We start from the raw sequence: 55,053 nt of genomic DNA on the forward strand, positions 1-55,053 counted from the left end.
ACGACGTGATCGACATCGCGGAACGGTATCTCGCCCAGCCGTTCGAGGTCGAATTCGAGAATGTCTTCGGCACCGCGCCGCCCGACGAGCTCAACGGTGAGCTCCACCTGACTGTCGTCGCCTCCGCCCTCGACGCCAGCTCCGAGCGAATCGTCACGTATCTGCGTGGCTTCGGCGTGCCGATTAACGCCGTCTTCTTCTCCTACCTGCAGGATGAGGACCGCCGATATCTGGCTCGGTCGTCGCTCGCCTCGTCCGACGAATCGTCCCCGTCGAAGCCGTCTTCCACCAAGGGCAAACGTGCCGCATGGAACGGGGTCGATTGGTACGTCTCGTTCGGAGGCGACCGCCCGTGGGCAGACGCCATGTCCTTCGGATTTGTGTCCGCGGGCGGCGGCAAGTTCTATACGCAGACCCTTCGAGGCCTCCCTCTGGGTGCCCGCATCTGGGTCAACATTCCCGGCACCGGCTACGTCGGTGTGGGTCGCATCCTCGCCCCGGCAGCGCGATTCGAAGAGGCCCAGGTCAAGGTCGCTGACGGATGGGAGCGGCTCTCCGCGCAGGCGTTCGCCGGGAGCTACCCGCATCAGAACGATCCGTCCGACGACGACGCCGAGTGGGCGGTGCCTGTGGAATGGCTCGTGATCGTGCCCGCGACGGAGGCCTATTGGGAGAAGGGCCTGTTCGCCAATCAGAACAGCGCCTGCAAGCTCCGTCAGGAGTTCACCCTGGAACGTTTGACGAAACACTTCGGGATCGACGACGATCGAGGCTGAGGGGGAGACATGGGGAACTTCGACTTCGTGCGGCAGACGCTGCCAAACCTGCACGACGGCTGCGCAAGGGCGGAGTCGTATCTTTCATCCGACCCGCGCACGGCGTGCTTCTACAGCCGCCGCGTGGTCGAGAACCTGGTCCTCCACCTTTATGACCTGCTCAACCTTCGTGCTCCCTATCGCGATGATCTCGCTGCGCGCATCGGCGATCCAGGATTCGGTGCGCGCGTGCCCGTCGGGATCATCCAGAAGCTGAACATCATCCGGCGGGTGGCGAACACGGCCGTGCACGACCCGCGTCAGGTCGGCGCCGACGTGTCGCGCCAGCTCGTACGTGAGCTCTTTGCCGTCATCGTCTGGGCGTCATACCACCACTCACCGCATCCCGACGTCGTTCCGTTGCAGGCGCAGTTCGACCCGGCCCTGGCTGCCAAGGCCGCCCCGCTCTCGCGGGACGAGGTCGCGCGCCTGGCTCAGAAGTTCGCCGAGCAGGATGCCGCACACGCGCGTGCGCTGGCCGACCGCGACGAGCGCCTCGCCGCCCACGAGAGCGAGATCGCGCGCCTGCGTGCACAGATCGCTGCGGCGCAGGCCGACGCCGCGCCGGACACCCGCGACTACGACGAGGCCGATGCCCGTGACCTTTTCATCGACGTCCTGCTGCGTGAAGCCGGCTGGAGGCTCGATGAGGCACGGGATCGCGAGTACGAAGTCACTGGCATGCCGAGTGCCGACGGGCGCGGTTATGTCGACTACGTGCTCTGGGGTGCCGACGGGCTGCCTCTCGCGGTGGTCGAAGCCAAGCGGACCTCTCACTCGCCGGAGGTCGGCCAGCAGCAGGCGAAGCTCTATGCCGACTGCCTCGAGGCGCAATTCGGTCGCCGTCCGGTGATCTTCTACACGAACGGCTACGAGCACCGCATCTGGGACGACGCCGGGGGATACCCGCCGCGAGAGATCGACGGCTTCTTCACACGCGACGAGCTCGAGCTGCTTCTCCAGCGTCGCCGAACTCAGCTGCCGCTGTCTACTGCCCCCGTCGACACCCAGATCGCGGGGCGCCCGTATCAGGTGCGCGCTGTCAAGGCCGTGGCCGACGCGTTCGACCGCCGCCAGCGCCAGGCCCTCCTCGTCATGGCCACCGGCTCGGGCAAGACCCGCACCGTCATCGCGCTCGTCGACCTGCTGCAGCGGGCGAGTTGGGCCAAGCGCGTGTTGTTCCTTGCCGACCGCACAGCGCTGGTCACCCAGGCCGCGAACGCGTTCAAAGCCCACCTGCCCGGGTCTACGACAGTCAATCTCGTGACCGAGAAGGCGGTGGAAGGCCGGATCTACGTCTCGACATACCCAACGATGATGAACCTCATCGACGAGGTCGACAATGGTCTTCGCCGGTTCGGGCCGGGGTACTTCGATCTGATCGTGATCGATGAGGCGCACCGGTCGGTCTATGCGAAGTACGGTGCGATCTTCGACTACTTCGACGCATTGCTGGTCGGACTCACGGCGACGCCGAAGGATGAGGTCGACCACAACACCTACCGTCTGTTCCACCTCGAAGACGGCGTGCCGACCGACAGCTACAGCCTCGACGAGGCCGTGGGGGCAGGCTACCTGGTGCCACCGAAGGGTGTCAGCGTCGGGCTGCAGTTCGTGCGCGCTGGCATCCGCTATGACGACCTGACCGAGGACGAAAAGGATCAGTGGGACGCCCTCGACTGGGGTGAGGGCGGTCCGCCCGATGAAGTCGGCGCCGAGGAGATCAACCGCTTCCTATTCAACGAGGACACCGTCGACAAGGTGCTCAAGACCCTCATGGTGCGAGGCTACAAAGTGGCCGGCGCCGACCGGCTCGGCAAGACCATCGTCTTCGCGAAGAACCAGAAGCATGCCGAGTTCATCCAGAAGCGCTTCGACTACGCCTACCCCGAGCTGGCGGGCAGCTTCGCCCGCGTGATCACCCACGCGTCTCCGTATGCGCAGTCGCTCATCGACGACTTCTCCACTCCTGGCAAGGCGCCGCACATCGCCATCAGCGTCGACATGCTCGACACCGGAATCGATGTGCCCGACGTCGTGAACCTCGTGTTCTTCAAGATGGTGCGCTCTAAGTCGAAGTTCTGGCAGATGATCGGGCGCGGCACGCGCCTGCGTCCGGACCTGTTCGGCCCGGGCGAGGACAAGTCTGACTTCTTGGTGTTCGACTTCTGTGGCAACCTCGAATACTTCAGCCAGGATCTTCCGGGGTCGCAGGGCGAGACGCAGAAGTCCCTGTCGCAGTGCCTGTTCGAGGCGCGTATCGGCCTTGTCGTCGGCCTCGACGACCGCGAGCCGGAATTGCGCGATTCGACGGAGGATCTGCTGCGAGACATCGTCGCGGGCATGACGCTCGACAACTTCGTCGTGCGTCCGCATCGACGCGCTGTCGAGCAGTTCAGCGAGCCGGTGGCTTGGAATGACCTCACCCCCACGAAGGTTGACGCGCTGATGCAGGTGGCCGGCCTTCCGTCGTCGCTGCGAGACGAGGATGAAGACGCCAAACGGTTCGATCTGCTCATCCTGCGCCGGCAACTCGCGCAGCTCGACGGGGATATTGCGCTCGGCGAACGGGTACGCGAAGCGGTCCAGCAGATCGCCGCTGCACTGCTCGGCAAGACGGCGATCCCTTCGGTCGCGGCGCAGGCGGTGCTACTCGAATCGGTCGCGAGCGATGAGTGGTGGGCTGATGTCACCCTGCCGATGCTCGAACTCGTCCGCATCCGCATGCGCGGTCTCGCCCGCTTCATCGAGCACAAGCGTCGCAACCCCATCTATACGGATTTCGAGGACTCGCTCTCCTCCATCACCGAGATCGCGTTGCCCGGCGTCACTCCCGGAACGAACTACGAACGCTTTCAGTCGAAGGCGGAGGCCTACCTGCGCCAGCATCTCGACAACCTCGCGCTTCAGCGACTTCGACGGAGCAAACAGCTCACTACGTCCGATGTCACCGAGCTCGAAAGCATGCTCGTCGCTTCCGGCGCAGGACCCGTCGACATTGCGTTTGCGACAAAGCAGATCGGCGGACTCGGGGTGTTCGTCCGCAGGCTGGTGGGCTTGGAGCGGGCGGCAGCGACTGAAGCATTCGAGGCGTACCTCGACGGCACCCGGTTTTCTGCCGACCAGATCCGCTTCGTCACCCTGGTCGTCGACGAGCTGACGAAGAACGGCGTGATGGAGCCGGGGCGTCTCTTCGAGTCGCCATACACCGATCATGCTCCGACCGGGCCCGACTTCTATTTCGGCGACTCGGACGTTGACATCATCGTCGAGTCGATCCGTGCCTTCACGAGAACTGCTGTGCCGGATGAGGCCGCTTAGCGCGCATCGCTCAGCTGAGCTAGCCGCGGGCCGCACCCGCTCGTTCACGGTGATCGTAGGCGCTCAAGCCGCCGACAATCAGATCCGCTGCGTGAGTGGTTGTTCCCACGAGGAAGCCGAGCACCCACAGGACTTGGAGCACTCTGAGCGCTCGTGCTGATGCGGCGGGAGCGATCATGCGCTCATGCTATTGAGCCAGCTGGTGCCGTCGAATCCTTCGCCTAGTCCACGAAAGCGTCGAACGTCTCCTTGAACCAGAGGTTGTTGGCGCAGTCTTCGGAGCAGGCGCGGTGGCCGTAGACCATCTCGCTGCGGGGCACCCGGAGGCCGCATTGCCGGCAGCGACGGAGTCGGCCGCCGAACCGCTCGTGCACGTTCACAGTGGCACCGCCCCGACGTACTCGCACAGGGCCGCGCAGACCACTGCATTGATGTCCTCGCCTCGTGCCGCGGCAATAAGACGAGCCGTCCGTTCGAGCTGGTCGGGAACCCCGACGATCAGCTCCGTTCTGCTGGCTGTCATACTGCGATTCTAGAGGGTGTGGCCACACCAAACAAGCATGAAATGATGATTGCTCGTTCGGCTTCTGAGAGACTGATGTCGTGCCGAATCAGCCCAAGACGCCCAAGCGAGGGTTTCGCATTCCAACTGACCTCTACGAAGCCGCCCAGGCAAAGGCCGCAGATGAAGGGCGAACAGTCAGTGACGTCGTGCGTGACGCGCTTACTCGCTACGTGGATGATGCGACTGACTCGACGCATGGACTGAGGAGTCGTGACTTCACGAGTTCCGCCTGATCGGAGGTGCAGCTGCGTCGCCGAACCCACCACCCGGGCCGCTCGGTGAGGTGAATTTGACCAGCCGCAACTCCAGGCGGGTCGAGTGGTCTGACTGAAAGATGTCCGGTGATCAGGGCGTTTTCACCAGATTGGATACGCAGCAAGAGTGCCTTTCTGGATCACTGACGCGCGGAGAGTACGCGTTTTGGGGGTCAGCCGTTATGACAAGTGAGCGCCCCCTAATTTATGACGCTCACCGGAGCCTGTTGTGCCTGCAATAGCTGCGTCTTCTCGGCAGCTTCCCATGGGCGTAGTGCATTGCATGTTCTCGACAGAACCTCCGGCCTGCCGAGACTGGCCACCTCTATGTTCAAGTAACGACTTCACGGCACTATGGCCGCTTGCGCACCACTTCAATCGCGTCTACGCGAGCAGATTGATCAGAGGAGGTGGGAAGCTCAAGTCGAGTATCTTCCTTATGCGACAACCGATGTTCAGAAGTTGCGTCCGCGACTTCGTCGGTGGTCATTCCCCACGACGTGACAATTCCGTCCAGTAATGCTGCCGGGAAGCCCAGGGCAGCGCGAGTGTGCCACCAGTACCTCGCATTGAACGTCCCGGATTCGAGATCCCCGTATGGCTTGAATCGGTCATCCCGAGGGTACTCGTGTACCTCTTCGGGAAAGATCCAATCGGTCACGATGTGGCCATATATCGCGTTCTCGGGAAGTCTCACCTCATGCCCATGCTCGCGATCAAGCAGTTTAAGGCCGGTGTCCGAAACATACGAATCCAGTTCGTAGGAGGGCACGATCACAACGCGATCTATAGATTCGAGCCACTGTCCCAATGTCCGGGGCGTCAGATGGCCCTCCGCGACGTACGCGACGGGATGGTCCTCGAGTGTCGCACCGAGCCCTCGGGCTAGGCTCAACGCCTGCTGCGCGCGGGTTCCGTGTGCGTTGCCCGCTGGCTGGAATTGCGCCTGCTCTGATGCCCATCGTCGCAGCTCGTCTTGGCTCGCTGATGGAAAACCCCGTAAACGATCGGCGCGAAGTGGTTCACCAACAAAGACCCCGAGTACCCCGAATATGTGGCCCGCCTCAAGCCCTCCGATGTAAACACGCGCGTAGTGACTAGTCCACCATGGGACTCGTTCGAGGTCATCTGAAAATGACAAACTAGCCCGACCCACGATGTCACCGTTGCCGTCAGAGAGATCTCTTGCGTTCTGCGCGAATACGGTGGACAGGTACGCCCAACCTATCGATGAGTTGCTAGCAGGTCGGAGTTCGTGGGCGTATGCCGTCTCGAACAAGCTTTGCGGAGAAGAGACTTTCCAGTCGCCGCCTCTCACCACCGATGTGAAATCGGTGTCACCGGGGCCTCGAAATTCGACACTGAACTCAAGAAGCGCGCACATCGACTTCAGCACCGTCACGAACATCTCTGAAATGGAACCATCGACCTCTTCAGCTTGTAGCAGGCCGTTGCGTGACAACGGTTGCTCTTTCAATCGGAGGCGGACCACCGTGCCTCCGACGTGAATCTCCTCTCGTTCATGTGCAGCACGTAAGAGAGGTCGACGCGATAGGCCCGCGGGGAAGATTAATACGCTCGTCTCACGTGATGCTCCGCGGTACTTCAGGGTTCGAACTTCCACAAGATCTGCGACCATGAAGGCTGAATAGAAACCGACTCCGAAGCGCCCAATGGACTGGTAGCCCTTTGAGACTAACCCGGGATAGTCGTCAAGGACATCTTCGGATGTCCACCCGGAGCGGCCAAAGTCAGTGAGCGAAGAGAGTATTCGGTCCGCGCTCATCCCGATTCCGTGATCTTCTACGGTCAGCCACCATCTCCCGTCCTTCTGTTCATCTACCGAAACGTAGATAGTTGCGTCAGATGTCACGCTGTACTGAGCAATTCGCGCTCGCAGAGCATCTGCTGCATTGGCAATCAACTCGCGGATTGGGACGCGAGGCTGATCGCCGTACAAGTTCTTGCCTCCGAGAGAAGCTGCCAGGTCCTCGACAGACGATACTTTCAGTCCGGCGTCAACTGGTGTCCAGCCGTCGACCCCAACGTATGAGCGAAATCGTTCGGGCGAGTCAGCACCTGCGACAGATTGAGCGGCGAACCTTGGACGATTGAGGTCCTGACAAAGCGCATCCACGCGCTGGAGTTCAGTGCTGATCATCCTTGACGTTTCATACGCCAACCACCACTGTTGCGCATGTTCCGCGTCGAAGTCGACGTTTGCTGTGTAAACCACGCGACCCTGTTCAAGGCGCGGTTGATTAAGCCGCTCCTGGAAGTACCAGTGGTCCGCGGAATCTCCATCGACGGGTCGCACTGCGCTCAGATAGGTGGGAGCCCTATCCCCGTCAACGTGACACGCATCGGCGAGCCTTAAGGCACATGCGATCTTCAGAGGGTCAACCTCCCATGCCACCGGATACCCGCTGGGAGAACCCTTTACCTGGCTGAGTTCAGAGGCGAGGTCGTCCACATCGATCCAATGGCTGTGTGCGATCTTCCCGATGAGCGATCCCCAGGCGTGGCGAAGGTCGGTCTTTTCGATCAAGTACAACGAGTCACTGTGTGTCGTCTTGAAGCTGCGCGCGACAAGGCGCTCTGCCTGCTTCGCGTGACGCCGACGGAGAACGGTGACGATGGCGCGTGTCTCGAGTTCGGTCAGTTCGTCCTTCGTGGGAGGTAAACCGGCCCGCGTAGTGTGTCGGTTGACAGCTTGAGCCACAAGGTCTTTGAATAGCGGATCCTCGCGGAGCTCTACTTCACCGTGCTCGTACGCAGAAAGACCCATACCGAGATCATGGATGAGGAAAGAGGCGCCGAGAACATAAGCTTCAGCCGGATTCAGGTCAAAGCTCGAAGGCATGAGGAGAGATCCCATTTGCCACAAAGCATCGCAGTGGTCGATTGAGTGAACTGTAAAGCTGGGCATCGATTGCGAGATTTCGTTGGCCAACGGCTCTACGGCTTCGCGCATCTGAAGATATGACGCTCGTAACTTCTCTCGTGCTTCGCGATCAGGGTCGTCCCCAGTCTGCTCACCGAGGGTGCGTTGCCAAAGAGATGTTGTGGTGAAATCGAATGTCATTTCCTGGTCCCCCCAGTTTGCGTGGAAATCGCGCCGTCTCAGGATTGCACATTCGCGTGATCCGCTCCCCGTTAAGCGGTGAGGCACCGGTGTCATGATCTGAACACTCGCGGAGGCTAGGTCCTTCGTTTGTGAAAGCTAACCGCCGGGGTGGCCGGCCTCGCATCGCTGTGGTGGGCGCGCGGATTCAAGCGCGGCGCATCCGGGTCCCGCACCGCCTCATTTGCCGCCGCGTCATCCGGCGCCGCCGCCGTCTCCTTCTCGCCGAAGCCAGGGAGCTCAGACCAGGCTTCGACGATGAAGGCGTTGTTTCGCGACCATTGGCGCCCGCTCGTGTGGGTGATCCTGCTGACCGCCGGCGGAAGCGCCGCGTTCTACACCGCGACGGTGACCGTTCCCTTCCTCGCGAGACGTTCCGCGGAGCAGACGGCACGTCGGGCGAGCTCGCCGCGACCGGACTCGTGCTCGCCGCACTTGTTGCGCTGATGCTGATGCAGCCGCTCGGCGGAGCAATGAGCGACCGGATCGGCCGCAAGCCCCTGCTCATCGCCTTCGGGGCACTGGGCTTCGTGGGCGCCGGTGTGCTGGTGACCGTGGCCGCTCAGGTGACGTCGCCACCGGCGGTGCTGGGCATCCTCGTTCTCGCGTTCGCGGTTCTGACGTGCTACCTGTCGGTGAATGGCATCGCCAAGACGGAGGTGTTCCCCGCCCACATCCGGGCGCTCGGCGTCGGCTTCGGCTATGCCGTCGCGAACTCGCTGTTCGGGGGCACGGCTCCGCTGATCTATCACGCGCCGGCTGGTGAACGACTGGTCGTGGCTCTACACCGTGCCTTAGTCAAGCTGAGTTGGCCCACGGGGTGTCGCTCTGATCTGGCCCAGTTCGCAGGTGGGGAGTAGCACTGCGACATAGGTTTGGTTGGTGAGTGATGAGCTGTCCGATGCGCCCGAATCTCTGGCCGGCGGACGTCGGCTTGAGTTGGTTGAGCTTGAAGTTGGAGGAATGTCTCGCCGTCAGTTGCTCGCGGCCTTGCAGTCCCGTGGCGTGTTGCTGAATGCTCACGCTGAGACGCTCCTCGCTCACCCGGTCTTTGACCAGCGAAGCGGAGAGCCGATCCGCGTGGTTGAGCGGATGGTTGCGGACCTCGGATTCGCAGGCGGCGCGACATTGCCGGAGATCTTCTCCGCTTCGGTGGATCAGGGACTCTCGCTGTGCCCGCCGGATACCGGCCCGTATCTGCGGTTGACGTGGGCGGCGCAGGCACACTCGTCCAACTCGGTGTTGTCCGCGGGGCAATCCCCGGAGGGTGCGCTGGTGGTTGCCTCAGTGCCACTGAGCGACGACGACGAATATCCGAAGGGCTGCTACTTGCGGGTTGTCGAGGGCCAGCAGTGGCTGCGCGGCTATCGATGCGACGACTTGTACGTTCACTCGCCCGCAGACCGGTTCGCGTTCCGGCAGGCCTCCTAGGCGGCTCTGCTCGCAATGAAGCTCCGGGCCGCAGCGTCAGTCGTCCAGAATCGCGACCGCCCGGGTCCAGCCTCCGGAGGCCCCCTTCACCTTCGCGGGGAAGCAGGCGATGGTGAAGCCGAACGCCGGCAGGGAATCGAGAGCCGTGAGCTTCTCGATCTGGCAGTACGCCGCATCCATCCCCGCTTTGTGCGCCTCCCAGATGATGCTCGCGTCACCCGACTCGGCGAATCGGCGGGCGGTCGCCGAGAACGGCGCGTCCCAGCTCCAGCCGTCGGTGCCGACCACCCGCACCCCCGCGGCGATGAGGTGCTCGGTCGCGGCGCGCCCGAACCCGCATCCGGCGTCGACGTAGTCGGCGGACCCCAGCCGCGAACCCGCCGAGGTGTTGGCCACGACGATGTCGTAGGGCTGGAGCACGTGACCGATGCGCGAGAGTTCGGCATCGATGTCGGCGGGCTGCACCACGTAGCCGTCGGGAAGGTGCCGGAGATCGAGCTTGACACCCGGGCGGAAGAACCAGTGCAGCGGCACCTCGTCGATGCCCCAGGCGCGTTCTCCGCCATTCATCGTGGGGTGGTAGTGCCACGGGGAGTCGACGTGGGTGCCGTTGTGGGTCGACAGCGTGACCTTCTCGACCGCCCACCCGGTGCCACCGCGCAGATCGCCGATGGCGAGCCCGGGAAACAGAGACTCGAGCTGCTCCTCCGATTCGGCATGCGAGGTGTAGTCGATCGATGGCCGCATGAAGGGCGGATCGGCGATCGTGTCGTTGTCGAGCGTGATCGACAGGTCGATGATCCTCATCGGTGAGTCCCCTCCGTTGTTGTCCACGGGTCGGTCGGCCGAAGCTGTTCGAGCCCCCTCGAACGAGACCGCCGATTCGTCTGCCAGTCTGGCACTGAGGGGCTGTGTCCGGCGGTACTCAGCGAAGGCGGAGGCCGTGGAGGAGGAGGCGCACCATCGGGTTCGGCGAGCCGCCGGGGGAGGGGGCGCGGTGACTGAGATCGCTGACAGCCGCGTCGAGGAGCGATGTGAGGGCCGGCCCCAGTGTGCTGGTGAGGAGCGCAGGAAGAGAGTCGCTCCGGGCCGCCAAGCGCTTCCACGAACGCGAATCACCCACGGGAATTAGGTGTCAATTACTCAATACAGACCTGAGCTGACAGCCATACCCTCGCAGTGAGGAAGAGCCGTCGAGCAAAGGAGCGCGATGAACAGGCTGGAACACCATCACTTACGGCGGTTCGCGGCGCTGAGTTGCGCTCTCGCGCTGGTCGTCGGCATTCAGATCGTTGGGAGCACAACGGCGACCGCTACCGGGACGAGCTACAAGAACTGCGCCCAGGGCCTCAGTGTCGTCGGCAAGAGTTCCCAAACGATAGGCGGGCAGACCGCCGCTCCCACGAACTCGAACCCGAAGCTCGGTTGCGGGACGGCAAAGGTTCGGGTCAGGTACCAGGCATACCCGGGAAGCCCGGCCTACCTGTCCGAATGGCAATCGGCAGCAGGAATCGTGACTCGCCACCCCGGCGGAACTGTCCTCGGAGCTCTCCATGACTGTGGATACAAGGCCTTCATCTACTCCGGCGGCTGGCCGTTCACTACCTAAGAGGGAGAAGAACAGATGCGAATCACTAATCGACTGATCGGCGCATTGTGCGCACTTGGTATCGTCTCCGCCGGGCTATCCGGATGCGCGAACTCCATCGCGGTCGCAGGAGAGGCGTCAGCTCCGGTGTTCCCCCAATCCTCAGAACAGACAGAGGCGCTGGCTGATGGAGTTGTCGATCGCGCCGAGTACCGAGCAGGCTTCGCCCGATATCAAGCGTGCATGGCTGAAAGCGGCTACACGGTCGAGGTGCTGAATGGTGACGGCACGATCATCGAAACTCGCGTTCTCGCGGAGGCGAGTGACGATGGAACCGACGCTCGGTGCTACCAGACAGAGTTTCAAGGAGTGGACGAATCGTGGCAGATCGCCCACCAGGACGAACGCGCTGATGGGGCACTTCTTGACGCCTGTCTCCGAGAGAACGGCCTGACCGTTCCGGAGACGCGTCAGGAGAAGGTCACAGCGCTTCTAGAGGCTGGCGTCGACCTCGGGTCGTGCCTCAGCGACGACTGAGGTCGCGGGTGGTTCGCGGCGCTGAAGAGAGCGCCGATGTCAGTGCCTACTCCGTCGCGAACGCGAGCTGATCGACTCTAGGGAGTCGCATGCCCGCACCGGCCGCGGAGGTAAACAAGAGGCTAGTTGCCGATTTTCCCGGGCTTGTCGTGATCGGCGGAAATGGACGCCTTCGCGGAGGGGCCGCACCATGGGGTTCGGTGAGACCTCGGGCGGTAGTGGAAGCAGTCGCGGAGTAGCGCGAGCGCGCGCTGCTGGAGATGGTCACGGCTTTGGTGCACAGCGGTGATCTTTCAATCAGTCGCGGTGGGCAGCTGCTCGTCCCAGCCGGGGACGCGCACGGTGGGGATGTCGAGGGAGCGCCAGAGGGCGATGACGGTGGGGTTGTCGTCGATCGCGAGGACGGGGTCGACGTCGTACAGGTGTCGCATTCGGATGAGGAGGTCGCGCTTCACGTCGTCGTCGCGGCGGTTGTCGTGGTCGGCGCGCATGCCGAGCGCGTGGAAGGGAATCTGCCACTTCGCGAGCCAGCGACGGGTGACGTGCCGCCACTGCTCGCGGCGGGAGGTGAGGACGATGATCGTGAGGCCGGCCGCGTGAAGCGCTCGAGTGACGGCAGCGACCTCGGCGATCGGGGGCACGAGTGCCGATGCCCCGTGGAACTTGGCGAACAGCTTCTTGTGTGGGTCGTCGAGGACGTAATGGCGGATGCCGGACACGTCGGCGAGGGTGCCGTCGACGTCCACGATGACCGCGGGGTTCATGGGGAGCCCCACGAGTCGAGGTAGATGCGGTGGAGGGTGTCATTGATGAGTCTCCGGTCTGGCTGGTCGTTGGCCTCGGTGCGCTCGATGGCGAGCGCGAGGTCGTTGTCGAGCTCCGAAGCTAGGTCGAGAACGGAGTCTTTCGTGATGGATCCGGTGCGAATGGAGCGGAGGATCTCGAGGTCGTTGGGCGCCATGGGGTGGCGCAGTGCGCCGGTGGTCATGAGTTCAATGCCCTGCATCGCGGTGCGGACCATGTGATACGCGAACTTGGTGTCGTATCCGTGCTGGTGGATGAGCTCGGGCCTGTTGGTGCGCTTGTTGCGCGCGCCCTCAATCGCCTGCCGCTGTCCCAACGAGTAGCCCCGAAATCGTCGCCCGGCCTCCCGCGAGATGAACGCATCCCGAATGCCTCTCAAGAGCTCCCAGTGCTCGGTGCTCTCAATGGGCTCGAGGTACAGCAGGGACAGCACGGTGGGGTTGCCGACGGCCGCGAGCTGGGCCCATTTCCGCAGCGGGTATCGCGTGGTGTCGGTGTCTTCGCAGGTGGAACGGCCGCCGGCGGGTGCGGTAGAGGATGCAGTGGTGTCGATGGTCTCGATGCCGAGGACGTACTCGGGGGCTTCGACGAAGACGCTCATGAGGTCGTGGTCGGAGTCTTCTGTAGCGGCGCCGATGGCGCGTGAGCCGTATTCCGCGGTGACGATGGTCTGCATGACTCCACCTCCGAATTCGCGATCGAGCAGTCGATCAGCATAGGGCCGGGTTGCCCCCGCTTACTATAAACTGAGGAAATCTAGACTACTGAAAGGGCGGTGGTGGACTTGCTGCTTGCGCACGGTACTTCAGAATGTGTTCTGAAGTATGATGACGCCATGCTCGTTTTCCCGTCATCTGACCTCAGCCGCAATGCCCCTCGTGTCTTCGCGGCGGCGGAGGAGGGTCCAGTCGGCGTGACCCGGCGCGACGGCGAGAATCTTGTTCTGATGTCTCAGCGCGACGCCGACGCGCGCGAGCAGTTGCTTCAGTTCGCAGCGCAGTTGATCGCGGTGGCCATCGATGAGCGAGGGAGTCTCGCCGAACGTATGGCCAACGCGTATCCATGGATGCTGGCGCTGGGGCAGGACGATCGCGAGCGCTGCGCTCGGGATCTCGTCGATGCGGCACGGGCATCCTTCGCCACGGGACAGGCTCATCTGATCGCGACGGAGTTGACGTCGTGGCGCGAGACCGCGTCGGCGCTCGCCGCGGGGATGCGCAACTCACCCGTCGATTGGCTCGACGACGAGATTTCCGTCGCCCGCCCCTGATGGCCGGCAAGGAGTCGAAGGTCGAACGGCCGACGAAGAAGAGCGAGTACGAAATCCGCTTCGCCTCGCTCCAGTCTGAGAAGGGCTGGCTCGATCTTCGAGCGACGAATCGCAATGCGCTCGTCGACCTCTGGGACTTCCTGACGCGCACTCCGCTGGAGATGACGCCGACGAACTACCCGCTGAAGGGCGAGCTGGGGATCGTCACCCGCGATCGTGAAGAACACGTGCGGTGGCAGCACAAGCCCACGCGGCAGGGTGATGCGCGCATCTGGTTCTACGTGACCGGGCAGGTTGTGTACCTCGAGAAGGTGCACACGCATCATCCGAACGCCACGAAGTAGACATCCGAACGGTGCCGGTGACGTCGCCGCTAGTCGAGGTGCAGTACTAGCCGAGGGCGGTGGGGCGGAGCTGCCACCACTCCGGGGCGGCTGCCAGGATGCCTTCGACTGCGGCGTGCTGGTCGGCGAGGTCGCCTGTTTCGAGCCACTCCTCGAGGGCGCCCACTGTGCCGGCGGCGGCGTAGGCCACGAGCATCCGTCGCCCGGCCGGCGTTGGGGGCGCGCCGCCGATGAGCGGCGCGATCTCGGGGTGCGCCTCGAGGTGTGCCGACAGCCCTGCAGCCATGTAGTCCACGAGGAGGTTGCGGATGTCGGCGTCGAGGCGCGGTTGCATCGCCCTGCGGTAGAGCGGGGCGCGGGCGGCGACGTGCGCCACGACCTGCTCGGTGGGCCGGCGAAAGACGCTGTCGCCGTTCGGGGAGGCGACGGGCAGGTCGGAGTTCGAAGCGAGGATCGCGTCGAGGTCGGCCGCCAGCACCGAGGCGAGGAGGTCGGTGGGGCTCTGGGCGTGGCGGTAGAAGGTGTCGCGGGTGATGCCCGCCGCTTCCGAGAGGGCCGTCACCGTGATGGCGTCGAGCGGCGTGGTGCCGGCCAGCGTCACGATCGCGTCGACTAGCGCGGCGCGGGTCTTGAGCTGGCGCGGATCCATCTGACCAGCCTAGGACCGCATCCATTTATCTGACAGATGTCAGATAGCAGGGGTAGCGTGAGAGTAGCCGATCGACGAGGACTCGGCTCGAGAGAGGAAAAGACATGCGTGCTCTTCAACTGACTGCTCCCGGAACGATCGAGGTGCGCGACGTCGCCATCCCCGAGATCGGACCCGACGAGGTGCTCGTGCGCGTCGCCGGCGCCGGGCTCTGCCACTCCGACATCCACGTGCTGCACGCCCCCGAGTGGCCTGTGCCGAACATGACCCTCGGGCACGAGACCTCGGGCTGGGTGGAGGCTCTCGGCAATGACGTGACGGGCTTCGCCAAGGATGACGCCGTGCTGGTCTACCTCGTCTGGGCGTGCGGCGTGTGCCGCCCGTGCATCGAGGGGCGCGACAACGTGTGCGTGAACGCCGGCGGCCGCGCGGGCATGCCGCCCTGCCCCGGACTCGGCCCGGATGGCGGCATGGCCGAGTTCATCGCCGTCAAGGCCCGCTACCTCGAGCCGCTCGGTGCGCTCGATCCCGTGAAGGCGGCTCCGCTGGCGGATGCCGGACTCACCCCGATGCACGCCGTCAACGGCGCGCGCCACCGCCTCACCCCGGGGTCGACGGCCGTCGTGATCGGTGTGGGCGGGCTCGGGCACATGGGGCTGCAGATCCTCAAGGCCTCGACCGGCGTGCGCATCATCGCCGTGGACTCCAGTGAGCAGAAGCTCGAGATCGCGCGCGAGCACGGCGCCGATGAGGTCGTGGCGAGCGATGACAAGGCTGCCGCGAGCATCCTCGAGCTCACCGCCGGCTACGGAGCTGATGCCGTGTTCGACTTCGTGGGGGTGCAGCCGACCGTGTCGCTCGCCACGCAGATCATCGCGCCCGATGGAGCGCTGCGGTTCGTGGGACTCGGGGGCGGGCACTTCACGTATGCGGCCGACTCCGAGACGTCGACGTTGCCGTGGGGTGTCGACGTGCGTCGCTCCTATGGCGGAACCCGCAGCGACCAGCGGCAGGTGCTCGACCTCGCCCGCCAGGGCTCGATCGCGGTCGAGACCAAGACGTACTCGCTCGAAGACGGACTGGAGGCCTTCGCCGACCTCGAGGCCGGCCGCGTACCGGGGCGCGCCGTCCTCGTTCCGTAAGTGGCCGCACCTGCGCTCATGCCTGCCCTACCCATCCCGGGAGAATGTGACAGCGCAGCACATGGCTCGGATGCGCCGGAGAATCGGCAGAGCGATTGGCGCTCCTCGGATCGGATAGTTCGGCAGATCGGGATTCCGCAGTGCATGGGCGCAAGGTCCACGCGTCCCCAGGTGGCCGTGGCTGAAGAGCGTTGGGTCGGGGAGAGTAGCCGCATGACTGGCCCGACTCTTATCCGCCCCCTCAGCGATGCGTCTGATGTGCGAGCGTTCGATCGGCTCAACCGACGCTGGATCAGCGAGCATTTCACCCTCACCCCGGAAGATGAGAGGATCCTCAGTCGGCCGCGCGAATCCATCATCGCGCCCGGCGGCCAAGTGCTGGTCGCTGCCGATGCCGCCGGCACGGTCGTGGCTGTGGTGGCCGTACTCGCCACCTCTCCGGGCGTCTACGAACTCGCGAAGATGACGGTCGACGAGGCCGCCCGAGGTCAAGGGCTGGGGAAGCAACTCATACACGCAGCGATCACGTGGACGCGCGAACACGGAGGCCACCTCCTGTTCCTTGGTACCAATTCGAAACTCGCTCCCGCGATCCGCCTCTATGAGGCCGCCGGTTTCGAGCGCACGAGCATCGACAGCCTTGGACTGCACGATTACTACGCGAGGGCCGACGTCTTGATGAAACTGGATCTCGCTTCCAGCTGATCCTTTCTGCCGTGGCACACTCCGGTGGCAGATGAAGTCGCTTGACCGAGCCGCTCATGTGGCGGCCGACATCACAGCATTTCTCCGCGAACTTCGCTGATTCCCTCCACAACTCCTCGGCCACCCCGTAGTGTCGCCGTGATTGGGGGATCAGATGGCTGTTCAGCAGGGGGGAGCGAGCTGGAAGGCGACCGTCGCAATCGCCGTCGCGTACTTCGTGATCGCGGTGGGGACTTCTCCGCTCCTCTTCGGGGGAGCGGATGTGCCTGCCTGGCGGTGGCTGCTCACTGTCGGATGGGTCGCTCTCGGCGTCGTGCAGCTCGTCCGCGCTCGAAAGAAGTACACGGCCGAGAAACGTGCTTCTGCCGAGCCCGCGGAGCCTGGCGGGCCAGTGGAGCCCGCCGAGCCCGCGACGCCCGCCGACCAGTGAGCGCGCCCGCTTAGGGGCAGCTCGAGGCCAGGCCGGCGACGAGGATCTCGTTGACCACGGGGAAGATCGGGTCGGTCGCCGGGTCGAACGATCCGCCCGTGTAGGCGACCGTCACGACGCGCTCGCCATCGGCCGAGGCGAGAGTGATCGAGTTGTACCCGAAGCCGTTGCCGCGCTGACCGTAGACGAGCTCCGGCGGGTTCGCCCCGCACGCGTCTCCGCCGGCGAGCACACCGAGCCCGTATCCGGAGTCACCGAGGGTGCGCATCCGCTCGAGCGTCTCGGCCTCGAGCAGCTCACCGCCCTGCAGCGCAGCGTTGAATGCGCCGACGTCGCCCACGGTCGAGACGAGGGATGCGCCGAACGACCAGAACGACGGCTCGTACTCGGTCAGATCGACGGGTTCGCCGTCGACGGCCAGGTAGCCTCGCAGCGCGTTCTCGGGCATCGCGGCGTCGGAGGGGGCGAACGTGGAGTCCATCCCCACCGGCTCGAACACCCGCTCGGTCATGAGGTCGGCGACCGTCTCGCCGGTGACCTGCTCGGCCATGAGGCCGAGCACGGTGTACCCGGCGTTCGTGTAGGTGAACGTGGTGCCCGGTGCCGCGGCCCAGGGCTGGGTCTGGGCGATCGCGACGAGCTCCTCGGGCTCGTACACGAGGTCGCGGCCAGCGATCGCCGCATCGACGTCGGGCGTGAGCTGCTCGATGTAGTCGGGGAGCCCGCTCGTGTGCGCGAGGAGCTGCTCGACCGTGACGTCCGCGGGCGCGGAGGTGAGCAGGCCCGGCAGCACCTGCTCCACCGTGGTGTCGAGGGCGAGCTCGCCCTCCTCCACGAGCTGGAGCACCACAACGGCGAGCACGGACTTCGAGATGCTCGCGATGCGCACGGGATCGCCGACCTCGGCCAGCCTGCCGTCGTCGAGGTCGGCGGTGCCCTGCGCGATGGACACGACTTCGTCGCCGTTGCGGATCTCGGCCGTCACGGCCACTGCGCCCGCGTCGATGACCGCGTCGACGGCGGCGGCGATCTCGGGCGAGACCTCGCTCGCGGCGGCGCTCGGAGCGCTCGACGGCTCCGCCTCGCTCGCGGGCGTGGCGCAGCCGGCGAGCATCACGCCCGCGGCGAGAAGCGCCCCGACGGCGGTCGCACGGGCGGGCGTGGGGTGCGGCATTCCTGGGCGGGCGGGCATCGAGCTGGTGGTCATCGTTCCCTCTCCTGAGCGTCGTGGGGTGCCTTCATCCCCTCCTCAACGACGCTACGGAGGTGCTGCCCGGGGGACATCCCGCAGCCGATGGACCCACCTCCGTCGCGCGGGGGAGTGCGAGAAGCGCCGCAGGGGGGTCAACTCGAGTTGCTCCTGCGCAACCGGAATTGCATGAAGGCAACTCGGGTGGAGCCCGCGGTGAGCAGCGGTTCTCGACGGCGAAGCGCCGCCGAGACCTCTAGGGGCTCTCGCATCTAGGCTCGCAGCTGTGAGTGACCAAGCGGAAGCCCGACCGGACTATGTGGGGCGTCGGCGCGAGCTGAAGCGAGTGCTACTGGCGTATGCCGCGTTGTTCCTCGTGATGTGGGTGCCACCCGCCTTCGGCTATGCGGGTCTGCTCTACCTTTATCCGCTGTTCCTGCTTCTGTGGTTCGGCGCAGAGGTTCTCGCCATTCCCCCTACGTTCGGGTCGATCCGTGCGCTGATCCGTCATCGCGAGAGCCGACGCTCGCGGGCGGAGTGGTTGACGGCGGTCGGCGGCTTCGTGGGATTCATCGGCTAGAAGGTGGCGAGTAGGTTTGGGCCATGGCCGATAGTGATGCTGGTGTGCCCCTTAGGTCGCCTGGCGCGGGTCCGCATGACCTGACCGGGGCGACGCTGAGCGAGCTGTATCAGTACCTGCACGCGCATCCTGAGCTGGCGTTTCAAGAGCACCGCACGGCAGCCATCGTGGTCCAGCGGATGCGCGCACTCGGCCTGCAGGTCATCGAGGCGATCGGCGGCACCGGCGTCGCGGCCGTGCTCGAGAACGGAGCCGGCCCCACCGTCTGGTTGCGCGCCGACATGGACGGCCTGCCGGTGCGCGAGCTCACCGGTTTGGCGTACGCGAGCACGGCGGTCGCGACGAACGCGGAGGGTGTCGAGACGCCGGTCATGCACGCGTGCGGTCACGACATGCATGTGACCTGGTTGGTCGGGGCGATGGAGCAGCTCGCTGCGCACCGCGACGGGTGGTCGGGCACGGTCGTGGCGGTCTTCCAGCCGGCCGAGGAATCCATCGCCGGCGCGAAGGCCATGGTCGACGACGGGATCCTGACCCGAGTGCCACGACCCGACGTGGTGCTCGGGCAGCATGTCGGGCCGCTGCCCGCGGGCGTCGTGTCGCTCACCTCCGGGGTGGTGATGGCGGCGGCGGATGACATGGCCGTCGTGATGCACGGCCAGGGCGGTCATGGGTCGAGCCCTGAGAGGACCATCGATCCGGTGCTCGCTGCGGCATCCACGGTGGTGCGGCTGCAGGGCATCGTCTCCCGCGAGGTCACCCCGGGTGAGCTGGCCGTCGTGACCGTCGGGAGCCTGCAGGCCGGGACGAAGAGCAACATCATCCCGGGGGATGCTTCGCTCGGCATCAACATCCGCACGGTCGAGACGTCGACCCGCGAACGGGTGCTCGCGTCCGTCGAACGCATCGTGCGCGCCGAGGCGGCGGCATCCGGAATGACGACGGAGCCCGACGTGACCCTGCTCATGAGCGCTCCGGCGACGGTTAACGACGTCGACGCCACCGAGCTGCTCCGGGGGCGCTTCGTCGACGCGTTCGGCCCCGCTGCCGTCATCGACTACGGCACGATCTCGGGCAGCGAAGACGTGAGCGTGCTGTCCACGGCCGCGGGAGTGCCGCTGGTGTTCTGGTTCACCGGGGGAGCGGATCCCGTTGCCTTCGCCACGGCGGCTGCCGCCGGCCGCGTGCTGCAGGACATCCCCAGCAACCACTCTCCCCACTACGCACCGGTGCTCGAGCCGACCCTCCAACGCGGCATCGACGCCCTCGTGGTCGCCGCCCGCACCTTCCTCAACTGACGCCCGCCAGGATCTTCCTGAGTCAGGTGACCTCGGGGGCTCATGGGGTGGGCTGGCGGCCGGGCACCCCGTGAACATATGTGCAGAAAAGGGTCAGGGTGACGTCGGCGTTCGTGCGGTCGGCTAATTTAGCGACCAGTCACTAACGAAGGAATGCAATGAAGCACATGACGCAGCGTCGCAACGCGATCTGGTTGGCGGTGGCACTCGCACTGTGCCTGCTGTCGGCACTCGGTTCATCTCTCGTCCAGACGGCCGGTGGGCACGTGGCCGTGAAGGACATGCGGTGGGAGACCTCCTCCGGCGAGACCCTGAGCGCACTGCTCTTCAAGCCCGACACCGCGACCGACGAGAACAAGGCGCCCGCCATCGTCGTGAGCCACGGCTGGTGGAACAACCGCGAGATGCAGGACGCCAACTACGTCGAGCTCGCCCGCCGCGGCTACGTCGTGGTCTCGGTCGACCTGTACGGCCACGGCAACTCCGAGCCCCTCGCCAACGTCGACATCCCCGTGAACGGCACCGGCATGTACGACGCGGTCAAGCTCGTCGCCGACCTGCCCTACGTCGACACCGAGCGGATCGGCGTCACCGGCCACTCCAACGGCGCACGCGCGGCCAACTACAGCGTCGTCGCCGACAACGCCGCCGAGACCCCGCTCATCTCCTCCGTGCTCCTCGTCGACAACGAGGCGTTCTACCAGGACGACGACGGCGCGTACACGAACATCTACGGCAGCCGCGACGTGGGGCTCGTCGCCGACCAGTACGACGAGTTCTTCTTCCGCAGCTACGACGCCAACGGCGTCGCCGTGACCGCACCGCGCGACTTCGTGGGCACCCCGAACGCGCAGTCCTTCCTCAACTTCGGCGCCGACCCCACCGCGGGCGGCACCGAGGATCGCGGCGTCGGGGAGTTCTACACCGACACCATCGACGGCACCGAGGCGGAGCGCATCCTCTACACCCCCGCCCAGACGCACCCGTGGGGCCCCTTCTCGAAGCAGACCGTGAGCGACGTGGTGGCGTACTTCGACCACACCCTCGGCGCCCCGAACCCGATCGACGCGGGCACCCAGGTGTGGCAGTGGAAGGAGTTCTTCAACGCCCTCGGCCTCGTGGGCTTCGGGATCTTCCTCGTCGCCTTCGCACGCGCGCTCCTCTTCACCCGGGCCTTCGCCGGACTGCGCCGCACCGAGATCGAGCCCGCGCGCCCGCAGACGCGGAAGGGACTGGTCTGGTTCTGGGCCACGATGGCCGTCTCCGCCGTGGTCTCGGGCGCGACGTACATCGCGCTGTCGCAGAACGAGACGATCGCCGGCCTCGCGTTCAACTCTGTTCCGTCGCTGTTCCCGCAGGGAGCGGTGTTCTTCATCGCCCTCTGGGCCGCCATCAACGGTGGCGCCGCCCTGCTGATCATGCTGGTCTCGTACTTCGTGATCGGCCGGAAGGCCGGGGTCGATCTGCGGGCCGGCGGCATGCTGCCGGGCTGGAAGAAGTTCTTCCAGGCGATCCTGCTCGGGCTCGTCACCGTGGTCGCCGCGTTCGGCATCGTGGCCGCGGTCGACTACTTCTTCACGAGCGACTTCCGCCTCTGGGTGATCGCGATCAAGTGGTTCACGCCCGACAAGGTCCCGCTGGCCCTGCTCGTGCTGCCGCTCTTCCTGCTCTACTTCTTCGCCAACTCGATCGCCGTGAACGTCTTCAACCGCTTCACGCTCGGTGGGCGCGAGTGGATCAACACGGCCGTGCTCGCGCTGTTCAACGCGCTCGCACCCATCGTGCTCGTGGTGGTGCAGTACACGGTGTTCTTCACGAGCGGCGAGCTCGTGCCCGGGTTCGGCGGCATCTACAGCATCTGGCTGTTCCCGGTGATCGTGATTCTCGCGGTGGCCGCCGTGGTGTCGCGCAAGCTCTACCGCGTGACGAACAACCCGTACCTCGGCGGGTTCATAATGGCCGCCACGGTGAGCCTGGTGTCGGTGACGAACACCCTCACGGTCACGCAGTAACCCGCCGCTCAGCGCAGCAGGTCGAAGCCCAGCGCCGTCGTGACGACGAGGCGGGTGCCGCGCGCGAACATGTCGTTCACGTCGTCGGCACTCGCCCCGGTCAGCTCGCCGCTCAGTTCGAGCGAGTGATGCAGGCGGCGGGCGACGACCTCGCGGATGCGCTCGTGGGTGGCCGACGCGGCCCAGGCCTGGAGCTGGAAGCGCAGCAGGTCGGCCTCGCTGATGGTGCTGCGGAAGGCCTCCCCGATGTCGTCGAGGGTGCCGGCTCGCCCCTCGGCCGCCGCCTGATCCAGCCGAGCACGCGCATCCGCCTCGATGGAGTCGTAGCAGTACTCCACGCAGGCGATGAAGAGCTCGAGCTTGCTGCCGAAGAGCTTGAACAGGTAGGGCTGCGAGACCCCGAGGGCATCGGAGACCACGCTCACGGGAGTGCCGTCGTAGCCGCCGCGAGCGAAGTGCGAGAGCGCCTCACGGGTCGCCTCCAAGCGACGCAGGTCGGCCTTAGTGCCCATAGGCCCTGAGGTTACTGCATCCGACTTCGCCTCTGCTTGTGGAGGATCCACCGGCCGGCAAGGGGGTAGCACCAACCGAGAGGTCAGCCGGCGATGAGGGCGAGGACGCCTGTGGCGACCACGGTGGTGAACGTGGTCCAGAGCGCGATCGCGACAGCCTGCCACAGCAGCACCCAGCCCTTCGGCACACCGGTCGACACCAGGATGGCGGAGGTGAACTGCGTGGGGATGGCAAGCGGGCCGAGGATGCTCGCACCGGGCACACCGAAGCGCACGAGGAAGCGCTTGAAGCGCTGAACGCCCTTCGACTCCGGCTTCTTCGGCGCGACGACGGGCTGTTCTGGCAGGCCGGGCGAGCCCGCGTCCCCCGGATCGCTCACGCCGGCAGCGACGAGCTGCTTAGCCGGGGTGGACTGAGCGGCCGCTGCGCGACGGGCCCGCCGCGCCATGATCGCCGCTCGGATGCGGGCGCCGAAGACGACCACCACGAAGACCGAAGCGAAGTTGCCCGCCGCCGCGGCCACAGCCGCGACCACGGGGTTCAGGCCCGCCCAGACGCCGAGAACGGATGAGAGCTCGCCTTCGACGAACGGGATCATCGCGGCCACGGCGATGATGAAGGGCTGCACGAAGAAGGGCACCTGCGACATGAGGTGCTGAATGAATCCGACGATGTCCATGTTGTCTCCAAGTGAGTCGTGTTGAGGTGTGCGGGCATGCCGCAGAGCGCTGCGGGGTGACGCAGCGCCAGGGGGGTGGAGCGGGATCAGCGGTTCGCGATCACGAGGGTCGCGATGAGGGAGTTCGTGACCACGGCGGTCATGGTGCGGGTGACGGCGGCTGCGGCAGCATCCGCCGCCCAGTCGCCCTGCTCCAGGGCCTTCGCCCGGGTGGCTGTGTCGCCTGACCAGGGGATCTCGTGATGCAGAACGGGCAGGCCGCCGCTCGCCGAGACGAGCGCGGTGATCGCACCGATCCGCTCGGAGGGTGCCTCGCCATCGACCAGCGCGGCGCGCATGCCGTCGATCAGCTCGGCGCGGTGGCCGGAGCGGCCCTCGCTGAGCTCGGTCGTCGGAATGAACCCGAACATCTTCTTCTGTGTGCGGTGCAGGTCGCCGCGCTCGACCAACCGGTCGAGCAGGGGGCCTCGAAGGGTCGTTCCGCTCGAGGCGAGAACGCCCTGCACGCCGCGAGGCTTCTCGGCGACGTAGTCCCACGCGGGGTGGAGCAGTTCATCGTCGGGGCGCTTGCCGGCGGCGCTGATCAGCGTGCCCCGCAGGCCCGCATCCCGAATGATCACCCTCTCCTGCTGCGCCAGATCGGTCAGCACGGCGCCCGCGAGCACGTAGAAGAGTGTGTTCTCTCCGGCGATCGTGCCCGACGAGGGCTGGAACAGCACGAGGAGCACGTCCTCGGCGATCAAGCGGTCGATGCCGGTGCCGGTGCCGAGTGTCTGCGATGCGCTTCCTGAGGTCATACGGAGACTTTAGCACACTGTACTAGCACAGTGTGCTAATCGCACGAGTCCACAGAATAGACTCGACGCCGGAGGTTGCAACCATGGAGAGCACACGCGATCGCATCCTGGCCTCGGTGACGGCGATGATGCGCGACGGCGCGGATCGGCTGAGCGTGCGAGCGGTCGCGGCGCACGCCGGGGTCGGGGCGAGCACCCTGCGCCACTACTTCCCCACCCAGCGCGACCTCATCAACGCCGCCCTCACCGCCACCTACGACGCGGCCATGCCCGACGAGCGCATCCGCGACACCTCGGTGCCGCCCCGCGAACGCCTGCGGGAGTGCCTCTGGCGATTGTTCGAACCTCTGGGCACCACCGATGCCGACGCGTTCGAGCTCTGGCAGAGCCTCTTCCGTGCCTTCCCCGGAGCCGACACGACACCGGATGCGCGCGCCGGCTACGCCGTGATCGTCGCCCAGGCGGAGCGCCGGGTCGGAGCCTGGCTCGCGATCCTCGAGGCCGAGGGTGCGCTGAAGCCGGGTGACACGGTGCGGCGCACGCATCTGCTCCTCACCGTGGTCGACGGACTCTCGATCGAGCGCGCTCTGCCCCACCGCGACGCGTACCTGGACGCACAGGCCGCCACGCTCGCGTTCGCCGTGGACGCCGTCTTCGACCTCCCCACCGCGGCCCGCCCGGCGCGATAGGGGCGGGCTGCCGCGTGCGCGAAAGCACGGCGGCGATGGGTGTCGCTAGCGCTCGGCGACATCCGATCCGTCAGCGTCGGGTCGCGCATCGGCCAAGGCCGCGGTCGCGTCGAACTGCGCCATGAGACCTCGGCTGTGTGAACGCCCGTGAAGCCTGGGTTTAGCAGCGGCGGGCTGTGCAGCGGCGGGCTGTGCAGCGGCGGGCCTGCGTGCGACGAGGCGGCCTGAAGCGGGATATCGTTGATCGACACGTGTCAGTTCCACCGCACCGATGGTGTGATCACGCGAGAAACAGGACGACGATGACGCACGCCGACCCTACGATCCCTGCAGGCTGGTACCCGGATCCGGCGGTGGCGAACCAGCAGCGCTACTGGGACGGGGCGCGCTGGACCGAGCACGTGCATCCGCTCGCCCCGGCGGGAGCGCCGCAGCAGCAGCACGCCCAGCAGCCGCACACGCAGCAGCCGTACGCGCAGCAGGCAGCCGCGGCGACGGGTGGGTCGCACGCCCCGCAGCGCCCCAAGAAGAAGCGCCGCGGCCTCGTCGTGGGCCTGGTCGCCGGTGGCGCGGCGCTCGCCGTGGGCGTGACCGCGTTCTTCGTGTGGGGCGTCCCGGCGCTCACCGGACCGAAGCTCGTCACCGAGGAGGGCTGGGCCTACGCGTACGCACCCCTGCTCGAAGCCGTCGAGCCCGACCACACCTTCACCTTCCCGGCCGACTACGACCTCGAGGCGATGGCGCGTGAGAACGGTGACGAGTTCGACGACAGCTTCGCCTTCGAGGTGTTCACCGACGCGGCGCTGACGAAACACGCCGATCTCTCGGCCTTCCAGTGGAAGGGCGAGATCGACGTCTCGCCGAGCGCGCTGTCGACCGGCCGCTTCTACACCGGAACCGGTCTCGGCTACGACGAGAGCCTCGAGCGCGAGTTCAACTTCAACCCGGAGGGCGGCTCGTTCTGGGGTCTCAATGAGGAGTACTTCCTCGTGCAGAAGCTCGACCGCTCGGGCGAGCCGCTCGAGAAGCCCATCGTGCACCCGTTCACCATCGAACGCCCGCTCGCGGCGCCCGAAGCGGTCTACACCGCCGATGAGAACGGCACGCTGCAGGTGAGCTGGGATCCCATCGACGGTGCGACCGAGTACCTCGTGACCGTGGCGTCGTGGGACGGGGAGCGCCGGAACGTCGAGATCGTGGGCACCACGACCGAGACCTCGTGGTCTCCTCCGCTGCTCGACCCGTTCTCAGGCGAGGAAGTCGAGATCGAGAACTCCCAGAACGAGGGCCTCGAGACCTACAACCTGTGGAGCGCGGCGCAGCTCGCCGACGCCGGATCAAGCGGAACGGTCAACCCGCTCGACAACGACACGAGCGAGTACGAGTACGCCGTGGTCGCCACCGACGGGTCGCAGTTCTCCTCCACCATCTCGACCGACGCCGAGGCCGTCGCCGCGTCGCTGCCGAAGGAGATTCCGCTCGACGCGAAGGAGCAGCAGTTCCCGAACGGTCAGTGGGTCGACTCGCTCGACCAGATCCCCACCCGATTCCTCTTCACGTCGCTCGACGGCGCGACGAGGCAGACCGCCGGCTACATCGATCCCGCGATGGTCACGCAGAGCGACGAGTCCTCGTGGCGCCTGCCCCTGATCGGGAAGGGCACGGCGCTGAGCTGGCCCGTGCGCCTGAACGCGACCGACCAGGCGAGCGTGGATGCGCAGATCGCCGCCTACAATGCGCGCGTCGCCGCCGAGGCGCCGACCACGGGATTGCCGGAGATCTCGCTCGTGGCCGAAGGGGTCGACGCCGACTTCGACCAGTACACGCCCTCGACGGTCGCGCCCGAGGTCGACTACCCCGTCTACGGCAGCAACGAGTTCACCGAGTACCTCGCGGCCAACCTCGTCGCCCGCGAGGACGCCGTCGACATCTCGGAGTTCCAGGACGCCCCTGGCATGCCGGAGCTGGACGACGCGATAGGTGAGGCGGTCTACCAGAACCCCTACGTGCTCGGCTACCGCGGCTACTCCGTCCGCGACGCGGTCGTCTACGTCACCTACGCCAATGACCCCGACGAGACCACGCGCCTGCAGGCCGAGGTCGAGAAGGCGACGACTGCCGCTGTGGACTCCGTCGTGACCGACGGGATGACCGACGCCGAGAAGGCGACGGCCCTCAACGGCTGGCTCGTCAATGCTGCGGAGTACGACACCCCGGCCTTCGAGGCCTCCTTCTTGAGCTACCCCGACGGTTTCGAGCACGCCTGGGACCCCAGCGGCGTGCTGCTGGCTGAGAACGGCAACGTCGGAGTCTGCGCGAGCTATGCGGCGGCGTACAAGGCCCTGCTCGACGAGGCGGGCCTCGAGAGCGTGGTCGTGACCGGCGATGTCTTCGACGGCGGTGGGCACGCCTGGAACAAGGTGCAGATCGACGGGCAGTGGCTGGCGGTCGACCCCACCTGGAATGACGGATCCGACCCGTCGGCCTACCTGCTCATCACCGACGGCGAGTTCGTCGACCAGGCGGCACGCGCCGAGACCACCGAGTGGATGGCGGACCTGCGGATCGCCGAGTACGCCACGCCGTAGCGCGGGCTGCCGATCGCGACCGCCCGATGTGTCAGAGGGGTGCCGGGGCGTGGCGTTCCAGGAACTCGAAGACCTCGGTGGTGTCGACCCCCGTGAAGCCGGTGGTGGGCATGGCCGCGTGCAGGGAGGAGTTGAGGCGGGCCGAGGGGTAGGCGTGGCCCGACCAGCGGGTGGCGAGGGCCGCGGGTGGGCGGCGGCAGCACGACTCGTCGGGGCAGCCCGAGTGGAAGCGGTTCGGGGTGTCTCGGCCCCGGAACCACTTGGCATGCGCGAACGCCGTGCCCACCGAGACCGAGGACTGACCGCGTGCGGAGGGCTGGATGCGCGAGGTGCACCAGTACGTGCCCGCGGGCTTGTCGGTGTACTGGTGGTACGGGCTGAAGCGGTCCTCCACGTCGAACACCCGGCGGGCACTCCAGAAGCGGCACACCGTCTGCCCCTCGACCGCGCCGAGCGCATCCGTCGGGAACTGCACGCTGTCGTTCTCGTACGCCTTCGAGATGGTGCCCGACTCGTGCACCTTGAGGAAGTGCACCGGGATGCCCAGGTGCTCGGTGGCCAGGTTCGTGAAGCGGTGCGCCGCCGTCTCGTAGCTCACGCCGAACGCATCCCGCAGGTCCTCGACCGAGAGCTCGCGCGCATCCTTGGCCGCCGAGAGGATGTCGACCGCACCCTTCTCGGGGATGAGCAGCGCCGCCGCGAGGTAGTTCGTCTGCACACGCTGCTGCAGGAACTCGGCGTAGTCGTGCGGCTCCCCGAGCTGCAGCACGTGCGACGAGAGGGCCTGCAGCACGACCGAGCGCGGATCCGCATCCGGTGACTGACCGAGCGGCACGTAGATGCGGCCGTTGCGGAGATCGGTCACGGATCGCGTGGACCCGGGGAGGTCGCCCACGTAGTGCAGCGTGAAACCGAGGTGCGAGGCCAGGTCGGAGGCGATCCGCTGCGAGAGAGGGCCGCCGGTGTGGCCGACCGCCGCGTGCAGCGACGCAGCCGTCTGCTCGAGGTCGGCGAAGTAGTTGCCCCGCTGCCGCATCGCCTGCCGCAGGGAGGTGTTGGCCCGCCGTGCCTCCTCGGGCGTGGCCGCGCGCTCGTTGTGCACACGCTCGAGCTCGCGGTGCAGGCCGAGGATCGTCTCGATCGCCTCGTCGCTGAGCGTCTTGCGCACGGGCAGCGCCGGCAGACCGAGAGAGGCGAACAGCGGACCGCGCTGCGCCCGCTCGAGAGCGATCTCGAGTGCGGCCCGGCGGGTGGGCGGCTCGGTGGAGAGCAGCTGCTCGATCGACACGTCGAACACTCGCGCGAATCGCTCCAGCTCACCGATCTTGAGCTCGCGCTTGCCGTTCTCGATCACAGAGACCTGCGAGGGCGCACGCCCGATGGCGGCACCGAGGGCGTCGAGGGTGAGACCGCGTTCGGAGCGCAGCTGGCGGATGCGGCGGCCGATGGTGAGGGAATCGAGCATGAACTCATCTTCGAGCGGGGCGGCGTGCGATTCGGGCATGCACGCAGTCTTTCATCGCGACATCTTGCGAGAAACAGAAGAATGCCGATATTTCGGGACGGTGGCCCCCAGAAGAACCGCGGATACGGACCCAGTGTTGAACACCAGCAACATTTCGACCGAACCAGAACAGGAACCACCATGTTTCGAGTCCGCGATTTCCACCCCGAGGACATCGACGCCATCCTGCGCCTCTGGGAGGAGGCGCGCGCCGACAACGAACCCGTCTACGGCCTCTCCGAGGTCATCTCGTCGTGCCAGGAGGACCATGCGGTCGTGGCCGTGCACGACGAGCGCGTGATCGGCGTCGCCGTGGGCCGCGCCGCCCACGCCCAGGGCTGGATCGTGTTCGTGGCCACGCAGGCCGACTGGCAGGACAGGGGAGTGGGCAAGCGCATGCTCGCCTCCCTCGAGAACCGCATGGCCGGGCTCGGGCTGCAGAAGCTCTCGGTGCTGCTACCGGAGTCCGCCGTGCGCACCGACGCGTTCAGCGACCAGGGCTTCGTGGCCAAGAAGAACCTGCGGTACTTCGAGCGGCAGCTGCCCATGCAGCGCAAGGAGCTCGACACCCTCACCGAACTCGGCGGTCGCATCCTGCCGCGCGACCTATGGGAGGGCATCGGGGGCATGCAGGCCGAGAAGGAGCTGCTCGAGAGGCGACTCGTGGCACCGCTCGCCAACGCCGATCTCGCGGCGCAGTTCGGCGTGGTGCCGCCGAGCGCGGTCGTGCTGTTCGGGCCGCCAGGCACCGGCAAGACCACGTTCGCCCGTGCCATCGCGTCGCGACTCGAGTGGTCGTTCGTGGAGGTGTTCCCCTCGCGCCTCGCCGCCGAGCCCGCCGGTCTGGCCGGTGCGCTGCGCGAGACGTTCGTGAAGATCGACGAGCTCGAGCACGCCGTCGTGTTCATCGACGAGGTGGAGGAGATCGCCGTGCAGCGTGGCGGCGAACCGCCCTCGGCGCTGCAGGGCGTCACGAACGAGCTGCTCAAGATCATCCCCGCCTTCCGCGACAAGCCCAACCGGCTGCTCGTGTGCGCCACGAACTTCATCCGCGCGCTCGACACCGCCTTCCTGCGGCACGGCCGCTTCGACTACGTCATCCCCATCGGGCTCCCGGATGCGCAGGCGCGCGCCTCCATCTGGTCCCGCTACCTCCCGGAGGCGTCGCGCGACATCGACGTCGCGCGCTTGGTGGAGCAGTCGGACGGCTTCTCTCCCGCCGACATCGAGTTCGCGGCCCGCAAGGCGTCGCAGACCGCGCTGGAGGCGGCGCTCGAGACAGCGCTCTTCGACGATCAGCCCGTCCCGCCCTCCGCGGGCCCGCAGCTCGACCACTACCTCGCGGCGATCAACGGAACCCGCGCCACGGTGTCGCACGACGACGCCGAGTTCTTCCTGGAGGACATCCGCTCCCTGGCCCGCCTCTGAGCGGATGCGCCTGCGCACCCTTTTTCTGGAGACCAGAACAACCCGAGAACTTCTGGTGCGCGACTCGGTGAGGGGCCCCTCCGCAGGCCGCAGAGTCGAACCCACAGCAATTCGAGCAGCAGCATTTCGAGCGAAGGAGCACGACGATGAGCACCTCATCCTCCACCCGTCCCGGGGACCAGACCCAGACCGCCGCCGACCTCGAGCGGGAATGGAAGACCGACGCCAGGTGGAACGGCATCGAGCGCGACTACAGCGCCGACGACGTCATCGCCCTGCGCGGCCGGGTCGCCGAGGCCAACACCCTGGCCGAGCGCGGGGCCGAGCGGCTCTGGGAGCTCCTGCACACCGAGGAGTGGGTGCCGGCTCTCGGCGCCCTCACCGGCAACCAGGCCGTGCAGCAGGTGCGGGCCGGCCTCAAGGCCATCTACCTCTCGGGCTGGCAGGTGGCCGCCGACGCCAACCTGAGCGGCCAGACCTACCCCGACCAGAGCCTGTACCCGGCCAACTCCGTGCCCGCCGTCGTGCGCCGCATCAACAACGCCCTGCTGCGCGCCGACCAGATCGAGTTCGCTGAGACGGGCGCGGACGGCGAGACCGGCACCGACTGGCTTGCCCCGATCGTCGCCGACGCCGAGGCCGGCTTCGGAGGCCCGCTCAACGCCTACGAGCTCATGAAGTCCATGATCCAGGCCGGCGCCGCGGGCGTGCACTGGGAGGACCAGCTCGCGAGCGAGAAGAAGTGCGGCCACATGGGCGGCAAGGTCCTCATCCCCACGAGCCAGCACATCCGCACCCTCAACGCGGCCCGGCTCGCGGCCGATGTTGCCGGGGTGCCGACCGTCATCATCGCCCGCACCGACTCGCTCGGCGCCAACCTCATCACGAGCGACGTCGACGAGCGCGACCGCCCGTTCCTCGACGGCACCCGCACCCCCGAGGGCTTCTACGGCACCACACCCGGCATCGACACCGTGCTCGCCCGCGGCCTCGCCTACGCGCCCTACGCCGACCTGCTGTGGGTGGAGTCGGCGGAGCCCGACATCGAGCTGGCCCGACGCTTCGCCGAGGTCATCCACGCGGAGTTCCCCGGCAAGCTCCTCGCCTACAACTGCTCGCCGAGCTTCAACTGGAAGAGCAAGCTGAACGACGAGCAGATCGCGAGCTTCCAGCGCGAGCTCGCGGAGCTCGGCTACGCGTTCCAGTTCATCACCCTCGCGGGCTTCCACGCCCTCAACCACTCCATGTACACCCTCGCCCGCGGCTACGGCGAGCGGCACATGAGCGCCTACGTCGAGCTGCAGGAGGCCGAATTCGCCTCCGAGGCCGACGGCTACACCGCCACGAAGCACCAGCGTGAGGTGGGCACCGGCTACTTCGACCGGATCGCCACGGCCCTGAACCCCGGGAGCGCCACCCTCGCGCTCGTGGGTTCGACCGAGTCCGAGCAGTTCCACTAGGCCGAAAGGAATCGACCATGTCTTCTCACACCACCCCCTCCACGATCACCGTCACCGCTGAGCTCCACGACCGCTTCGACGAGATCCTCACACCAGACGCCCTGCAGTTCCTCGCCCGCCTGCACGACCAGTTCGCCGGTCGCCGCCAGGAGCGCCTCGAACATCGGATGCGCGAGCGCAAGGCCATCGAGAACGGCCGCGACCTGCGCTTCCTGCCCGAGACATCCCCCATCCGCGACGACCCCTCCTGGCGGGTCGCGGGCCCCGGCCCCGGCCTCGAGGACCGCCGCGTGGAGATCACGGGGCCCACCGACCGCAAGATGACCATCAACGCGCTCAACTCGGGTGCCAAGGCGTGGCTAGCCGACCTGGAGGACGCCACGAGCCCCACGTGGTCGAACGTCATCGGCGGGCAGCTGTCGCTCGTCGACGCCATCCGCGGCGACATCGACTTCACCAGCGAGGCCGGCCGCACCTACACGGTCACGGCCGAGCAGACGCCGACCATCATCATGCGGCCGCGCGGCTGGCACCTCGTGGAGAAGCACCTGAGCTACATCGACCGCGCGGGGCACACCCGGCCGGCCTCCGCGAGCCTCGTGGACTTCGGGCTCTACTTCTTCCACAACGCGAAGGCGCTCATCGCCGGCGGACGCGGGCCGTACTTCTACCTGCCGAAGCTCGAGAACCACCTCGAGGCGAGGCTGTGGGACGACATCTTCACGTTCTCGGAGAACGCCCTGCAGATCCCGCACGGCACCATCCGCGCCACGATCCTGATCGAGACGATCTCGGCGGCGTTCGAGATGGACGAGATCCTCTACGAGCTGCGCGACCACGCCGCGGGGCTCAACGCCGGCCGGTGGGACTACATCTTCAGCCTCATCAAGACCTACCGCGGTCGCGGCCGTTCCTTCGTGCTGCCCGACCGGTCGCAGATCACCATGACGGTGCCGTTCATGCGCGCCTACACCGAGCTGCTCGTGCAGACCTGCCACAAGCGGGGAGCACATGCCATCGGAGGCATGAGTGCGTTCATCCCCAACCGGCGCGATCCTGAGATGACGTCGCGAGCGCTGGCGAAGGTCGCGGACGACAAGCGGCGCGAGGCCGGCGACGGCTTCGACGGCACCTGGGTGGCGCATCCGGACCTCATCCCCACCGCGCGCGCCGAGTTCGATGCCGTGCTCGGCGACCGGCACAACCAGGTCGGGCGGCAGCGGCCGGAGGTGTCGGTCACGGCCGCGCAGCTCACCGATCTCTCGGGTCTCGAGCCCCTCGTGACGGATGCGGGCGTGCGGTCGAACGTGTCGGTCGCGCTCCGCTACATCGAGAGCTGGCTGCGGGGCACCGGTGCCGCGGCGATCGACGGCCTCATGGAGGATGCGGCGACCGCCGAGATCTCGCGCTCGCAGCTCTGGCAGTGGATGCGCCAGGGCATCGTGACGACGGAGGGCACGCGCATCACCCACGCCCACGTCGAGTCGGTGCTGCACGGCGTGCTCCGCGGCCTCGACCGCTCGCTCGACGACCGCTTCGACGACGCGGAGAACATCCTGCGCATGGTGGCCCTGGAGGACGACTTCCCGACCTTCCTCACGATCCCGGCCTACGCCCACTACCTCGTGGACACGACGCCGGCACGCCACCCTATCGCCGCATAGGACCCACCGGCCCGGGCTGTCGCGTTCGTGCGACGGCCCGGGCCGGTTCGGCCGATGCGCCTGGGCGGCCCGGCGCGGGGACGGTCAGACGGAGACGTCCTCCAGCCAGGCGGCGACGGTGCGCGGTGCGAGTCCGAGCTGCGTCTGGGCGCTCGTCGACTCCTCGATCACTTCGTTCGGCTGGGTGGCGCGCCACCGGTATGAGTCCACGACGGGGGCGGCTCCGGCCTCGCCGAACAACGGGATGATGGCGGCGCCGAAGTCGTCAGGCGTCTGGGACTCGAAGGCGATGTCCGCGCCGAAGTGGGCGGCGAATCCCGCCGCGAGATCGCTTCCGAGAAGCCCAGGGAGAGCGCCAACGCCCACGACACCGGTCACGCCGACATCCTGGATCAGCCGCACCACTACGTCAGCGACGTCGAGATGCGAGCTCCACGAGATGGCGTAGTCGTCGCGGATCGGGTACCGGAGGATGCCCTCCGCATCGACGCCCGACGTGACGACGGGAAGCAGGAGGTTCTCGAGGTACAGCTTGGGGGACACGATCGCCAGCGAGACGCCGGTGGAGCGGAGCCCGTTCACGAGTGTGTCCACGGGGGAGCCCTCGGCGCCCGGAACGCCGAACGGGTAGCCGCTCGTCGATGCAATGACACGAGACGGCTGCGCTCGACGCACGGCCTCGACGATCACCTCCGCGTGGCGCTGCTGAGCCTCCGCCGAGCCGATCGGGAGGTGCACGAAGACGGCGTCCGCTCCGGTGTAGGCCGCCACGAGGGAGTCGACCGACGACAGGTCGACGGCGATCGGGGCCGTGGGACCGGCATAGGCGGATGCGTCGCGCACGGCGGCACGGGGGGACAGGCCCTGAGCGAGGAGAGCGGCGACCACGGGGGCGCCCTGGGCGCCCGTGGCGCCATGGATGATGAGTGACATGGCTCAATTAGTGCATACCATGCACCAGTTACGTCAAATGCACTATAAGCTTCGAGCCATGGGATTCTCGAACGAGCCGTGGCCGGAGTGCGGGGTGGCGCGATTCCTGACCCTGCTCGATGGCCCCTGGGCGACGCTCATCATCCGCAACCTCCTGCACGGGCCCGCGCGCTTCGGAGAGCTGCGGGACGGCCTCGAGGGCATCAGTGCGCACACCCTCACGAGCCGGCTTCGGCGGTTCGAGGAGAACGGCCTCGTCACGCGCACTGCCTACCCGGAGATCCCACCGAGGGTGGTGTACGAGCTGACGCCCCTGGGCCTCGAGCTGCGCCCGGTGCTGGAGGCCATGAACGCCTGGGCCCTGACCGTGCCCGCAGCCGACGAGGAGGACTGATCCGCTCAGACGGATGCCGACTCGTCGTCCGCGCCCGCGGTTTCAGTGAGCCGAGGCGCGGTTGCGCCCTGCGCCCGCGGCCGCCGAGCTGCCGAGATCACTCCCCGTCAGCGACGCACCGGCGTCGACGGCGGAGGTCCAGGCTGCGGTGTCGGTGACGGCGGCCCAGTTGGAGTGGAGGAGCGCCATCAGCGTCTCGTGCACGGTTCGGGCGTCGGCGGATCCTGCGTCGTTGGCGAGGTGGATCGCTCCGGTCGCATCCGACAGCACCTCGATCGCGAAGCCCGCGTACTCGGCCTCGACCGCCGATGCCAGCACGCAGTTGTTCGTCATGTAGCCCACGAGGGTCACGGTGTCGATCTCGCGTTCGCGCAGCCACTCCGCGAGGTCGGTGCCGGCGAACACGGAGCCGTACGACTTCGTGATGCGCTTCCAGTCGGCGGATGCTCGGCGCTCGATCTCGTGGTGCAGCTCGAACTCGCGGGAGTCCGGGTCGAAGACCGGCGCCCCGCTGCCGGCCGAGTGCTGCACGGCGACGATGGGGATGCCTGCCGACACGGCGGTGTCCACGGCCTGCGCGATCGTCGGCAGCGATTCGCTGTGCGGCGGGTACTGGATCTCGAGCAGACCGTCGAAGTACTGCTGCTGGACGTCGATGATCACGAGCACGCGGCGGGGTGTCGTCATGGTGGAGGCTCCTGTCGTGAGGGAGTGCGCCTCGGCGGATGCGGGAGGCGCACTCCATGATCACCGAGGATGCTCGCGGTCACGAGTGGCACGCAGGCAGCCTTACGATGGAATCGGGCCAGATCGGAGGGTGTGATGCGCATTGCGATCTACGCGGTCGAAGGAGCGACCATGTTCCACCTGGCGGTGCCGCAGATGGTCTTCGACGAGGTGCGCCGACTCGGTCTCGCGGACTGGAGGTGCGTGCTGTTCGCCGAGCGCGCTGGTTCGGTCCGCACCGCGGAGGGCTTCCGCATCGAGGGGATCGCCGGCCTCGCGGCAGCCGACGCCGCCGACCTGATCGTCATCCCGTCGTGGTTCGACGACGAGCGACGCCCAGGGGGACGACTGCTTGGGGTGCTGGCTGACGCCCAGGCGCGACGCGCTGCGATCGCCGGTCTCTGCCTCGGTGCCATCCCGCTCGCCGACGCCGGACTCCTCGCCGGTCGCACCGCCGTCACGCATTGGATGGCGTCGGACCGCCTCGCCGCCAGGCACCCGGATCTGCTGCTGGACGATTCGGTGCTCTACATCGACCACGGCGACGTGCTCACCTCGGCGGGCACTGCCTCCGGTCTCGACGCCTGCCTCCACATCGTGCGCTCGAGGCTCGGCTCCGACGCCGCGAACAGGGTGGCGCGGAGCCTCGTGGTGGCGCCGCACCGGGAGGGCGGCCAGGCGCAGTACATCGAGCATCCTGTTTTCGCCGAGTCGTCGACGGGGTCGATCGGAGGCGTCCTCGCCTGGGCCGAGGCGAACCTCGGTGAACCCCTGACGATCGATGCGCTGGCCGCCCGATCCCACCTCAGCAGGCGCACCTTCATCCGGCAGTTCCGGGCCGTCACAGGCACGTCGCCGGCGGCGTGGATCCGGGCCAGGCGGCTCGACGAGGCGCGGCGCGTGCTGGAGTCGACGGCGATCTCGATCGAGCAGATCGCATCGCTCTGCGGCTTCGGCACCGCCGTCACGTTCCGGCAGCGCTTCCAGGCCGCCTACGGCACATCACCCTCCCGCTACCGTGCCCGTTTCACGGCCGGCGAGTAGTCCCTCCGTCGCACAAGGTCACAACCGGGCCGGCCACGCTGTCGAGGCAGCAGGATGGCCGACATGACACAGCACATCCGGTTCAACGCCTTCGACATGAACTGCGTCGCCCATCAGTCGTCGGGCATGTGGCGCCACCCCGACGACCAGTCGTGGCGGTACAAGGATCTGTCGTACTGGACGGACCTGGCGAGACTCCTCGAGAGAGGCTCCTTCGACGGCATCTTCATCGCCGACGTGCTGGGAACCTACGACGTGTACGGGGCCTCCAACGAGGCCGCCATCCGTCACGGCGCGCAGGTGCCCGTCAACGACCCGATCCTGCTGGTCTCGGCGATGGCCGCGGTCACCGAGAACCTGGGTTTCGGCATCACCGCCGGCACGGCCTACGAGCACCCCTACCCGTTCGCTCGGCGCATGTCGACGCTCGATCACCTGACGCGTGGTCGCATCGGCTGGAACGTCGTCACCGGCTACCTGCCGAGCGCCGCCCGCAACATGGGCCACGACGATCAGCTCGAGCACGACCAGCGCTACGACGTGGCCGATGAGTACCTCGAGGTGCTCTACAAGCTGTGGGAGGGCTCCTGGGAGGACGACGCCGTCATCCGCGATCGCGAGAGCGGCGTCTTCACCGACCCGGCGAAGGTGCATGAGATCGGCCACCACGGCGAGCACTTCACGGTGCCCGGCATCCACCTCGCCGAGCCCTCGCCGCAGCGCACCCCCGTGATCTACCAGGCCGGAGCCAGCCCCCGCGGAATCGCCTTCGCCGCAGGCAACGCCGAGGCGATCTTCGTGGGTGCACCCACCAAGGCCGTGCTCAAGGGTGTGGTGACGAAGATCCGGGATGCGCTCGAGGCGGCGGGGCGCGACCGCTACTCGGCGAAGATCTACACGCTCATCACGATCATCACCGACGCCACGAGCGAGAAGGCGCACGCGAAGCACGCCGACTACCTCACCTACGCCTCCGAAGAAGGCGCCCTGGTGTTCATGTCGGGGTGGATGGGCGTCGATCTCTCGCAGTACGACCTCGACGAGCCGATCGGCAACGTGAAGAGCAACGCGATCCAGTCGGCGGTCTCGAACTTCCAGGCGGCGAACGACGACGGGGGCGAATGGACGGTGCGCGACATCGCCAAGCTCGGCCAGATCGGCGGGCTCGGCCCGTTCCTCGTGGGATCGCCCACCGAGATCGCCGACGAGCTGCAGGCGTGGGTGGACGAGACGGATGTCGATGGCTTCAACCTCGCCTATGCCATCACACCGGGCACCTTCGAGGACATCGTCGAGTTCGTGATCCCGGAGCTGCGTCGCCGGGGCGCGTACCCCGAGTCCTATGCGCCCGGCACCCTGCGCAACAAGCTGCATGGTCGCGGTGACCGTCTGCCGGACGAGCACCACGGCGCTCACTTCAAGGTCGGTCAACGAGCCTGAGCGGACGAAGCCGTCGGGACGATCGTGGGCAGGGGGCGGTCAGGCCAGCACTTCGCCGCCGGTGACCGGGGCGATGAGCACGCGGGGGGCCGGCAGGGCGGCCAGCCACGCCGCGGCGGCGCCGAGGTCGGTGGTGCGCCCGAGCCGGCCCGCCGGGATCTGGGCGGAGCGCTCGGCGAGGAGCTCCTCGACCGTGATGCCGCGGCCCTCGGCCATTCCCTCGAAGGCGCGCTGCAGCAGCGGTGTCTCGGTGGCGCCGGGGCACAGGATGCGGATGCGGACTCCGGTGCCCGCCGTCCGCATGCCGCGCGCCCAGCCCACGAGGGCGAACTTCGAGGCGCAGTAGGCGCCGTTCGCGGCCTCGCCCACGAGGCCGGCCTGGCTCGAGATGGCGACGTAGCTGCCGGATCGGCTCTCGAGGTCCTCCCGGACGGCGTCGTGGAGCCGGAGGAACGACAGGGTGTTGATGTTCATGACCCGATCGGAATAGGCGCGGTCGACCTCCTCGAGGGCGCGGCCGGCCGCGATCCCGTGGGCTGCCACGACGGTGTCGATGCCGTTCTCCCGCACGAAGGCGGCGATCGCGGCGAGGTGCGCGGCGTCGTTGAGGTCGCCCTCGAGGTCGATGTGCCCAGCGCTGCCCGCCCGCAGATCCTGCGTCCACACGGTGTGGCCCGCCGAGCGCAGGGCCGTGACGGTCGCAGATCCGATGCCGCCGGCGGCGCCCGTGACGAGTGCTCTCATCGTGCCGTCTCCCTCAGGTCGTAGGTGGTGCCTCGCGAGAACCGACCGTCGACGCTCGACAGGTAGGCGAGTGTGGCCGCCCTGTCCTGCTCCTGGCCGGGGCCGGAGACGACGATGTTCACCGCCGGCGTGCTCGGGTCGCGCTCGAGGGTGAACGACTGCACGAGACCGCGCACGGCCTCGATGTACGCCTCGGTGGTGGGCGCCGAGGCGGGGGAGGCCGTCACGACGAGGCTCACGACGGCCGCACCCTCGGGAGCGGTGCGCGCGGCACCGGTCAGGAACTCGATGACCTCGAACACCCCCTCGGTCAGCAGCCGATCGCGGCCGTCCGCACCCACCACGTCGGCGAGCTCCCGCTCGAACGACACCGTCTCGGTCGAATAGCTCATCTCTTCCTCCAGGAGAACGTGCCGCGACTGAGCACGACGTCGGCCACCGTGGCGGCGGCCAGGATGATGCCGGTGACGATCTGCTTGGCCTCGGTGGGGAGCCCGAGCAGATCCATCCCATTGCTGATGCTGCCGATGAGCAGGGCGCCGAGCAGAGCCGACCACACCGTGCCCTTGCCGCCGAAGAGGCTCGTGCCACCGATCACGGCCGCCGCGATCGCCTCGAGCAGCAGGGTTCCGCCGCCCGACTGCACGGAGACCCCGAGCAGCCTGGATGCCGCGAACACGCCGCCGAGCGCGGAGAACAGCCCCGCGAAGGCGAAGGCCACGAGGATGGTCCGGCCCACGGGGATCCCCGCGCGCCTCGCCGCCTCGCGATTGCCGCCCACGGCGTAGAGGCGTGCGCCGAATCGCGTCTGGGTGGTGATGTAGGCGAAGAGCCCCACGATCGCCACCAGGATGGCGAACATGAGCGGCACACCCCGGTGCAGGTTCATCGTGAGCACCACGGCGACGCTGAGCACGATGATCGCCACGACCGGGAGCACCACGGCGCGGACGAACGACACCGGCAGCTGCCGGGCGCGTCGACGCCGCCAGCGGGTGAGGTAGAACACCGCCGACAGAGCCGCGGTGATGAGTACGAGCAGCCACCCGAGCGGCGCCGACAGATAGGTGCCGGCGATCAGTCGGATCGGGTCGTTCGCGAGGCTGATCTGGCCCGTCTCGGGCAGCATCGTGAGCAGGATGCCGCCGAGCGCCAACGACCCGGCGAGCGTCACGATGAACGACGGCGCCCCGTACAGCACGATGACCGCCTGCACGAGGGCCCACGCGACACCGCAGGCGAGAGCGACGGCGACGGCGAGGATCGGGTTCCAGCCGGAGTTGACCGCCAGGTTGCCCGCGATCGCCGCCGAGACGCCGCTCAGCGCGGCGACGGAGAGGTCGATCTCGCCCAGCAAGAGCACGAACACGAGACCGAGCGCGATGGTGGCGGTCACCGCCGTCTGCAGCGTGAGGTTGGAGATGTTGACCGGTGAGAGGAACAGCGGGTTCTGGATGGCGAAGAACGCCCACACCAGCACCAGCACCACGAGCACGGGCCCCAGTCGGAACCGGCTGGCCGTCGACTTGAAGCGCTCCCGGCGGGAGTCGGCCGGCGGGAGGGCCGACAGAGCCTTCGTGGGCGGGTTCTTGACGTCGGCGGGGCTCATGCGGTCACGCCTTCCTGCTGGGACGCGCCGGTGATGGCATCGACGACGTCGTTTCCGGAGTACTGGCCGCGCAGGAACGTGCGCGTCTTGCGACCGAGGCGGATGACCTCGACGCGGTCGGCGAGGTGTCGCACATCCTGCATGTCGTGCGAGATCACCATGACGGCGATCCCCTGGTCGCGGAGCCGCTCCAGCAGGTTGCGCACCTGCTCCTTCTGGGTCACCCCGAGGGCAGCCGTGGGCTCGTCGAGCAGCACCACGTCGGGGGTGGTGAGGATGCTGCGACAGATGGCGATGCCCTGCCGCTGTCCACCGCTGAGCTGCGAGATCGGTGCGGTCAGATCCTTGATCTTGACACCCAGGTTCGAGAGCACCTCGTGGGCCCGGGATTCCATCTCCTCCCACGAGAGCTGGAACAGCGAGGTCACCTTGCCGCCGAGCTCCCTGCCGAGGAAGAGGTTCTGCACGGTGTTGAGGTTGTCGCAGAGAGCGAGATCCTGGTAGACGGTCTGGATGCCCGCATCCACGGCATCCTGGGGTCCGGTGAATCGCACGGGCTTGCCGTTGCGCAGGATCTCGCCCCGATCGGGCGCATAGATGCCCGAGAGCACCTTCGTGAGCGTCGACTTGCCCGCTCCGTTGTCGCCGACCAGAGCGGTGATCTGGGAGCGGTGGAGCGAGAGGTCGATGTCACTGAGCGCCTGAACGCCACCGAAGTGCTTCGAGATACCCCTCAGTTCGAGCGCCGGGCGCCCTTCGTCCGAATCGGTCATCGGATGCCTCCTGGCAGTCTGCGTGGGCGGATGCCGGTCACGGGGCGTCGCAGAAGGCGACACCGGTGAGACCCTCGCAGATCTCCTCCTTGGTGTAGAGGCCCGCGTCCACGACGGTCTGCATGTTCTCGGCGTCGATGCTCTCCACGTCGAGGAAGGCGGCAGGCACCTCTTCGGCGTTGTTGTCGAAGACGTCGTTCACGAGACCGCTCGGCGGGTCCTCCTTGAGGAGGGCGGCGAGAACCAGTTCGGCAGCGGACTGGCCCTCGATGGCGTAGTCCTTGAACACCGTGTCCTGCTGCTTGCCCTGGAGGATGTACTTCAGACCGTCGAGGTTGGCGTCCTGACCGCCGTAGACCGGAACGGTGCCGCCGAGGTTCTGCCCCTCGAGCGCGGCGATCGCGCCGGAGGCGGTGCCGTCGTTCGACACCAGCACGGCATCGATCTGGTTCTGGGTCTTCGTGAGGCACTGCTCGACGATCTTCTGTGCGTTGGCGGGGTCCCAGCCGGCGGCGTAGTCCTCGCAGACGACCTCGACCTTGCCATCGGCGACCAGCCCATCGAGCGTCTCGTCCTGACCGGCCTTCACCTGGGTGGTGTAGTTGTCACCGTTGTTGCCGTAGACGCGGGCGACCTTCACGGGTGTCGCGGTGGTCGGCAGGTGCCCGCCGAAGTAGGTGCCCTGGGCGGCGCCCACCTTGAACGGGTCGAAGATCACCTGGTACTCGACCGGGCCGTCCAGCGCTTCGTGCTCGTAGCCGATGACGGGGATCAGGGCATCCGAGGCCTTGGCCAGAACCGAGCCGGAGAGGGCCGGGTCGGCGGAGACGAAGACGATGGCCTTGGTGCCCTGGCTGATCGCCGTCTCGGCCTGGGTGAGCTGGCGGGCAGCATCCCCCTCGGCGTTCACGATGTCGACCGTGACGCCCGGTGCGAGCTCACCCATGGCCTCCACGAAGGCGGGAGCGTCGTGCTCGATGAAGCGGGTGGTCGTGGTGTTGGGCAGCAGCATGGTGACGGTGCCGGTGAGCTCTTCGGCGGATGCCGCCGCGGGCTGTTCGGCGGCCTGATCGGCGCCGGTGGTGCAGCCGGTCAGAAGGGCGAGTCCCCCGACGGCCGCGGCCGCGAGTAGGAAGCGTGATCGCATGACATTCTCCTCATTGAGTTCAACTGTGATCGGTGCTCTTAGGCGCTCCAGTGCGCTTGTGTTCAGTGTGACTGAATGTTTGTTAAACTACAACGGTCAGAAACCGCTGTCAAAGGGCACTTCCGACGGCTGCTGTTCAGTCCAGTTGTTCACGATGGGTGAGCTCTCCTTTCCCATCCCAGCGAGGGCGCGCGCCGCAATAGGCTCACTGTCGTGGAGAGCGAAGCCGTCGGGACGATCGTGTGGGTGGTGTCGTTCGTCGCGGTCACCGTGGCCGTGACGGGAGTCGCCGGGCGGGCGGGGCTGTCGGCTCCCATCGTGCTCGTGGTCGTGGGGGCCGTGGTGTCGTTCATCCCCGGGGTGCCCGCCATCGCGGTCGAGCCCGACCTCATCCTCTACGGGCTGCTGCCGCCTCTGCTGTTCGCGGCCGCCATCCGCACCTCGTTCGCCGACGTGCGCGCGAGACGCGACGGCATCCTGCTGCTCAGCGTGGGGCTCGTGGCGTTCACGGTGGTGACCGTGGGCCTGACCGCCTGGCTCGTGGTTCCCGCCATCTCGCTCGCCGCCGCGCTGGCGTTCGGAGCGGTCGTGGCGCCCACCGATGCCGTGGCCGTCACCGCGATCGCCGGCAAGCTCAAGCTGCCCCGCCGGCTCGTGACCGTGCTCGAGGGCGAGAGCCTGCTCAACGACGCCACCGCCCTCGTGGCGCTCAACGCCGCGATCGCCGCCATCGTGGCCGCGTCGAACCCCTCGGCCGAACCGCCGACCGTCGGCTTCATCGTGCTCGAGTTCGCCCTCGCGGTGGTGGTGGGGGTCGGAGTCGGATTCGTGGTGGCGTTCGCGCTGGGGTTCATCCGCAAGCAGCTGCGCTCGCCCGTGCTCGACACGAGCCTCTCGCTCATCACCCCGTTCGTGGCGTTCATCCCGGCCCAGCTGCTGCACGGTTCGGGAGTGCTCGCCGTGGTGGTCGCGGGGCTCTACCTGGGCTTCAGGGCCCCGGTCATCCAGACCGCGCAGGCGCGCATCGCCGAGTCGCTCAACTGGCGCACCATCCAGTTCCTGCTCGAGAACGCCGTGTTCCTCTTCATCGGGCTGAGCCTCTCCGGCATCCTCGAGGATGCGCTGAGCGACTCACCTGGCGTGTGGCCCACCGTGCTCATCTCGGCCGCCCTGCTCGGTGCGATCTTCCTCTCCCGCTTCGCCTGGATGATGCTCACGACCGCCACCTACCGCTTCGGCCCCCAGTGGCTGCGGGAGCGCGGATGGAGCTGGCGCAACGGCATCGCCGTGTCGGTCGCCGGCATCCGCGGTGTGGTGACGCTGGCGGCGGTCTTCCTGCTGCCGGAGGAGACGCCCGGGCGCGCCTTCCTGCAGTTCCTGGCGTTCGTGGTGGTGGTGGGCACGCTGCTCGGGGGAGCGCTGCTGCCCTTCGTCATCCGCCGCCTCAAGCTGCCGCCGCCCGACTTCTCGCAGGAGCAGACCGAGGTGCACATGCTCCTCGCCGAAGCGCAGACCGCGGGGCTCGCCCGGCTCGACGAGGAGCTGAAAGACGCCGAAGCCGACCAGCGGGTCATCGATCGGCTCCGCGTGAACGCCTCCTTCTTGGGCGACTTCCTGGAGAACCCGGGGGAGCAGGGCGCCGAACCTCTGCCGCGCGCCTACGCCCGGTTGCGCCGCGACATGATCGAGGCCGAGCGCGAGGCCGTGCTCGTCGCCCGAGCGGAGGGTCGCTACCAGGAGCGCTCGGTGAAGGCCGTGCTCGCCAAGATCGACGTGGAGGAGACCGAGCTCAACCTCGGCCGCTCCGCCCGCGACGAGAGCGCGTGACCGGAGCCGGGGTCAGGCGAGTGCCGGTCAGGCGCGTTCGCTGAGGAACGTCTCCACGAACGCAGCCGTCTCGTGCCAGCCCTCCACCGCGTGGCACTCCACGCCGAGGGCCTTCACGGGATAGTCGTTGCCGCCCTCGTCGAGGCGGTCGCCCACGAAGAGCATGTCGTCGAGCGGGATGCCCGTGAGCTCGGCCAGGCGGTTCATGCCGTAGGCCTTGTCGATGCCCTCGCGCGTGATGTCGACCGAGGTCGATCCACCCGAGCGCACCTCGAGGTCGGGCAGCTGCGAGGCCACGGCGGCGCGCAGCGACTCCTTCTTGGAGCCCGTCGGGTCCCACGCCGACTTCGCCTCGATGGGGGCCTGCTGGCCGAGGGCGGAGAAGGTGATCTGCGAGCCGCGATCCTCGAGCACGGGGCCCCAGGTCTCGGTCTCCCAGAGCCCGAGCTCCTTCGCGGCGGCCACGAGGGCATCCTGCGCACGCATCTTCTGGTCGTCGCTGAGGTTCTCGGCGTAGACCTGCACCCAGTCGCCGCCCTCGTGCCGGTAGTACTGCGTGCCGCACGTGGGCATGAGGTGCAGGTGCTCGAGGTGGGGTGCCGATTGCGGCAGGTTCGCCACGAGCTGGCTCTGGAACTGCCCGAACTGCCCGCCGGAGATGACGCACACCTGCACGGTGTCGAGCAGCCTCACGAGGAGCTCGGCCATGCGCGGGTCGAGAGGGGCCTTCGAGGGCGCGAGGGTGTCGTCGAGATCGAATGCGACCAGGCGGACGTTCGTCACAGGGGATCCTCCTTCAAGGGCAGGGCAGAACCTCGATTGTGGCAGATGCAGACGGCAGCGAGGGTCACGAGCAGTGCGGCGAGGGCGAGGGCGGCCGGGATCGCGCTCGCGGATGCGCCGGTGTCGGCCAAGGATGCGCTGCGCGGGGGAGCTGCGGAGGCGTGCAGCACGATCCGCGGATGCGCTGTCAGCCGCTGGGTGGTGTCGTCGGCGTCGCGGGGCAGAGTGAAGCGCAGCCTGAACTCGGCCACCCCGCCCGGAGGCAGGCTCAGACCGGGAGTGCGGAGCGGTGCGGAGCTCCCGGCGGGCTTCCGGATGCTGTCGGTCCAGGATGCGGGTGGGACCGTGGTGGTCGGGCCTGCTGTGGCCACCACATGGACCTCCAGCGATCGCCACAGCTCACCGTTCCGGCGGTCGGCGACTTCGATCTGCACGCCGTCCACCGCGGAGTCGCTTCGCACGAAGAGCACGCTCGAGAGCTCCGCGCCGGGTGCGAACACGAAGTCCTCGGGGGTGAGGGCGTGATCGAGGGACTCGGACCAGGAGACCCCATCCGAGCTCACCTCGAGCACAGGTGCATCCGCTGCGATGGCGGTCTCCGCCGCCCCTGCCGCGAAGAGGGCGAGACCCAGGGCGGCGATCGAGGTCGAGATCGTCCGGACGACGTACCAGGTCGGTCTCATGCCTCGACCCGCTTCGAGCGCAGACGGCGGCGGGCCGCTGTCGTCCACATCCCGGCCGCGTAGGCGAGGAGGGCCGCCGCGATCACGCCGATCCCGATGGCCCGCTGCTCACCGGTGAGCCACACGTTGACGTGCCCGAGGAGGGGCAGGTGGTACCGGAGCACGCCCCTGAGCTGTTCGGCGCGCACCGGTTCGGGGTCGTCGGCGGAGTTGGCGTCGCCCCGGAAGATGAAGCTGCGCTCGCCGGATCCGCTCACGCTCACCCCCACCACCCGGTGCGTCGCCACCGCCGGCCGCCCCGAGGCGAGCTGGTAGGTGGCCACCTGGCCGACCCGTATCGAGTCCGGGTCGGCCGGTGACACCACCACGAGTTCGCCCGGCGGCAGCGACGGCTGCATCGAGCCCGTCAGCACGGTGTAGGGCGTGGCGCCCATGATCCGCGGCACGACCACCACGGCGAGCAGCACCCCCACGGCGGCGAGCAGCAGCACCCACGAGCCGACGCGCCCCACCCACCAGGCCGCGCCCGTCTTGGTGGTCGCCACCCGCCGCCCGCTCATCGTCAGGGGTTCTGCACGAGGGTGAGCTCGAAGTCGGTGAGGTTGAGGTCGGCGTCCATCCCCTCCCCGGACGGCGTGTCGGGATCGAAGGTGAAGACGAGCTCGATCGGCAGCGCGCGGTCCTCCTCGATCGGCCCGAGGTCGTAGCTGAGCTCGGAGGTCACGATGTCGTCGACGCTCATCGACACGTCGATGTAGGGCAGCAGGTCTCCGCCCAGATCGGCGGTGTCGGCCAGCAGGGTCGCCTCGAGGTTGCGGCCCTCGCCCGCCACGACCGCGTCGGCCGTGTAGAGGATGACGTCGCCCGGCACGATCGTGTCGACCGCCGGGTCGAAGGGCTGGGCGTCGCCCTCCGAGATGTCGTACCAGAGCGGATTCTGCACGCTGAGCGAGAGGTAGCCCGAACTGAGCGTGCCGTCGGCCACCGAGGCCGAGCTCGACCAGAAGGCGAGCGTTCCCAAGCCGCTCGTGAGGAGCACGATGGCGGCTCCCGCCGCGATCGCACCCTTGGTGACTGCATTCATGATGATCCCCGTTTCTTCTCGGAAGAACCGGGCGTTCAGCTGAGCGCCCTTACCTCCCGAAGAATAGATGAGAAATCATCAACATCTCTACCCCCTGTTCGGGGAGCGGGTGGGGAACTGCAGCCGTGGGGTGGGGATCGCTGGCGTGAGGGAAGGCTAGCGGAACGCTACGACGGTGTCTCCCCAGGCCGCGCGGATCTGGGCGTCGGGATCATCGACCACGGTGCCGCGGCCCTCGAACACGAGGGTGCTGCGCGTGCTCTCGTCGTAGAGCGGCCAGGCCTCGCCACCGGGGGAGTCGGGGTCGCCGCCGCGGGCGAAGGCCACCCAGCGCGCTCGCATCTCGGCGGAGAGCCGCCGCGCCGCCGGGAGCCCGCCGAGGTCGAAGCTCGGATCCTTCTTCGCGGTGCCGAGCGTGCCGAAGACGTAGGCGATCTCGGCGCCGTGGGTGGCGCCGATGCCGAGCAGGCGCAGCATGGCGGGGGCGTGGTCGAACCGGTACATGCGGGTGGGGGCCACGCGGCTGTGGGCGGCGGCGAGCCAGATGGAGGGCATGCGGAACCCGGCGTCGCGGGAGAGCTCCGCGGGAGTGCCGTGCCGGGGGAACCGCGGATAGGCGCGCTCGATGCGCTCCTCGATGCTCGGCCCGGTCGGATCGCCGGATCCCGAGCCCCCAGCCGTCGCCTCGGCCTGCGCCGCCTCCTGGGCGAGGTCGGGCCGCTCCGCGAGGAGCGCCTCGAACATGGCGTGCACCGAGGTCTGAGTGATGGGCATGAGCGGCGACTTCATGAGCTTGAACAGCGACGCCTCGTCGTGGTTCGTGCCGATGATGAGCGGCACGGGCAGCTGGCGGCCCTCGCGGAAGGCATCGATGGGGTGCTCGGGTACGAGCTCTCCATCCACCACCGGTGCGATCGCGAGCGTGCCGGGCGCCTCGGCGGAGACCGCGGCCACGAGGTCGAACGCCGCCTGGCTGAGCGTCTCGGGGGCGAGCTCGCGCAGTCGCCCCGCCTGGCCCGGCTCAAGGCCGACGAGCCGCAGGAAGCGGGCCGCGACCGTGGCGGCGCGCTCGGCGTCGTAGACCGAGGTGGCGGGTGAGCTCTCGGCGATGGCGCGGTGGAAGAGACCTGCCGCGGCGGGCACGGTGAGCAGGGTGGTGACGCAGCCCGCCCCGGCCGACTCGCCGAAGAGAGTCACGTTGGAGGGGTCGCCCCCGAACGCCGCGATCTCGCGCTGCACCCAGGCGAGGGCGGCGATGATGTCGTGCAGCCCCAGGTTGGCCTCGAACGCCGCCTCCGCCGAGGCGCCGGCGTCGCCGGAGAACGAGCTGAAGTCGAGGAACCCGAGCGCACCGAGCCGGTAGTTGAGCGTGACCACCACCACGTCGCCCTCGGCGGCCAGCAGCCGGGTGTCGAAGAGCGGCTGCGCGCTCGACCCCGCCACGTAGGCGCCGCCGTGCACCCACACCATCACCGGATGCGGTCCAGGCGTCTCGGGGGCCGTGACGTTCACGGTGAGGCAGTCCTCCGACTGCGTCACACCCGGCGGCAGTCGCACGGCCTTGTTCTCGTGCTGCGGGGCGGCGGGCCCGAACGCCAGCGCCTCGCGCACACCATCCCACGCCGCAACGGGCTGCGGTCGCCGGAACCGCAGCGGCCCCACGGGCGCCGCCGCGTACGGGATCCCGAGCCACCGCCGCACGCTGCCGGCCCCGTCGGCGCTGCCGCGCGCACCCCCGGATGGGACGGCCTCCACGGCACCGCGCACGGCCCCCGACGAGGTCTCGACGACGAGCGGATCACCTTGAGTGCGCGGCATGCCGCCACTGTAGCGATTGAATGGGTGCGTGGACCACGACCAGATCGACCTCCTGCGCGACGACCTCACCCGAGCCCGCTACCGCGTGGAGGTGCTCGACGACCTCTGGGGCCCCGAGGCCTCCGCCGCCCTCTTCCGCGGCCGCACGCTCCCCGCCCTCCGAGCCCTCCGCGACCGCGACGGCACCGCGCCGGGCGACGCCGTGGTGGCCCTCGCCCGCCTCTTCGTGCTCGGCACCGAGGTCTCCCGCGAGGCCCTCGAGGCCGCTCTCCCGGGCCTCGGCGCGGAGGGCGCGACGTCCCTCGGGCTCGTCGGCGAGGGATCGGCGCCCGGCCTCCTCACCGCCCGCCTCGACCTGCGCCCCTACGGCTTCGTCGATTCCCTCGGCGCCGGCAGCTGGTGGATCGTCTCCGACCTCGGGGAGGCCGCGCTCGGCCGCGCCCTCGACGAGGACCACGTGCTCGGCATCGGCGGTGCGACCACCACGCTCACGGGTCTCATGATCCCCACGCCCGCCGACTCCGTGCTCGATCTCGGCACCGGATGCGGCATCCAGGCCCTGCACGCCTCGCGGTTCGCGCGCCGGGTGGTGGCCACCGACATCTCCCGGCGGGCCCTCGAGATCGCGGCCCTCAACGCCCGCCTGAACGGCATCGACTCGATCGAGTTCCGGCTCGGCAGCCTGTTCGAGCCGGTCGCTGGGGAGCGGTTCGACCGGATCGTCTCGAACCCTCCGTTCGTCATCACCCCGCGCGTGCAGGGCGTTCCGCTCTACGAGTACCGGGATGGGGGTCTCGAGGGCGACGCGATCGTGGAGACCGTCGTGCGCTCTGCCGCCGAGCACCTCGAGCCGGGCGGCCTGCTGCAGATGCTCGGCAACTGGGAGTACCGTACTCGCCCCGACGGCGCCGAAGAGAACGGGCCCGAAGCGAACAGGCCCGAGGAGGACGGGCTCGATCGTGTGCGCTCCTGGGTGGAAGGATCCGGCCTCGACGCGTGGGTGATCGAGCGCGAGCAGCAGACGGCGCCGCTCTATGCCGAGACCTGGATCCGCGACGGCGGCACGCGCCCGGGCACCGAGCGCTTCGACGAGCTCTACAGCGCCTGGCTCGACGACTTCGACGCGCGGGGGGTTGAGGCGGTGGGCTTCGGCTACATCCTGTTGCGCCGCCCGCGCGAGACAGCACCCACGCTGAGCCGCTACGAGCGCCTCGACTCGGGGCTCGGCGACAATCCCTCCGGCCTCGGCGACCACCTCGCGCGCTGCCTCGCCGGTCACGACTGGCAGGTGCACCGCGACCTCGACGCTCTGCTGCGCTCCACGCTCGTCTACGCCTCCGACGTCACCGAGGAACGGCACTACTGGCCCGGCCACGACGATCCCGTGGTCATGACGCTCCTGCAGGGCAGCGGTTTCGGCCGCCGGGTGCCGCTCGACACGGGCCTCGCCGCCTTCGTGGGCGCGTGCGACGGCGACCTCGAGGTGGGCCCCATCATCGACGCGATCGCCCAGGTGCTGAGTGTGGACGCCGGGGCGCTGCGCGATGAACTCGTGCCGCGCATCCGCTCGCTCATCGACGACGGATTCCTGCTGCCGTCCTAGGGTGGAGCCATGGCCGCCGCGCGCACCGTCCACACCGAGGTCTGCATCGTGGGCGGCGGCCCCGCCGGCCTCATGCTCGGCTACCTCCTCGCCCGCATCGGCATCGACGTGCTCGTGCTCGAGAAGCACGACGACTTCCTCCGCGACTTCCGCGGCGACACCGTGCACCCCTCCACCCTCGAGCTGCTGGGCGACCTGGGGCTCCGCGAGGAGTTCCTGAAGCTGCCACACAGCGAGGTGCGCGCGCTCGACGTGGTGGTGAACGGCATCCGGGTCCACGCGATGGACTTCTCGCACCTGCCCGCGCCGAACGACTTCCTGGCCTTCGTGCCGCAGTGGGACTTCCTCGACTTCCTCGCCGGGCACGCCCTGCGGGAGCCGTCGTTCCGGTTGCGGATGGGCACCGCGGCCACGGGTGTACGGCGCGCAGGCTCGGCGGTCACGGGAGTCACCGCCGTCGACGCGGAGGGTGAGTTCGAGATCGTGGCCAGGCTCACCGTGGCCGCCGACGGCCGCGCCTCGACCGTGCGCTCCGCCACGGGGCTCGAGCCGCGGGAGTTCGGCGTGGGTGTCGACGTGCTGTGGTTCGAACTGCCCAAGCCCGCCGCACCGCTCCGGCCCACCCTGGCCTACATCGACCGCGGCGTCTCGGTGCTCACGATCGACCGCGGCAGCCACCTGCAGTCCGGTTCCCTCATCGCGAAGGGCGGCTTCGACGAGATCAAGCGGCAGGGCCTCCGTGCGTTCCGCGACTCGATCGCGAGAGCTGCGAGGCCGCTCGCCCCCGTGGTCGACTCCCTGCAGGACTGGGAGCAGGTCAAGCTGCTCTCGGTGCGCCTTTCGCGGCTCGAGACCTGGTACCGGCCGGGGCTGCTCTGCATCGGCGACGCCGCCCACGCCATGTCGCCGGCGTTCGGGGTGGGGGTCGAGTACGCCATCCAGGATGCGGTCGCCACCGCGAACCGCCTGGCCGAGCCGCTGCTGCTGCGGGCCATCGGCGGGCCGGGATCCGCCCTCGGGGTCACGCCCAGGGATCTCGCGGCCATCCAGCGGCGACGCCTCCCCGCCGTGCGTGCCATGCAGGCGGTGCAGTCGAGGATGCACCGCACCCTCGCGAGACCGCACGACGAGCCGCTGCTCTCGAACCCGCCGACCGTCGCCCAGCGACTGGCGCTCGGCCTCATCGTGCCGGCCGCTCGAGCCGTCGGGCCGCGAGTGATCGGGCACGGGCTGCGCCCCGAACGGCTCGACGACGTGCTGCTGCGCTCGCTCTAGCCTCGCCCTCGGCGATCGCCCAGCGGATCTCCAGAAGGCGTGTCCAGACTGGGAGGACGACGACGCAGACGGCGTTCGCCGGGATCGGAGCGATCACCATGGGTTTCCTCGACCGCCTCCTCGGCAGGGAAGAACCGCAGCGGAACGAGCAGCAGCCGTACATGCCGCAGAGCCCCCAGCAGCACGACCCGCGTGACGGTGCGCCCGCTCAGGGTGCGCCGGAGCGCACCGACGACCAGATCGCCGTCGAGCGCTACCGCTACCTGCTGCGCACCGCTCCTCCCGAGACCATCGAGCAGGTGCACGAGGAGGCGTTCATGAAGCTCACGCCCGAGCAGCGCAAGATCCTCTTCACGCAGCTCTCGCAGGAGGCCGCGCCCGGCGACGCCCCGCGCGGTGACGACGCGCACTCGCTCGCCCAGTCGGCCACGCGCTCCGAGATCCGCAAGCCCGGCACCATGGAGCGCGCGTTCAACGGCGCGGGCGCCCAGGGCAACGGCGCGGGCGGCGCCGCAGGTGGCATGGGCTTCGGCAGCATGATGGCATCGTCGCTGCTCGGCACGGTGGCCGGCTACGTCATCGGATCCGCGCTCGTGAGCGCCTTCCTGCCCCCGATGGGAGCGGACGGCGGCACCGAGGCAGGGGCCGACGGCGGTGACAGCGGTGCGGACTCCGGATCAGCGGACTCCGGCGCGGACTCCAGCGCAGATGCGGGTGCAGCGGATGCCGGCGCCGGCGACGCCGGTGCGGCCGACTACAGCGCCGACGGAGGCGACTTCGGCGGTGGCGGTGGCGACTTCGGTGGGGGCGACTTCGGTGGCGGCTTCGACTTCTGACCCCGCGGCCCGCACGAGGTCGGTAGAGTCGGCGACATGACAGACCTTCGCATCGTCGAGCACGAGCAGGACGACGTGCTCAGCTACTACGTGACCACCGACCTCAACCCCGACGAGTTCCCCGGCGCCCCGAACCTCGGCCCGTTCCCCACGCGCGAGGAGGCCGAGCAGGCCGTCAAGGACTGGGATCAGGAGCTCGTCGACGACGCGGAGCCCGACGAGAGCACCGGCGCCACCGTCTGATCAGCCCGCCTGGTCAGCGAGTCTGATCAGGCGTTCTGCAGCACGATCACCACCGAGATCGCCCCGATGCTGAGGGCGATGAGACCGATGATCACGATCCAGGTGAGCGCCCTCGCCCGCCCCAGCCGGCTCATGAATCCGCTCGGCCTCTCGTCGTAGTCGTCGTCGTTCGTCATGGCTCGACGATAGCCGGTAGCGTAGGCCGAGCCCACCCCCGCGAGACAGCGAAGAAGCTATGAACCCCTACGAGAACCGTCCGTGGCTGCAGAGCTATTCCGTCGATCTCGCCGCGAGGATCGACGAACCCTCGTTCCGCTCGGTGGGCCATCTGGTATCGAAGACGTGCGAGAAGCACGGCGACTCCACCGCGTACTCCAACATGGGCGCCACGCTCTCGTTCCGCGAGATCGACGAGCTCTCCGACCGCTTCGCGGGCTTCCTGCTCGGTGAGCTGGGGCTCGAGAAGGGCGATCGCATCGTGCTGCAGATGCCCAACCTGCTGCAGTACCCGGTGGCCGTCTACGGGGCCCTCAAGGCCGGTCTCGTCGTGGTGAACGCCAATCCGCTCTACACGCCGCACGAGATGCGCAAGGTGTTCGTCGACTCGGGGGCGACCGCCATCCTCGTGCTGCAGAACTTCGCCGACAAGCTCGCGGCCATCATCGCCGAGACCTCGATCAAGCACGTGGTGCTCACCGACGTGGGCGACCTGCTGCCCGGGCCGCAGCGCCTCCTCACCAACTTCGTGGTCAAGCGCGTCAAGAAGCTCGTGCCACGGCACGGCCTTACCGGCACCACCTCGTTCCGCGAGGCCCTCGCCGCGGGCGCCCGCCACGCAGGGGTCGCCCGCCCCGACGTCTCGCTCGACGACACCGCGCTGCTGCAGTACACGGGCGGCACCACGGGAGGCACGAAGGCCGCCGTCATCACGCACGGCAACCTCGTGGCCAACCAGGCGCAGATGCTCGCCCCCATGCGTCTCCGCCTGCACGAGGGGGAGGAGACGGTGGTCGCCGCCCTGCCGCTCTACCACATCTTCAGTCTCACGGTGAATGCGCTCGCGTTCTTCGCCTTCGGCTCGCACAACGTGCTCATCACCAATCCGCGCGAGACCGCCGACATGGTCAAGACCCTGCAGAAGACGAAGCCGAGTGTGCTCATCCTCGTGAGCACCCTCGCGGCGTCGCTGCTCGAGAGCGAGGGTTTCCGCGCCCTCGACTTCTCGGGAGTCAAGCTCGCGGTGGCGGGCGGCATGGCCGTGCGCGGCGCGACGGCCAAGGCCTGGCGGGAGGCCACGGGCATCGACGTGCTCGAGGGCTACGGTCTCACCGAGGCCTCGCCCGTGGTGTCGGTCAACCCCACGTGGACCACGCCGCGCGTCGGCACGATCGGTCTGCCGCTGCCCTCCACCGACGTCGAGCTGCGCGACGAGGAGGGTGCGCCCGTGCCGCTCGGCGAGTCGGGCGAGCTGTGCGTGCGCGGCCCCCAGGTGATGTCGGGCTACTGGAACCAGCCGGAGAACACCGCGGAGGTGCTCAAGGACGGCTGGCTGCTCACTGGCGACGTGGCCTCGATGGCCGACGACGGCTACATCACGATCGTGGACCGCAAGAAGGACCTCGTGGTGGTCTCGGGCTTCAACGTCTACCCGAGCGAGGTCGAAGAGGTCGCCATGGCCCACGCCAAGGTGAAGGATGCCGGCGTGATCGGTGTGCCCGACGACCGCTCGGGCGAGACCGTCGTGCTGTTCGTGGTGCCGGCCGACGACTCCCTCACCGAAGACGAGCTGCGCGCCTACCTCAAGACCGAGCTGGCCGGCTACAAGCGGCCCACACGCATCCTGTTCCGCGACGAGCTGCCCAAGTCGAACGTGGGCAAGGTGCTGCGGCGCGAGCTACGCGACCTGCTCTGAGGCCGGGCGCAGTCGGCGCTGCCGGCGCGGTCGCCGCACCAGGAGGGTGAGCGCCACCACGAGGGCCACCACCACCGTGATGCCGAGCACCACCGCGGCGAGCGGCACCACGCCCGCTGTGAGCGGCAGCAGGAGCACGACGGCCGCCCCACCGAGCGAGAACGCGGGCGGGATGACGGTGGGCCCGATCAGCGGTCGATACAGCACCCACATCATCACGAGGCAGAGCGCGACCGGCACGGCGATCGAGTAGCCGACGGCCACCATCGACGCCTCCACGTGGTGCCCGAGGGCCTCCACGCTCACCTCGAGGCCCGCGCCCACCGCGGCGAGCGCCACGAAGATCAGGTAGTGCCCGTACCCCCAGTAGTACGACCGCGAGCGGTTCCTCTCGAGGCCCTCGTGCGCCGGTTCGAGGAAGTACACCCACCACAGGCCGAAGAGCAGCGCGAGACCGGCGGCGGCGAGCAGCACGAACTCGCCGCTCGAGGCTCCCGCCGAGATGATCGACTGCACGCCGGCCGTCGAGGCGAGCACGGATTCGCCGAGCAGGATGATGGTGAAGAGGGCGTAGCGCTCGGCCACGTGGTGCGGATGCCACGCGGTGCGGCGAGGGCGCTCGGCCCAGACGGGCACCGCGAGCTCGCACAGCGCGAGCAGGGCGAACACGGCCACCTGGGCCGGGAACGGCAGCTCGCCCGTGGTGAACACCCGGATGATCCAGAGCGCCTGCACCACCGTGATGCCGAGGGCGTAGCGGAGCGCCGTGGGCCTGCCCTCTGGATCCTGCGCCGCCGCG

Annotated in this window: 54 protein-coding genes (2 of these 54 cut by a window edge); 29 read left to right on the top strand and 25 right to left on the bottom strand. The window is 68.0% G+C overall.

The annotated features are described in order from the left end of the window. Positions 1–776 carry the 3' portion of a DUF8606 domain-containing protein gene (locus ACEXQC_RS12955; protein ID WP_374822832.1) on the top strand. The gene continues 301 nt to the left of window position 1, outside the view, so the window shows 776 of its 1,077 coding nt (coding positions 302–1,077); the start codon falls outside the window, past its left edge; it ends in the stop codon at positions 774–776. Between the two features lie 9 nt (positions 777–785). Next, on the top strand, positions 786–4,136 hold the full coding sequence (locus ACEXQC_RS12960; protein ID WP_374822834.1) for a DEAD/DEAH box helicase family protein: 3,351 nt from the start codon (positions 786–788) through the stop codon (positions 4,134–4,136). A 376-nt stretch (positions 4,137–4,512) separates the two neighbouring features. Here ACEXQC_RS12960 and ACEXQC_RS12965 read toward each other — a convergent pair whose 3' ends face one another. After that, on the bottom strand, positions 4,513–4,659 hold the full coding sequence (locus ACEXQC_RS12965; protein WP_374822837.1) for a hypothetical protein: 147 nt from the start codon (positions 4,657–4,659) through the stop codon (positions 4,513–4,515). 80 nt (positions 4,660–4,739) lie between these two features. Between ACEXQC_RS12965 and ACEXQC_RS12970 the strand changes: the two genes are divergently transcribed. After that, positions 4,740–4,934, top strand: a complete 195-nt coding sequence (locus tag ACEXQC_RS12970) for a ribbon-helix-helix protein, CopG family (RefSeq protein WP_374822840.1) — start codon at positions 4,740–4,742, stop codon at positions 4,932–4,934. A gap of 373 nt (positions 4,935–5,307) precedes the next feature. Here the strand turns inward: ACEXQC_RS12970 and ACEXQC_RS12975 are convergent, their stop codons facing one another. Further along, on the bottom strand, positions 5,308–8,040 hold the full coding sequence (locus ACEXQC_RS12975) for an HD domain-containing protein (RefSeq protein WP_374822843.1): 2,733 nt from the start codon (positions 8,038–8,040) through the stop codon (positions 5,308–5,310). Positions 8,041–8,190: 150 nt separating this feature from the next. Between ACEXQC_RS12975 and ACEXQC_RS12980 the strand changes: the two genes are divergently transcribed. From ACEXQC_RS12980 to ACEXQC_RS12990, 3 genes are read left to right on the top strand one after another with little or no spacing between them, the layout of a single operon-like run. Next, a complete protein-coding gene (locus tag ACEXQC_RS12980) occupies positions 8,191–8,526 on the top strand; it encodes a hypothetical protein (protein ID WP_374822846.1) in 336 nt (111 codons plus the stop codon). Next, positions 8,502–8,939, top strand: coding sequence for an MFS transporter (locus ACEXQC_RS12985; protein WP_374822849.1), 438 nt, complete (start codon positions 8,502–8,504; stop codon positions 8,937–8,939). Before ACEXQC_RS12980 ends, ACEXQC_RS12985 begins: the two co-directional genes overlap by 25 nt. Positions 8,940–8,961: 22 nt before the next feature. Further along, complete coding sequence (locus ACEXQC_RS12990) at positions 8,962–9,510, top strand: hypothetical protein (protein WP_374822852.1); 549 nt, start codon at positions 8,962–8,964, stop codon at positions 9,508–9,510. 36 nt (positions 9,511–9,546) lie between these two features. Here the strand turns inward: ACEXQC_RS12990 and ACEXQC_RS12995 are convergent, their stop codons facing one another. Then, positions 9,547–10,317: a cyclase family protein gene (locus ACEXQC_RS12995; RefSeq protein ID WP_374822855.1), complete on the bottom strand. Its 771-nt coding sequence runs from the start codon at positions 10,315–10,317 to the stop codon at positions 9,547–9,549. A 1,024-nt stretch (positions 10,318–11,341) separates the two neighbouring features. Between ACEXQC_RS12995 and ACEXQC_RS13000 the strand changes: the two genes are divergently transcribed. Then, positions 11,342–11,635, top strand: a complete 294-nt coding sequence (locus tag ACEXQC_RS13000; RefSeq protein WP_374822858.1) for a hypothetical protein — start codon at positions 11,342–11,344, stop codon at positions 11,633–11,635. A gap of 293 nt (positions 11,636–11,928) precedes the next feature. Here ACEXQC_RS13000 and ACEXQC_RS13005 read toward each other — a convergent pair whose 3' ends face one another. Together ACEXQC_RS13005 and ACEXQC_RS13010 are read right to left on the bottom strand one after the other, a co-directional pair. Then, positions 11,929–12,399, bottom strand: coding sequence for a phosphatase domain-containing protein (locus ACEXQC_RS13005; RefSeq protein WP_374822861.1), 471 nt, complete (start codon positions 12,397–12,399; stop codon positions 11,929–11,931). Then, positions 12,396–13,115: a DNA polymerase beta superfamily protein gene (locus ACEXQC_RS13010; RefSeq protein WP_374822864.1), complete on the bottom strand. Its 720-nt coding sequence runs from the start codon at positions 13,113–13,115 to the stop codon at positions 12,396–12,398. The genes ACEXQC_RS13005 and ACEXQC_RS13010 overlap by 4 nt, the downstream gene beginning before the upstream one ends. A gap of 159 nt (positions 13,116–13,274) precedes the next feature. Between ACEXQC_RS13010 and ACEXQC_RS13015 the strand changes: the two genes are divergently transcribed. Both ACEXQC_RS13015 and ACEXQC_RS13020 read left to right on the top strand, forming a co-directional pair. Then, positions 13,275–13,709: a prevent-host-death protein gene (locus ACEXQC_RS13015; RefSeq protein ID WP_374822867.1), complete on the top strand. Its 435-nt coding sequence runs from the start codon at positions 13,275–13,277 to the stop codon at positions 13,707–13,709. Beyond that, positions 13,709–14,053 (top strand): hypothetical protein, encoded by a 345-nt coding sequence (locus ACEXQC_RS13020; protein WP_374822870.1) that lies wholly within the window; start codon positions 13,709–13,711, stop codon positions 14,051–14,053. Before ACEXQC_RS13015 ends, ACEXQC_RS13020 begins: the two co-directional genes overlap by 1 nt. 46 nt (positions 14,054–14,099) lie before the next feature. Here the strand turns inward: ACEXQC_RS13020 and ACEXQC_RS13025 are convergent, their stop codons facing one another. Continuing rightward, positions 14,100–14,702, bottom strand: a complete 603-nt coding sequence (locus ACEXQC_RS13025; protein ID WP_374822873.1) for a TetR/AcrR family transcriptional regulator — start codon at positions 14,700–14,702, stop codon at positions 14,100–14,102. 104 nt (positions 14,703–14,806) lie between these two features. On the opposite strand from ACEXQC_RS13025, the gene ACEXQC_RS13030 reads away from it, so the two are divergent. From ACEXQC_RS13030 to ACEXQC_RS13040, 3 genes are all read left to right on the top strand, one after another. Further along, positions 14,807–15,844, top strand: coding sequence for an NAD(P)-dependent alcohol dehydrogenase (locus ACEXQC_RS13030; protein WP_374822876.1), 1,038 nt, complete (start codon positions 14,807–14,809; stop codon positions 15,842–15,844). 213 nt (positions 15,845–16,057) lie between these two features. Beyond that, positions 16,058–16,549 (top strand): GNAT family N-acetyltransferase, encoded by a 492-nt coding sequence (locus ACEXQC_RS13035; protein ID WP_374822878.1) that lies wholly within the window; start codon positions 16,058–16,060, stop codon positions 16,547–16,549. A gap of 154 nt (positions 16,550–16,703) precedes the next feature. Further along, complete coding sequence (locus ACEXQC_RS13040) at positions 16,704–16,979, top strand: hypothetical protein (protein WP_374822881.1); 276 nt, start codon at positions 16,704–16,706, stop codon at positions 16,977–16,979. Positions 16,980–16,989: 10 nt separating this feature from the next. Here ACEXQC_RS13040 and ACEXQC_RS13045 read toward each other — a convergent pair whose 3' ends face one another. After that, positions 16,990–18,186: a serine hydrolase domain-containing protein gene (locus ACEXQC_RS13045; RefSeq protein ID WP_374822884.1), complete on the bottom strand. Its 1,197-nt coding sequence runs from the start codon at positions 18,184–18,186 to the stop codon at positions 16,990–16,992. A gap of 268 nt (positions 18,187–18,454) precedes the next feature. Between ACEXQC_RS13045 and ACEXQC_RS13050 the strand changes: the two genes are divergently transcribed. The 3 genes from ACEXQC_RS13050 (at position 18,455) to ACEXQC_RS13060 (ending at position 22,058) form a co-directional block, all read left to right on the top strand. Next, the gene (locus tag ACEXQC_RS13050) at positions 18,455–18,748 is read left to right on the top strand and encodes a hypothetical protein (protein ID WP_374822886.1); all 294 of its coding nucleotides are present in this window, start codon (positions 18,455–18,457) and stop codon (positions 18,746–18,748) included. Positions 18,749–18,828: 80 nt separating this feature from the next. Next, positions 18,829–20,046, top strand: coding sequence for an amidohydrolase (locus ACEXQC_RS13055; RefSeq protein WP_374823650.1), 1,218 nt, complete (start codon positions 18,829–18,831; stop codon positions 20,044–20,046). Between the two features lie 167 nt (positions 20,047–20,213). After that, positions 20,214–22,058, top strand: coding sequence for an alpha/beta hydrolase family protein (locus ACEXQC_RS13060; protein WP_374822889.1), 1,845 nt, complete (start codon positions 20,214–20,216; stop codon positions 22,056–22,058). 8 nt (positions 22,059–22,066) lie between these two features. Here the strand turns inward: ACEXQC_RS13060 and ACEXQC_RS13065 are convergent, their stop codons facing one another. The 3 genes from ACEXQC_RS13065 to ACEXQC_RS13075 form a co-directional block, all read right to left on the bottom strand. Further along, on the bottom strand, positions 22,067–22,570 hold the full coding sequence (locus ACEXQC_RS13065) for a TetR/AcrR family transcriptional regulator (RefSeq protein WP_374822891.1): 504 nt from the start codon (positions 22,568–22,570) through the stop codon (positions 22,067–22,069). A gap of 83 nt (positions 22,571–22,653) precedes the next feature. Further along, positions 22,654–23,250, bottom strand: coding sequence for a small multidrug efflux protein (locus ACEXQC_RS13070; RefSeq protein WP_374822894.1), 597 nt, complete (start codon positions 23,248–23,250; stop codon positions 22,654–22,656). Between the two features lie 86 nt (positions 23,251–23,336). Continuing rightward, the gene (locus tag ACEXQC_RS13075; RefSeq protein ID WP_374822897.1) at positions 23,337–24,047 is read right to left on the bottom strand and encodes a GOLPH3/VPS74 family protein; all 711 of its coding nucleotides are present in this window, start codon (positions 24,045–24,047) and stop codon (positions 23,337–23,339) included. A gap of 83 nt (positions 24,048–24,130) precedes the next feature. On the opposite strand from ACEXQC_RS13075, the gene ACEXQC_RS13080 reads away from it, so the two are divergent. After that, the gene (locus tag ACEXQC_RS13080) at positions 24,131–24,736 is read left to right on the top strand and encodes a TetR family transcriptional regulator (RefSeq protein WP_374822900.1); all 606 of its coding nucleotides are present in this window, start codon (positions 24,131–24,133) and stop codon (positions 24,734–24,736) included. A gap of 302 nt (positions 24,737–25,038) precedes the next feature. Further along, positions 25,039–27,324, top strand: coding sequence for a DUF2510 domain-containing protein (locus tag ACEXQC_RS13085; protein ID WP_374822903.1), 2,286 nt, complete (start codon positions 25,039–25,041; stop codon positions 27,322–27,324). A 31-nt stretch (positions 27,325–27,355) separates the two neighbouring features. Here the strand turns inward: ACEXQC_RS13085 and ACEXQC_RS13090 are convergent, their stop codons facing one another. Beyond that, positions 27,356–28,828, bottom strand: coding sequence for a helix-turn-helix domain-containing protein (locus ACEXQC_RS13090; protein WP_374822906.1), 1,473 nt, complete (start codon positions 28,826–28,828; stop codon positions 27,356–27,358). A 141-nt stretch (positions 28,829–28,969) separates the two neighbouring features. On the opposite strand from ACEXQC_RS13090, the gene ACEXQC_RS13095 reads away from it, so the two are divergent. From ACEXQC_RS13095 to aceB, 3 genes are all read left to right on the top strand, one after another. Then, positions 28,970–30,256 (top strand): ATP-binding protein, encoded by a 1,287-nt coding sequence (locus tag ACEXQC_RS13095; RefSeq protein ID WP_374822909.1) that lies wholly within the window; start codon positions 28,970–28,972, stop codon positions 30,254–30,256. 146 nt (positions 30,257–30,402) lie between these two features. Then, positions 30,403–31,716, top strand: coding sequence for an isocitrate lyase (gene aceA, locus ACEXQC_RS13100; RefSeq protein WP_374822912.1), 1,314 nt, complete (start codon positions 30,403–30,405; stop codon positions 31,714–31,716). Between the two features lie 17 nt (positions 31,717–31,733). Further along, complete coding sequence (gene aceB, locus ACEXQC_RS13105) at positions 31,734–33,380, top strand: malate synthase A (RefSeq protein ID WP_374822915.1); 1,647 nt, start codon at positions 31,734–31,736, stop codon at positions 33,378–33,380. Between the two features lie 84 nt (positions 33,381–33,464). Here aceB and ACEXQC_RS13110 read toward each other — a convergent pair whose 3' ends face one another. Next, positions 33,465–34,313, bottom strand: coding sequence for an SDR family oxidoreductase (locus ACEXQC_RS13110; RefSeq protein ID WP_374822918.1), 849 nt, complete (start codon positions 34,311–34,313; stop codon positions 33,465–33,467). 58 nt (positions 34,314–34,371) lie between these two features. On the opposite strand from ACEXQC_RS13110, the gene ACEXQC_RS13115 reads away from it, so the two are divergent. Beyond that, positions 34,372–34,707 (top strand): winged helix-turn-helix transcriptional regulator, encoded by a 336-nt coding sequence (locus tag ACEXQC_RS13115; protein WP_374822921.1) that lies wholly within the window; start codon positions 34,372–34,374, stop codon positions 34,705–34,707. A 42-nt stretch (positions 34,708–34,749) separates the two neighbouring features. Here ACEXQC_RS13115 and ACEXQC_RS13120 read toward each other — a convergent pair whose 3' ends face one another. Further along, positions 34,750–35,394, bottom strand: coding sequence for an isochorismatase family protein (locus ACEXQC_RS13120; RefSeq protein WP_374822924.1), 645 nt, complete (start codon positions 35,392–35,394; stop codon positions 34,750–34,752). Positions 35,395–35,529: 135 nt separating this feature from the next. On the opposite strand from ACEXQC_RS13120, the gene ACEXQC_RS13125 reads away from it, so the two are divergent. Together ACEXQC_RS13125 and ACEXQC_RS13130 are read left to right on the top strand one after the other, a co-directional pair. Then, a complete protein-coding gene (locus ACEXQC_RS13125) occupies positions 35,530–36,477 on the top strand; it encodes a GlxA family transcriptional regulator (protein WP_374822926.1) in 948 nt (315 codons plus the stop codon). Between the two features lie 63 nt (positions 36,478–36,540). Next, positions 36,541–37,917 carry an LLM class flavin-dependent oxidoreductase gene (locus ACEXQC_RS13130; protein ID WP_374822929.1) on the top strand — a complete coding sequence of 459 codons (1,377 nt, stop codon included), beginning with the start codon at positions 36,541–36,543 and terminating at the stop codon, positions 37,915–37,917. Positions 37,918–37,956: 39 nt separating this feature from the next. Here ACEXQC_RS13130 and ACEXQC_RS13135 read toward each other — a convergent pair whose 3' ends face one another. The 5 genes from ACEXQC_RS13135 to ACEXQC_RS13155 are packed head-to-tail and all read right to left on the bottom strand — an operon-like array spanning position 37,957 to position 42,190. Further along, positions 37,957–38,661 carry an SDR family NAD(P)-dependent oxidoreductase gene (locus tag ACEXQC_RS13135; protein WP_374822932.1) on the bottom strand — a complete coding sequence of 235 codons (705 nt, stop codon included), beginning with the start codon at positions 38,659–38,661 and terminating at the stop codon, positions 37,957–37,959. Then, positions 38,658–39,053 (bottom strand): hypothetical protein, encoded by a 396-nt coding sequence (locus ACEXQC_RS13140; protein ID WP_374822934.1) that lies wholly within the window; start codon positions 39,051–39,053, stop codon positions 38,658–38,660. The genes ACEXQC_RS13135 and ACEXQC_RS13140 overlap by 4 nt, the downstream gene beginning before the upstream one ends. Then, the gene (locus tag ACEXQC_RS13145) at positions 39,050–40,270 is read right to left on the bottom strand and encodes a sugar ABC transporter permease (RefSeq protein ID WP_374822937.1); all 1,221 of its coding nucleotides are present in this window, start codon (positions 40,268–40,270) and stop codon (positions 39,050–39,052) included. Before ACEXQC_RS13145 ends, ACEXQC_RS13140 begins: the two co-directional genes overlap by 4 nt. Further along, entirely contained in the window at positions 40,267–41,043 is a 777-nt protein-coding gene (locus ACEXQC_RS13150; protein ID WP_374822940.1) for an ATP-binding cassette domain-containing protein, read from the bottom strand. The genes ACEXQC_RS13145 and ACEXQC_RS13150 overlap by 4 nt, the downstream gene beginning before the upstream one ends. Positions 41,044–41,080: 37 nt before the next feature. Continuing rightward, the gene (locus ACEXQC_RS13155) at positions 41,081–42,190 is read right to left on the bottom strand and encodes a substrate-binding domain-containing protein (RefSeq protein ID WP_374822943.1); all 1,110 of its coding nucleotides are present in this window, start codon (positions 42,188–42,190) and stop codon (positions 41,081–41,083) included. 213 nt (positions 42,191–42,403) lie between these two features. On the opposite strand from ACEXQC_RS13155, the gene ACEXQC_RS13160 reads away from it, so the two are divergent. After that, positions 42,404–44,017: a cation:proton antiporter gene (locus ACEXQC_RS13160; RefSeq protein WP_374822946.1), complete on the top strand. Its 1,614-nt coding sequence runs from the start codon at positions 42,404–42,406 to the stop codon at positions 44,015–44,017. Positions 44,018–44,044: 27 nt separating this feature from the next. Here ACEXQC_RS13160 and ACEXQC_RS13165 read toward each other — a convergent pair whose 3' ends face one another. The 5 genes from ACEXQC_RS13165 to ACEXQC_RS13185 form a co-directional block, all read right to left on the bottom strand. Continuing rightward, a complete protein-coding gene (locus ACEXQC_RS13165; RefSeq protein WP_374822949.1) occupies positions 44,045–44,800 on the bottom strand; it encodes an HAD-IIB family hydrolase in 756 nt (251 codons plus the stop codon). Then, entirely contained in the window at positions 44,797–45,483 is a 687-nt protein-coding gene (locus ACEXQC_RS13170) for a hypothetical protein (protein WP_374822952.1), read from the bottom strand. Before ACEXQC_RS13170 ends, ACEXQC_RS13165 begins: the two co-directional genes overlap by 4 nt. After that, positions 45,480–46,028, bottom strand: coding sequence for a signal peptidase I (locus ACEXQC_RS13175; RefSeq protein WP_374822955.1), 549 nt, complete (start codon positions 46,026–46,028; stop codon positions 45,480–45,482). Before ACEXQC_RS13175 ends, ACEXQC_RS13170 begins: the two co-directional genes overlap by 4 nt. Positions 46,029–46,045: 17 nt before the next feature. Further along, positions 46,046–46,567, bottom strand: coding sequence for an alternate-type signal peptide domain-containing protein (locus tag ACEXQC_RS13180; RefSeq protein WP_374822959.1), 522 nt, complete (start codon positions 46,565–46,567; stop codon positions 46,046–46,048). Between the two features lie 156 nt (positions 46,568–46,723). Then, positions 46,724–48,385, bottom strand: coding sequence for a carboxylesterase/lipase family protein (locus tag ACEXQC_RS13185; protein WP_374822962.1), 1,662 nt, complete (start codon positions 48,383–48,385; stop codon positions 46,724–46,726). Between the two features lie 28 nt (positions 48,386–48,413). Here ACEXQC_RS13185 and ACEXQC_RS13190 point away from each other — a divergent pair, with 28 nt between their 5' ends. From ACEXQC_RS13190 to ACEXQC_RS13205, 4 genes are all read left to right on the top strand, one after another. Then, positions 48,414–49,988: a DUF7059 domain-containing protein gene (locus ACEXQC_RS13190; RefSeq protein ID WP_374822965.1), complete on the top strand. Its 1,575-nt coding sequence runs from the start codon at positions 48,414–48,416 to the stop codon at positions 49,986–49,988. Between the two features lie 9 nt (positions 49,989–49,997). Further along, a complete protein-coding gene (locus ACEXQC_RS13195) occupies positions 49,998–51,263 on the top strand; it encodes an FAD-dependent oxidoreductase (protein ID WP_374822968.1) in 1,266 nt (421 codons plus the stop codon). A gap of 98 nt (positions 51,264–51,361) precedes the next feature. Continuing rightward, complete coding sequence (locus ACEXQC_RS13200) at positions 51,362–52,099, top strand: hypothetical protein (RefSeq protein WP_374822971.1); 738 nt, start codon at positions 51,362–51,364, stop codon at positions 52,097–52,099. A gap of 36 nt (positions 52,100–52,135) precedes the next feature. After that, positions 52,136–52,342: a hypothetical protein gene (locus ACEXQC_RS13205; RefSeq protein WP_374822974.1), complete on the top strand. Its 207-nt coding sequence runs from the start codon at positions 52,136–52,138 to the stop codon at positions 52,340–52,342. 26 nt (positions 52,343–52,368) lie between these two features. Here the strand turns inward: ACEXQC_RS13205 and ACEXQC_RS13210 are convergent, their stop codons facing one another. Beyond that, a complete protein-coding gene (locus tag ACEXQC_RS13210; protein WP_374822977.1) occupies positions 52,369–52,518 on the bottom strand; it encodes a hypothetical protein in 150 nt (49 codons plus the stop codon). A gap of 59 nt (positions 52,519–52,577) precedes the next feature. Here ACEXQC_RS13210 and ACEXQC_RS13215 point away from each other — a divergent pair, with 59 nt between their 5' ends. Continuing rightward, on the top strand, positions 52,578–54,254 hold the full coding sequence (locus tag ACEXQC_RS13215; protein WP_374822980.1) for an AMP-binding protein: 1,677 nt from the start codon (positions 52,578–52,580) through the stop codon (positions 54,252–54,254). On the opposite strand, the gene ACEXQC_RS13220 is transcribed toward ACEXQC_RS13215, so the two are convergent. Beyond that, a protein-coding gene (locus ACEXQC_RS13220) for a low temperature requirement protein A (RefSeq protein WP_374822983.1) crosses the window boundary here: on the bottom strand, positions 54,237–55,053 show its 3' portion. The gene runs 425 nt beyond the window's last position; only the last 817 of its 1,242 coding nucleotides appear in the window; the start codon falls outside the window, past its right edge — the gene reads right to left on this strand; the stop codon is at positions 54,237–54,239. The genes ACEXQC_RS13215 and ACEXQC_RS13220 overlap by 18 nt on opposite strands.

The organism is Herbiconiux liukaitaii (genome assembly GCF_041927495.1).
GTDB lineage: Bacteria > Actinomycetota > Actinomycetes > Actinomycetales > Microbacteriaceae > Herbiconiux > Herbiconiux liukaitaii.

What these genes read in the sequence shown, in the direction of transcription:
- ACEXQC_RS12960 (WP_374822834.1), top strand. Translation starts at nt 786, where the DNA reads ATGGGGAACTTCGACTTCGTGCGGCAGACGCTGCCAAACCTGCACGAC.
- ACEXQC_RS12965 (WP_374822837.1), bottom strand. Translation starts at nt 4,659, where the DNA reads ATGACAGCCAGCAGAACGGAGCTGATCGTCGGGGTTCCCGACCAGCTC.
- ACEXQC_RS12975 (WP_374822843.1), bottom strand. Translation starts at nt 8,040, where the DNA reads ATGACATTCGATTTCACCACAACATCTCTTTGGCAACGCACCCTCGGT.
- ACEXQC_RS12995 (WP_374822855.1), bottom strand. Translation starts at nt 10,317, where the DNA reads ATGAGGATCATCGACCTGTCGATCACGCTCGACAACGACACGATCGCC.
- ACEXQC_RS13000 (WP_374822858.1), top strand. Translation starts at nt 11,342, where the DNA reads ATGGCTGAAAGCGGCTACACGGTCGAGGTGCTGAATGGTGACGGCACG.
- ACEXQC_RS13005 (WP_374822861.1), bottom strand. Translation starts at nt 12,399, where the DNA reads ATGAACCCCGCGGTCATCGTGGACGTCGACGGCACCCTCGCCGACGTG.
- ACEXQC_RS13010 (WP_374822864.1), bottom strand. Translation starts at nt 13,115, where the DNA reads ATGCAGACCATCGTCACCGCGGAATACGGCTCACGCGCCATCGGCGCC.
- ACEXQC_RS13015 (WP_374822867.1), top strand. Translation starts at nt 13,275, where the DNA reads ATGCTCGTTTTCCCGTCATCTGACCTCAGCCGCAATGCCCCTCGTGTC.
- ACEXQC_RS13020 (WP_374822870.1), top strand. Translation starts at nt 13,709, where the DNA reads ATGGCCGGCAAGGAGTCGAAGGTCGAACGGCCGACGAAGAAGAGCGAG.
- ACEXQC_RS13025 (WP_374822873.1), bottom strand. Translation starts at nt 14,702, where the DNA reads ATGGATCCGCGCCAGCTCAAGACCCGCGCCGCGCTAGTCGACGCGATC.
- ACEXQC_RS13030 (WP_374822876.1), top strand. Translation starts at nt 14,807, where the DNA reads ATGCGTGCTCTTCAACTGACTGCTCCCGGAACGATCGAGGTGCGCGAC.
- ACEXQC_RS13035 (WP_374822878.1), top strand. Translation starts at nt 16,058, where the DNA reads ATGACTGGCCCGACTCTTATCCGCCCCCTCAGCGATGCGTCTGATGTG.
- ACEXQC_RS13040 (WP_374822881.1), top strand. Translation starts at nt 16,704, where the DNA reads ATGGCTGTTCAGCAGGGGGGAGCGAGCTGGAAGGCGACCGTCGCAATC.
- ACEXQC_RS13045 (WP_374822884.1), bottom strand. Translation starts at nt 18,186, where the DNA reads ATGACCACCAGCTCGATGCCCGCCCGCCCAGGAATGCCGCACCCCACG.
- ACEXQC_RS13060 (WP_374822889.1), top strand. Translation starts at nt 20,214, where the DNA reads ATGACGCAGCGTCGCAACGCGATCTGGTTGGCGGTGGCACTCGCACTG.
- ACEXQC_RS13065 (WP_374822891.1), bottom strand. Translation starts at nt 22,570, where the DNA reads ATGGGCACTAAGGCCGACCTGCGTCGCTTGGAGGCGACCCGTGAGGCG.
- ACEXQC_RS13070 (WP_374822894.1), bottom strand. Translation starts at nt 23,250, where the DNA reads ATGGACATCGTCGGATTCATTCAGCACCTCATGTCGCAGGTGCCCTTC.
- ACEXQC_RS13075 (WP_374822897.1), bottom strand. Translation starts at nt 24,047, where the DNA reads ATGACCTCAGGAAGCGCATCGCAGACACTCGGCACCGGCACCGGCATC.
- ACEXQC_RS13080 (WP_374822900.1), top strand. Translation starts at nt 24,131, where the DNA reads ATGGAGAGCACACGCGATCGCATCCTGGCCTCGGTGACGGCGATGATG.
- ACEXQC_RS13085 (WP_374822903.1), top strand. Translation starts at nt 25,039, where the DNA reads ATGACGCACGCCGACCCTACGATCCCTGCAGGCTGGTACCCGGATCCG.
- ACEXQC_RS13090 (WP_374822906.1), bottom strand. Translation starts at nt 28,828, where the DNA reads ATGCCCGAATCGCACGCCGCCCCGCTCGAAGATGAGTTCATGCTCGAT.
- ACEXQC_RS13095 (WP_374822909.1), top strand. Translation starts at nt 28,970, where the DNA reads ATGTTTCGAGTCCGCGATTTCCACCCCGAGGACATCGACGCCATCCTG.
- aceA (WP_374822912.1), top strand. Translation starts at nt 30,403, where the DNA reads ATGAGCACCTCATCCTCCACCCGTCCCGGGGACCAGACCCAGACCGCC.
- aceB (WP_374822915.1), top strand. Translation starts at nt 31,734, where the DNA reads ATGTCTTCTCACACCACCCCCTCCACGATCACCGTCACCGCTGAGCTC.
- ACEXQC_RS13110 (WP_374822918.1), bottom strand. Translation starts at nt 34,313, where the DNA reads ATGTCACTCATCATCCATGGCGCCACGGGCGCCCAGGGCGCCCCCGTG.
- ACEXQC_RS13115 (WP_374822921.1), top strand. Translation starts at nt 34,372, where the DNA reads ATGGGATTCTCGAACGAGCCGTGGCCGGAGTGCGGGGTGGCGCGATTC.
- ACEXQC_RS13120 (WP_374822924.1), bottom strand. Translation starts at nt 35,394, where the DNA reads ATGACGACACCCCGCCGCGTGCTCGTGATCATCGACGTCCAGCAGCAG.
- ACEXQC_RS13125 (WP_374822926.1), top strand. Translation starts at nt 35,530, where the DNA reads ATGCGCATTGCGATCTACGCGGTCGAAGGAGCGACCATGTTCCACCTG.
- ACEXQC_RS13130 (WP_374822929.1), top strand. Translation starts at nt 36,541, where the DNA reads ATGACACAGCACATCCGGTTCAACGCCTTCGACATGAACTGCGTCGCC.
- ACEXQC_RS13135 (WP_374822932.1), bottom strand. Translation starts at nt 38,661, where the DNA reads ATGAGAGCACTCGTCACGGGCGCCGCCGGCGGCATCGGATCTGCGACC.
- ACEXQC_RS13140 (WP_374822934.1), bottom strand. Translation starts at nt 39,053, where the DNA reads ATGAGCTATTCGACCGAGACGGTGTCGTTCGAGCGGGAGCTCGCCGAC.
- ACEXQC_RS13145 (WP_374822937.1), bottom strand. Translation starts at nt 40,270, where the DNA reads ATGAGCCCCGCCGACGTCAAGAACCCGCCCACGAAGGCTCTGTCGGCC.
- ACEXQC_RS13150 (WP_374822940.1), bottom strand. Translation starts at nt 41,043, where the DNA reads ATGACCGATTCGGACGAAGGGCGCCCGGCGCTCGAACTGAGGGGTATC.
- ACEXQC_RS13155 (WP_374822943.1), bottom strand. Translation starts at nt 42,190, where the DNA reads ATGCGATCACGCTTCCTACTCGCGGCCGCGGCCGTCGGGGGACTCGCC.
- ACEXQC_RS13170 (WP_374822952.1), bottom strand. Translation starts at nt 45,483, where the DNA reads ATGAGACCGACCTGGTACGTCGTCCGGACGATCTCGACCTCGATCGCC.
- ACEXQC_RS13180 (WP_374822959.1), bottom strand. Translation starts at nt 46,567, where the DNA reads ATGAATGCAGTCACCAAGGGTGCGATCGCGGCGGGAGCCGCCATCGTG.
- ACEXQC_RS13185 (WP_374822962.1), bottom strand. Translation starts at nt 48,385, where the DNA reads ATGCCGCGCACTCAAGGTGATCCGCTCGTCGTCGAGACCTCGTCGGGG.
- ACEXQC_RS13195 (WP_374822968.1), top strand. Translation starts at nt 49,998, where the DNA reads ATGGCCGCCGCGCGCACCGTCCACACCGAGGTCTGCATCGTGGGCGGC.
- ACEXQC_RS13200 (WP_374822971.1), top strand. Translation starts at nt 51,362, where the DNA reads ATGGGTTTCCTCGACCGCCTCCTCGGCAGGGAAGAACCGCAGCGGAAC.
- ACEXQC_RS13205 (WP_374822974.1), top strand. Translation starts at nt 52,136, where the DNA reads ATGACAGACCTTCGCATCGTCGAGCACGAGCAGGACGACGTGCTCAGC.
- ACEXQC_RS13210 (WP_374822977.1), bottom strand. Translation starts at nt 52,518, where the DNA reads ATGACGAACGACGACGACTACGACGAGAGGCCGAGCGGATTCATGAGC.
- ACEXQC_RS13215 (WP_374822980.1), top strand. Translation starts at nt 52,578, where the DNA reads ATGAACCCCTACGAGAACCGTCCGTGGCTGCAGAGCTATTCCGTCGAT.